We start from the raw sequence: 46,553 nt of genomic DNA, 5'->3' as shown, positions 1-46,553 counted from the left end.
CGCCTCCACTGTCGCGGTCACAGACCGGCCCTCACCAGCTCTCCCCAGAGGACAACCCAGAGACAGCCCCGGACTTCTTCAGGGGCAAGTAGCTAGCCGTTGATGTCCAGGGCCGTCCCGTAGAGCCGTTCCACGCGCAGGCGGATCACGATCCGCCGCTCGGCGACCTGCTGCCGGAGGAAGGCGTCCTCGTCCTCCGGTTTCGCGGCCGGCGGGATCATCGCCAGCAGTTCCCGCCCGACCGCGTCACCGGGCACCTTCGTGATCTCGGAGACCTCGGCCGTGCCCTCGGCGACGGCGAACGACCACACGTCCCCGCCCTGCACGTGCAGCGCCGCTCGCGGATCGCGCCGCAGGTGCTTCGCCTTCACGCGGTCGGCGGTCGTGGACAGCCGCACGATGCGGGATTCGGGTTCCCAGGTGTAGAGCATGGTGGTCAGGTGAGGGTGCCCGCTCTGTTTGACCGTGGCGAGGGTGCCGAACTGCTGCTTGGCCAGCAGGTCCGAGAGGGCTTCGCCGGACAGGGAGCGGGGCGCGGGTCCTTGGGTCATGCCGTGATCAACTGCCTGCGGCCAGGCCGGTATTCCGGCCTGGCCGCACGTGCCGGCGGGAGGGGCTTCAGCGCTCGTCGGGGCGGTACGGGCCGGGTACGAAGACCAGGGCGTCACCGACGGCCCGTTCGGCGGGTCCGCTGGGATGGTTGGCCAGTGTGCCCTCGATGGACATCGTCGTGGAACCGCCGCCGTCCAGGTTGACCGAGTCGGTCAGGCCCAGGGCGTGGGCGACGGCCGCCGTTTCGTCCATGGTGGTACCGACGCTGGTGGTCATGCGGCCGTCGATGGTCGCCAGCACGATCTCGCCTTCTCGGGTCGTACCGGCGATCGTGCGCGGGTTGCGCGCGAAGAAGCTGCCCGAGCCGGCCAACACCACGACACGGCCGTGCGCGGTGAGCCGATAGCGCCCGTTCACGCCGAACAGCCCCGGGTGGACGGGCAGTCGGCGGCCCTGCTCGTCGCTCAGCACGGAGTCGGTGCGCAGGCAGCCGCCGTCCGCGGTGTGCAGCAGGGCCGCCGCGTCGGCGCCCGTGGCCTGTACCGAGGTCTGACCGGAGGTCAGGTGCGTGCCTCGCGTCAGCTGCGTGCGTACGACGCAGCCGTGCCGGTCGAGGACCACCTCGACGCCCGCGCCGGCCGGCGTGGTCCCGGCGAACTCCGGTGTGAAGCGCACGACGTCGCCGGGAACGGTGCACCGGGTCGGGTCGGCCGGATCGGCGCAGGCCGCCGGGACGGCGGGCGGATGGTTCACGTACTTCAAGGGGAGCGTCGCCCCGGTTCGCCGGTTGTGCAGGCTGCCCGACCAGCTCAGCCAGCCCGTCAGGACGCGGTTGAGGTCGGCGTCCACGACGAGGTCGGCCTCCGTGCTGTCGCCGGTGGGCTCGCTGAGCAGCCGCCCGTCGTAGAGGCCGAGCCCCACCGGGTCGCCGGGGTACTCCGCGCTGCCGGTGAAGGTGAAGAAGGAGGCGTTGACGCCTGCCAGGGCCCCGGAGGAACGCACCAGTTCGGTCGTCTTCTCCGTGTGGGCCAGATCGGGGCCGTGCGTGGCCCGGAGGTGGCCGCGCGCCCTGCCCGGGTCGATCGTCAGGACGTCGACCACCCAGGGCCGCGTGGGGTGGTGTTGATCTGGTCGGCCGGGGCCGGCTCGGTCCCCCGGACGATACGGGTGAGGGTCACACCGTCGGCCGGCGTCTGTGTGGTGCGGGTCTCCGTCAGGCCGGGATCGCCGAGCGGGAGCGTCGCCTCGGCGGCGGTGGCGCGGCCGGCGGGCGGAGCGAGCAGCAGGAGGAGGAGGGCGGCCACCGTGAGGGCCGCCGCGCGAGTCGGTCCGGGTCTGTACGAGGTGAATGCCATGCACGCGAGCGTGCTCGTCGCGTCGGACGATTACCCGTGCGGCGGTTGATCCGCCGGCCCCGGTTCGGTTAACTGCGGGTGCCGACGGCCGAGTTGACCGCAGCGCGCCGGAGCCGGACCGCTGCCGTGTCCTTGAGACCGCGGGCGTCGAAGCAGAACGGAAGGGGTCCTGCCGGTCCTCATGGCCCGGCAGAACCCCCTGTCCTGTCCCTCCGTCACATCGCCGCTAGTTGCGGCGTCCCGCGTGATCGTGGGCGACGGAGCTCCGGTCCCCGCCGGGGGCAGGTACGGAACCGTGGACTCCGGTGCCCGCCCCGGCCGTCGTGGCCTCGGCGCGGTCGCCGTGCCCCGGCCACCAGGCCGCGTGGCCGATCAGTGCGGTGAGGCTCGGGGTGAAGAACATCGCCATCACGAAGGCGGCGACGGCGATGCCGAAGGACACCGCGAAACCCATCTCCGAGAGGAGCGAGTTGCCCGCCAGCATCATCGTGGCGAAGGTCGCCGCCAGGATGAAGCCGGCCGCGGCGACGGTAGGACCGGCATGCCGCAGCGCCATCCCGGCCGCCTCGCGCGGCTCGCGACCCTCGCGGGCCTCCTCGCGGAGCCGGGCGATCATGAGGATGTTGTAGTCGGTGCCGATGGCGACCACGAACAGGTACATGATCACCGGGAGCATGAACATCAGACCCGAGTGTCCCTGCCCCTTCTGGAAGATCCACACGGTGGCACCCAGGGTGGCGCCGAAACCGAGACCCACCGAGGCCATCAGATACCAGGGCGCGACCACACTGCGCAGCAGCAGGCCCAGGATGACCATGATGAGGATGGCGGCCACCGGGAAGACCGTCTTGTAGTCGTGGTTCACCGCGGTGTTGATGTCCTTGTAGATCGAGGACATGCCGCCGACGACCGCCGTGGTGCCGTCAGGGGCGTTGGTGTGGGCGACGTCGCGCACCTCGCCCACGGTGTCGATCGCCTTGTCCGTCGACGCCTCGTACTTGAGCGTGACGGTGAAGTCGGCGGTGGTGCCGTCCTTGTTCAGCTGGGTCATCCGGGCGCTGTCGACCCCGTCCACGGCCCCGAGCTTCTGCGCGTACGCGTCGAAGCCGGCCTTGTCCAGCGGCTTGCCGTCGGCGCTGGACAGGTAGACGTCGGTGGGTGCCGCGGCGCCCGCCGAGTACGCCTTCTGCATCTGGTCCTGTACGACCATGGACTCCTTGGTCTTGGGCATGGAGCCCGCGGCCAGGTCGAACGTGGCATGGAAGCTGAGGATGCCGAGCGACAGCGCGGCCAGGATGATGCCGGACACCACTGCGGTCAGCGCCGGGCGGCGCTGCACTCCGCGGCCGAGCGCCGCGAACCGGGCGTTCTCCGGCTCCGTCTTCCAGGACTTGGAGGGCCAGAAGACCTTCGGTCCGATGAGCGAGACCACGGCGGGGATCAGGGTCAGACCCGCGACGAGGGTCGCGCCGACCGCGATGGCGAGTGCCGGGCCCATCTGCTTGAGGAAGCCGAGGGTGGACAGCACCAGCGCGAGGAAGGCGATGATGACGGCCCCGGCCGCCGAGGCGATGGCCTCACCGACCCTGTCGACCGCGTTGATCATGGCCTGCTTGGGTTCGTCACCGGCGCGCAGGCGTTCGCGGTAGCGGAACATCAGGAACAGGAAGTAGTCCGTACCCACACCGAAGAGCACGACGATCAGGATCGACGAGATCGAGCTGTTCGCCTGGAGGTCGAAGAGCTTGGTGGCGTAGGAGATCAGGCCGTTGGCGACGGCCGACACCAGGCCGATCAGCACCAGGGGAAGTACGGCCAGGATCGGTGCCCGGAAGATGATCAGCAAGGTGACCAGGATGATCGCGAAGGTGCCGAAGCCGATCAGCGCCTGTCCGCGCTTGGACGAGTCCTGCTGGTCGAGGGCCTGGGCGGCGGAACCGCCGAGCTTGACGTCGAGGTGCGTGCCCTTGGCCAGTTGCTTGATGTCGTCACGCAACACCTTGGCCGCGTCGGCCTGTTTGGGCTGACCGGCGTTCTTGCTGTCCATCTGGACCAGGGTCAGGTCATACCTGCCGTCCTTGGACGGCGGGCCGGGGACGACCTTCTGCACCTGGTCGATGTGCTTCTTGCCCAGTTCGGTGGTGATCCGGGCGACGTCCTGCTTGTCGGCGGCGGTCAGCTTGCCGCCGTCCGTGCGCTGGTACAGCGCGATCGCGGACGGAGTGAAGGCGCTGGGGAACGCCTTCTGCTGGAGGTCCGCTGCTTTGATCGATTCGTAACTCTTGGGTAGGAAGCTGCTCTCGTCGCTGTTCGAGGGCAGACTCGGAGCGGTGGCGACAATCGCCACCGCGGCGATCAGCCATGCCACGATCGTCCACACGGGATGTCGGACGACTGTGGTGCCAATACGTCGGAACATGCGGAAGGTCCTCCTGGACAGGAAGATCACCGCAGCCTGGGGGAGCGGTCCCTGGCATCGGCGACCCCGAACGGCACGCATCTAACGGGCCGGTCATATGGTTGTCTTGGGGATCACATGGTAGTGACCGAGTACGAAAATCCTCTCATCGTGCGTTCTCGTCTCAAGTGATGCTCAAGCGCCCAGGGGACATGGGAGCGCAAAAGGGGCACGGAGGAGCGAGGACGGGCCGCTCAGCCAAGAACGAACGGGAGTTCGGCGACGATGTCGCCCAGTACGGCCTTCTCCGCGTCCGTCGGCGTACGGCGCCCGGTACCGATCAGCAGCGCGTCCTTGTCGGAGAGCGCGGCGGGGAATGCCGTACCGGCGATCTTCTCCAGCGAGGCGCGCGCCGCCGCGAGGGCCTCGGCGGGCGGTTCGGCGGCCGCCGGCAGATGCGCGATCAGGTCGAGGTGGTGCAGGGTCCACTCGACCACGTACGCCGACAGGTAGTCGCCGACTGTCAGCACCTCGTCGCGGGTGCCGACACGGACGGCCGGATCGGCGAGTTCCGCGGCGCGGCCCGCCGCCGAACCGACGTCGTCCAAGTGGAACTTCAGCCACCGAGCCTCGCCGTAGGCGGCGGCCAGCCGAGGGATCAGCGCATCGAGCGGATCCTCGCCGGTCGGAGGCTCGACGAGCTTCCAGTAGGTCACCGCGTCCACAGTCGGTTCGGTGTCGGCGGGCGTGACCAGGGTGATCAGGACGTCCTGCGCGTCGATGACCAGGTGGCACACCAGGTCCCGTACCAGCCAGCCGGAGCAGCCGGACGGACGGACGAAGTCCTCGTCCGGGAGTTCCGCGACCGCCGTGCGCAATGCCGTCCAAGAGCGTGAGAAGAGATCCACTGGCCGCACGCTAGTGCGAGACCGGCGCGGCCAACAACCGAATTCCGGCGGGTCCTGTCGGACTCCGCCGTGTGGCTCATCGCCCGGACGGCGAAAGCCGGTAGGAGCCGGCGAGGTCGCGCACCTCCACCGAGAGGAACACCCGCTCCTCGCCGTCGTCGTTCACCCGCAGATGCTTGGCGAGCAGGGCCAGAACACTCTCGGACAGCCGCGCCTTGAGCGCTTCGGGGCGGCCGGGCATGAGGCCGACCTCCACGTGCACGAAGACGGTCGCACCGCCCGGTTGTTCGCCGGCATACATCTCCGCCGGGCGAAGCACCGTCTTGCACACGCCCGTCGTCCTGGACTCCTCGACCACCAGCGGATGCAGCTCCCGCACAAAGGCACGGGCGTCGAACGCCCCGGCCGGCCGGGAGGAGTAGTCGACGGTGAGATACGGCATGGCGGGCCTTTCACGCGTTCCCGTAGTTTCAATAGGCAACTATTTTCCCCCACGCCACCACCGGGGTTCACCTCGCCCCCCACACCCAAGGTGCGGCGAGCCCAACCCCCTTTCCTCATGGCTTACTTCACTACTTGACGCAATTGGTCTGGACCTCTAGTTTCACGGCTCAGCCAGTCATCGTGCGCCGCCCGATGCCCACCCCCCACCGAAAGGGCCACCCTGTTCATGGCCAGGTCCCTCCCGGCTGCCGTCTTCGCAGCAGCACTGGGCCTCTCCGCATGCCTGCTCAGCGCCTCGCCCGCCGCGGCCGCCACGGGTGCCATCACCGGCCTCGCCGGCAAGTGCCTCGACGTCGCCGGGGCCAACTCGGCCGACGGAACGCCCGTCCAGCTCTACGACTGCAACGGCACCGGCGCCCAGCAGTGGACCGTCGGCAGCGACGGCACGATCCGCGCCCTCGGCAAGTGCCTGGACGTCACGGGCGATTCGACCGCCGACGGTGCCAAGGTCCAGCTGTGGACCTGTACCGGCGGCCCGAACCAGTCGTGGACGGTCACCTCCACCCACGACATCGTCAACCCGCAGGCGAACAAGTGCCTCGACGTCACCGACGACAACTCCGCCAACGGCACCCGGATCCAGATCTGGACCTGCGGCGGCGGAGCCAACCAGAAGTGGAACGCGCCCGCGACCCAGGCATCCGACCAGTGCTGGGCGACCCACTACGGCCCCCAGCCGCCCGGAGCCCTGACGGCCAGCGGCGAGCTCTTCGACAACAACGCCGACACCGCGGCGACCTCGCTCAGCCGCCGGCCCCAACTGCCCTTCGGCACACGGGTACAGGTCACCAACACCGCCAACGGCAGGTCGCTGGTGGTCCGCGTCAACGACCGCGGCACGTTCGCCTCGACTCCCCAGGAACCCAAGTGCCTTGACCTGACCGACGGCGCCTTCGGCCGGCTCGGCGGGAGCCTCGATCCCGACGCCGGCCACATCGTCGTCACGGAGACCGTCCTCGACTGATCTCCGGGCGACCACCGCGCCGGCCGGCGGCACGGCACCGCCCGCCGACACCGGCACCCACCCCATCCTCCCGACCAGGACAGGAGTAGCTGTCGATGCCCATCCATCTCGCCGAACTTCCTTGCGGCCGCTTGAGACGCCTCGGACGCCTCCTGGCCGGCGGCATCGTCGCCGCCCTCCTCGCCGCGCTGTTCACCGCCGCGCCCGCCCAGGCCGCGGACGGCCGGATCACCGGGCTGGCCGGCAAGTGCGTCGACGTGGCAGGAGCCGGCAGCGCCAACGGCACCGCCGTACAGCTCTACGACTGCAACGGAACCAACGCCCAGATCTGGTCGAACCCGGGTGACGGAACCCTGCGGGCGCTCGGCAAGTGCCTGGACGTCGTCGACCGCGGCACCGCGGACGGCGCGGCCGTCCAGCTGTGGGACTGCTCCGGCGGCGCCAACCAGCAGTGGGTGGTCACCTCGGCCCACGACATCGTCAATCCGGCCGCCAACAAGTGTCTCGACGTGCGGGACAACAACAGCACCAACGGCACGCGGCTGCAGATCTGGACCTGTTCGGGTGGCGCGAACCAGAAGTGGAACGCTCCGGCCGGCGGCGGCAGCGGCACCCCGTCCGGATTCGTCGTCTCCGAAGCCCAGTTCAACCAGATGTTCCCGAACCGGAACGGCTTCTACACCTACAGCGGCCTCGTCCAGGCCCTGAGCGCCTACCCCGGCTTCGCCGACACCGGCAGCGACACGGTCAAGAGGCAGGAAGCCGCCGCCTTCCTCGCCAACGTCAGCCACGAGACCGGCGGCCTGGTGTACATCGTCGAGCAGAACACCGCCAACTACCCCACCTACTGCGACTGGAGCCGGCCCTACGGCTGCCCGGCCGGACAGGCGGCCTACTACGGGCGCGGCCCCCTCCAGCTGTCCTGGAACTTCAACTACAAGGCCGCCGGCGACGCATTGGGCATCGACCTCCTGAACAACCCCTGGCAGGTGGAGAACAATGCCGCCGTCGCCTGGAAGACCGGCCTGTGGTACTGGAACACCCAGTCCGGACCCGGCACGACGACCCCGCACAACGCCATGGTCGACAGCGCCGGATTCGGCCAGACCATCCGCTCCATCAACGGCTCCCTTGAATGCGACGGCAAGAACCCGGCCCAGGTACAGAGCCGCGTCGACGCCTACCGGCGCTTCACCCAGATCCTCGGCGTCTCACCGGGCAGCGACCTGTACTGCTGATCGGGTCTCCCCGCCTTCGGGCATGTCGCCTCATGCCGAGAGCGTCTGGAGGGGCAGTTCGATGACGGCGTAGGCGAGAGGTGCGCAGACCACGGCGGCGCCCAGCGTCAAGGCGCGCTCCCTGTGTGTACGGGCCATGAGCGGCGGGATGAGAACGAAGAGCACGAGGCATGCCCATGCCTGCGTGGCGTAGTGGAGGGTCCAGGCATATGCCAGGCCCTCCATGCCGAAGAGACCGGCGAACGCGGCCAGGCCGGTGACGCGGCGACGCGCGTCCCGGCCGCGCCGCCACCAGTGACCGGCGACGCCGAACAGCGGTCCCGCCACACAGGCCATACCGAGCCACACCAGCGGGAAGAACAGGTCCCCCGCGCCGTCGCGGCCGAACTGGGCGTAGCCGTAGTACCCGACGACCAGGCCGGCCTCCGCACCGAGGCCGCCGATCGCGGACCGGGACAGGGGACCCTGCCGGGACAACAGCGCTCCGGCGGCGAAGGCGACGGCGGACCACACGGCTCCGGAGTTGGCGATCTGCTGCCAGGCTCCGGGAAGCCACCCCTGGGCCAGGTTGGTGAGCGCACCGAGCAGCACGCCGGCGCCCGACGCCAACGCCGTGGGGCCGCCCCACGCGCGCAGTCGCCTCTTCAGGCCGACCTGACCGCGAGGAGTAGTGGTCGTCATCGTCGCCCTCACAGTCGCAGCCCGCTCTCCTACGGCATGCACTATACACACTATGTATACACGGTATGCATACCTGGACTCAGCGGGCCGCGTCCATGCGCTGGGTGCCGATCACCGACAGCAGCCGCAGCGCCTCCTCGGACGGCGTGCCGGGGACGGCGGTGTAGATCACCACCTGCTGGTCGCGGTCGGAGAGTTCGAGGGCGTCGCAGTTGACGGTGACCGGCCCCACGAGCGGATGCCGGAACGTCTTGCGCAGTGTGGGTTCCACGTCCACGTCGTGGGAGTCCCACAGACGGGCGAACTCCGCGCTGCCGGAACGGAGTTCGTGGATCAGCGCGGTCACCTCCGGGTCGTCGGGGTAGCGGGCGGCGGCCGTGCGCAGCCGGCGCGCCGCGTGGCGGGCGAACGCCTCGGCGTCGGACACCCCGTACAACCGCCGTCCCTCGGAGCGCGGCCCGAGGAAGGCGCGGCGCGCGAGGTTGCGGTCGCGGCGCGACAGTGCCGAGAAGTCCTCCATCAAGGCGGCGGCCAGCTCGTTCCAGGCGAGCACCTCCAGCGTGGCCGACGTGACGAAGGCGGCCGACCGCGGGAGCCGGTGCACCAGGTCGAGGATGCTCTGCCGCACCTCGCGCGAGGGTCCGGGCGCGGGGCCGGGCGGGGCGCCGGCCAGGAGATGGAGGTGCTCACGCTCGGCGTCCGACAGCCGCAGGGCACGGGCCAGCCCGGCCAGCACTTCCCGTGACGGACGCGGGCCGCGGGCCTGTTCGAGGCGGGTGTAGTACTCGGTCGAGATGTACGCCAGGTGCGCGACCTCCTCGCGGCGCAGCCCGGGTGTGCGGCGGCGCGGCCCGGCGGGCAGGCCCACGTCGGCAGGGCTGATCCGCTCGCGCCTGCCGCGCAGGAAGCCCGCCAGTTCTGCTCTGTCCACGCCTCCAAGTGTGCGCGTGCGCCGCACCGGCGATCCAGGTACCGCCGGTGCCTGGATGGGCCCCGCTCGCGGACGCAGGCTCGATGCCATGGACCACACACAGACCACCGCAATCCCCACTCCGACCGCACCGGGCCTGCTGGCAGGCAAGGTCGCCTTCATCACCGGCGCGGGACGCGGGATCGGCGCCGCCGCGGCGCGGCTCTTCGCGCGGGAAGGCGCCCGGGTGCTGCTCGCGGCGCGCACGGAAGCGCAGCTGAAGGCGGTGACGGAGGAAGTACGGGCCACGGGCGGCAGCGCGGACTACGTCGTCTGCGATCTGGCCGACACGGTGAGCGTACGCGCCGCCGTGGACCGCGCCGTCGACCTGTACGGCCGCCTCGACATCGCCTTCAACAACGGTGCGACGATCCAGCCGCCCGGCCCCATGGACCGGCTCCCGGAGGCCGAGTTCGACCATGTGTACACGGTGAACCTCAAGGGTGTCTGGCTGGCCATGGTCGCCGAGGTCGCCGCCATCCGGGCCACCGCGGGCGCGGGCGCCATCGTGAACAACTCGTCCATCGGCAGCCTGCGGGGCAATCCCGAACTGCCGGCGTACGGTGCGATGAAGCGGGCGGTGAACAGCCTGACGGAGTCGGCGGCCGTGACCTACGGCCCCGAAGGCATCCGCGTCAACGCGATCGCGCCCGGCAACACCCTGACGGAGATGATCCGGGCCTGGGAGGCGCGGTCGCCCGGTCTTCAGGACCGGCTCACGGCACTCACCCCGCTGCGCCGCGCTGCCGACCCGGACGAGATCGCCGAGGCCGCCGCCTGGCTCCTGAGCGACCGCGCCTCCTTCGTGACCGGCGCGGTGCTCAAGGTCGACGGCGGCGCACGGGCCTGACCTCCGATCGCCGCCGCTCGGTCAGCCGAGGCCGAGGACGCTCATGGTGCGCTCGGCCATGCGCTGCTCACCGAGCGCGTTGGGGTGGACCGGGACGATGTTCTGCCCGAAGAGCAGCGGCTCGATCCACCGGGTGCCGACGGCCTGGCACGCGTCGTGCCCCTCGGACACCTTGGAGAAGTCCACGTAGGTGGCCCCGGTCTCCTCGGCGGCGCGCTGGACGACGGCGTTGAGATGGGCCTGGAGGGCGTGCAGATACGGCACGTCGCCGGAGGCGACCGGCAGTCTGGCGAAACAGGACGGGTCGGCCTCGGCCGGCGTGATCCACGGGTAACCGAGCACCGCCACGCGGGCGTCGGGCGCCTTGGCCCGCACAGCGCGCAGCGCGTTCTTCAGCGCGGGGTAGGTGTGGGCGTCGATCGCGTCGTCGAAGGAGCTGCCGTACGTGTCCTTGCACGGGCTGCCCCTGCCTCCGCTGAGGATGCCCGCGGTGCCGCAGGCGATCATGGCGTTGATGAAGGTGCCGTTGTCGTTGCCGCCGATCGTCAGCGTCACCAGGTCGGTGTCGGCGGTGACCGCGTCCGCCTGAGGGGCGACCCCGGGGTACTGGGACGCGGTGAAGTCCTTGGTCTGGGCCGCGCCACAGGTGACGTCCGTGAGCCGGGCCCCGGTGCGGGCGGCGACGGCATGGGGGTAGTTGGCCGTGGAGCGCAGGCACAGGAGGTTGGTGGGGTCGACGGGCAGGACGCCCGAGCCGGCGCTGTAACTGTCGCCGAGGGCGGCGTAGTTCAGGGGTGTCGTGGCCTGGGCGGGTACGGCGGTGAGGCCGAGGGCCAGCGCACCGGCGACTGCGGAGGTCGCGGCGATGGCACGGCGCAGGGCAGGCATGGGCATGGGCAGGCACTCCCTCTTCTCGGGGTGGGGTCACGAAGCAGGCGGGCATGGCGATGCCCGCGCGTGTGCTGGTGCGCGAGAATGCGGCGGCTCGGAGCAGGGGGAGGTACGGGCGGTACATGCCGGTTCGCGGGTGTTACCGCCGGGTACTACCGCTAGGTAATGTGCGGTCGCCGAGGCGACGAGTCAATGTTGCCGACCGAAATTTTTGAAACGCTCACACAGTCGGCGCCCACCCGCCCGTGTCCAGGTCTTACGGAGTCATGACGCGGCAGCCGCGTCACCCGGTCGCGCCGCCGTCCGCGGCTAGCGTGGCCGTATGCGTGTACTGGTCACCGGCGGTGCCGGGTTCATCGGGTCCCATGTCGTCGAGGCGCTGCGGGCGAGCGGGCACGAGCCGCTCGTGTACGACGTCCGAGCCGTTCCGGGCGCCGACGTACGCGACCCCGGGGCGGTTGCCCGCGCCCTGTCCGGCGTCGACGCGGTCTGCCACCAGGCGGCCATGGTGGGCCTCGGCAACGGCGTCGCGGACGCGGCCGAGTACGTCTCCCGCAACGACCTGGGCACCGCCGTCCTGCTCGCCGCGATGGCCGATGCGGGCGTAGGGCGGCTGGTGCTGGCCGGGTCGATGGTGGTGTACGGAGAGGGCCGCTACGAGTGTCCCGCGCACGGCGTCGTACGCCCCGGTCCGCGGGCCACGGCCGACCTGGAGGCGGGCCGTTTCGAACCGCCCTGCCCGCGGTGCGGCGCATCGCTCGTCCCCGGCCTGGTCACCGAGGACGCCCCGCCCGACCCGCGCAACGTCTACGCCGCGACCAAGCTCGCCCAGGAGCACCTGTCGGCCGCCTGGGCCCGCGCCACGGGCGGCACCGCGATCTCGTTGCGCTACCACAATGTGTACGGCCCCCGGATGCCCCGCGACACGCCGTACGCCGGCGTCGCCTCCTTCTTCCGCTCGGCCCTCGAACACGGCGATGCTCCGCGCGTGTTCGAGGACGGCCGGCAACGGCGGGACTTCGTCCACGTACGGGACGTGGCCGCGGCCAACGTCGTCGCGCTGGAGGCGGGGCCGCGCCCCGGAATCCTCACGGCGTACAACACCGGCAGCGGCGAGCCGCACACCGTCGGCGACCTGGCCCGTGCCCTGTCCGCCGCGCACGGCGGCCCCGACCCGGTCGTCACCGGCGAGTACCGCCTGGGCGACGTCCGCCACATCACCGCGGACTCCTCCCGACTGCGCGCGGAACTCGGCTGGAAGCCGGAGGTGGGCTTCGCGGAAGGAATGCAGGAGTTCACGCGAACGCACTGAGCGTGTCCACACCTGCGGGAGGGCGCCGCCCTCGATCATGGCGTTGCTTCGCACGGAATTCGCTTGAACCAGTCGAAAGGACAGCCATGTCGCGACGGACCCCGAGGCCGACCCGCGCCCAGGTCGCAGCGCTGCTCACCGCATCGATGCTGGGCGTGGGCCTCCTCGCCCCATCGGCCTTCGCAGACACGCCGCCGCCCGGCCAGAAGGTCGACAGCGGCACCGTCATCGCCAGGGTCTGCGAGCACGCGAACGAGGACCCCGAGGACGGCCCGGGCCTGTCCTGCGAGAAGGACATCACACCGTTCCTCTCGCGTCTCATCGGCCCCGGGAGCGGGCTCACCTGCCGGAGTCAGTCCCCGAGCGCGATCGACTGCCGCCGGGAATAGTGGCCCTTCACACCTCCGCCGTCGGCAGGGTCACCTCGAAACGGCAGCCGCCCGGGATGTTGTGGACGGTCGCCCGGCCCTGATGGGCCTCGACGATGCCCCGTACGATCGCCAGCCCCAGCCCCGCCCCGGCGGGCGGGGTCCGGGCATCGCTGCCCCGCCACCCGGTGTCGAAGACGCGCGGCAGATCCTCCTCGGGGATGCCGCCGCAGCCGTCCGTGACGGACAGCACCACGCCCTCGTCGGTGCGCTCGGCGGCGATCGCGACGGTGCCGTCGGGCGGGGTCCGGCGGATGGCGTTGACCAGGAGGTTGCCGAGCACGCGCGTCATCTCCTTGCCGTCCACCTCCACCGGTACGGGCTCGACACGGTCACCCACCAGCCGCACCCCGTGTTCCCGGGCGAGCGGGTCGGCGCCCGCCACCGCGTCGCCGACCAGGTCGTACAGGGAGATCCGGGAGGGGCTCAGCGGGAGGGTGCCCGCGTGGATGCGGGAGAGCTCGAAGAGGTCGCCGACCATGTCGTTGAGCCGTTCGACCTCGGTGCGGATCTGCTTGAGGTAGCGGCCGGGGTCGGCGGCCACGCCGTCCTCCAGCGCCTCCGACATGGCGCGCAGTCCGGCCAGCGGGGTGCGCAGGTCGTGCGAGATCCAGGCGACCAGCTCGCGCCGGGACGTCTCCAACGCCCGCTCCCGCTCCCGGGATTCGGCGAGCCGCGCGCTGGTGGCGGCCAGCTCCCGGCTGAGGGCGTCCAGTTCGGCGGTGGCGGGGCCGTGCGGAGCGGCGAAGGCGCCCGCGTCGCCGAAGGAGCGGGCGGCGTCGGTGAGTTCGCGGCTGCGGGCCGCGACCCAGCGGCCCAGCAGCAGCGCGGTGGCCAGGGAGACCACGGCCGCCATCGCGACGACGGTGGTGACCACGCTCAGGTCGTGCGAGGACAGGAACATCGCCCAGGCGACGGCTAGCGTGCCGGCGAGCATGGCGACGACACCGACCGCGGCGACCACGGCGATGGAAGCGGTGAGCGAGCGACGCCGGACCAGGCGCAGCACGCCCGCTCCCGCGGCCCCCGCGGCGGCGGCGCCCGCGAAGGCGTAGAGGGCGATGAGGAGCGTGGCGCTCATGGCCGCAGCACCGCCTCGCCGGACTCGCAGCCGGACTCGCGGCCGGGCTCGAAGCGGTAGCCCACGCCCCACACGGTCTGGATCAGGCGGGGCCGGGCCGGGTCGTCCTCGACCTTGCCGCGCAGCCGGCGCACATGGACGGTCACCGTCGAGAGGTCACCGAAGTCCCAGCCCCAGACCTCGCGCATCAGGTCCTCGCGGCTGTAGGCGCGGCCCGGGTGCCGCAGGAAGAAGGCGAGCAGGTCGAACTCGCGGAGGGTGAGGGCGAGTTCGCCGCCGTTCTTGGTGGCCCTGCGGGCGTCGGGGTCGACGGAGAGCCCGGCCGCGGCCAGCCGGTGCCCGGTGGCGGCGGGGCGGCTGCGGCGCAGCACCGACTCCACGCGCAGGACGAGTTCGCGGGGGCTGAAGGGCTTGGTGACGTAGTCGTCGGCGCCCACCTCCAGGCCCAGGATGCGGTCGTCCTCGTCACCGCGGGCGGTGAGCATGATGACCGGCACCGGGCCGCGGTCCCGCATCCGCCGGCATACCTCCAGGCCGTCCATGCCGGGCAGCATCAGGTCGAGCACGACCAGGTCGGGCCGGTGTGCGAAGGCACGGGTCAGAGCGGTCGGGCCGTCGTCGGCGCGGTCGACCACATAGCCGGCGCGGTGCAGATATCCGGTGACGACCTCGGCGACGGTCGGATCGTCGTCCACGACCAGGATCCGGGCCGCCTCGCCTGCGGCTTCGGTCTCGTGGGGCTCGTACGGCGGTTGCATGCCTCCAGCGTCGCACCCCGGGCCCCGCCGTCGCCGGGCCGTGGGCCGGGCGTCCGCGTTTCGTAAGGACCGAGAGTCCGATTTGCCCGATTGGCGTTCGTAGGGTGAAACCGTGACGACCACTTCAGCGGACGTCGACGTGGTGCTGCCCTGTCTGGACGAGGCCGAGGCCCTGCCCTGGGTGCTCGGCCGGATCCCGGCCGGCTGGCGCGCCCTCGTCGTCGACAACGGTTCCACCGACGGCTCCCCCGACATCGCCCGCGCGCTCGGCGCGACGGTGGTGCACGAGCCGCGGCGCGGCTTCGGCGCCGCCTGCCACGCCGGACTGACCGCGGCCACGAGTGACATCGTGTGCTTCTGCGACTGCGACGCCTCCCTCGATCCCGCGCTGCTCGTGCCCTTCGTGCGGGAGATCCGGGCCGGCGCGGCCGACCTGGTGCTCGGCCGGCGGCGCCCCGAGGGCCGGGGTGCCTGGCCCGCGCACGCCCGCGCGGGCAATCTCGCGCTGGCCCGGATGCTGCGCCGCCGTACCGGGCTGCGCCTGCACGACCTGGGCCCGTTGCGCGCCGCCCGGCGTGAGCCGCTGCTCGCGCTCGGCCTCACCGACCGGCGCAGCGGCTATCCGCTGCAGATGGTCGTCCGCGCGGCCGACGCCGGCTGGCGCATCGCCGAGCACGACGTGCCCTACCGGCCGCGCACCGGTGCCTCCAAGGTGACGGGCACCTGGCGCGGCACCTGGCAGGCGGTACGGGACATGAGCCGCGTGCTGGCCGAGCCCCCGGCCGACAGGGAGCTCGTACGGTGACCACGCTGCTCGTCATCGCCAAGGAACCGCTGCCGGGGCAGGTCAAGACCCGGCTCACCCCGCCGTTCACCCCGCAGCAGGCGGCCCGCCTCGCGGAGGCGGCGCTCGCGGACACCCTGCACGCCGTGGCGGCGACCCCCGCGACCCGCCGGGTCCTCGTCCTCGACGGGGCGCCGGGACCGTGGCTGCCGGCCGGCTTCGAGGTGCTGCCGCAGTGCGCGGGCGGGCTGGACGAGCGGCTGGCGGACGCCTTCGCGCACTGCTCGGGACCGGCCCTGCTCATCGGCATGGACACGCCGCAGGTGACGCCGGAGCTGCTCACCGTGGACTTCGCGGACTGCGACGCCGTCCTCGGCCCGGCCGAGGACGGCGGTTTCTGGGCCCTGGGCCTGGCCGAGCCCGACCCCGCGCTGCTGCGGGGGGTACCCATGTCGACGCCCGAGACCGGTGCCGTACAGCGGGAGCGCCTGCTGGCCGCCGGGCTGCGGGTGCGCGAACTGCCCCGGCTGCGGGACGTCGACACCGCCGCCGACGCCCACGCGGTCGCCGCGCTGGCCCCGCACGGCCGGTTCGCGGCACGGCTGGCCCGCTGTACGCCGGTCACCCCGCGATGAGGGGCAGCCTGGTCGCCTGGGCGGCCGCCGACCCCTACGCGGCCGCCCTGCGCACCGGCCGCGGCCCGCTGTTCCTGCGCCGCACCGACGGCTGGCTGCTGCCGCTGGAGGTGGAGCGCTGGTGCGCCCGCGCGGACGCCGTGGACCGGGCGGTGCTGGACCGCTGCGAGGGCGCCGTCCTGGACGTCGGCTGCGGTCCCGGCCGGCTGGTGGCGGAGCTCGCCGCCCGGGGTCGTACCGTGCTCGGCATCGACGTCAGCGAGGCCGCCGTCGCCCATACGATCGGGCTCGGCGGGCAGGCGCTGCGGCGCTCGGTCTTCGAGCCGTTGCCCGGCGAGGGCCGCTGGGACACCGTGCTGCTCATGGACGGCAACATCGGCATCGGCGGGGAACCGTCCGCCCTGCTGGAACGGGTGGCGGCGCTGCTGCGCCCGGGCGGTCTGCTGATCGCCGAGACCGTGCCGGGACACGTCGACGAACGCGCCCGGGTCCAGGTCGTCGACACGATCGGCGCCGCCCGGGCCACCGGTGCCCCCTTCCCCTGGGCGCGGCTCGGCACCCCGGCCCTGCTGCGGTACGCGCGCGGGGCCGGGTGGCGGTCCGTCGCTCAGTGGTCGGCGGACGGCCGGTGCTTCGCCGCCCTGCGCACCCGGCCCACGCGCCACGCCAGCAGCAGCGCCGAGCCGCCGAAGAGTACGGCGGTGATCAGCAGCCAGCGGGTGAGGAAGCCGTCCGGGGAGAGTCCGGTGGCCGACCGGTAACGCCCGGCCGTCATGCCGCTGATCAGCGGGAACCAGACGAGCAGAAGCAGCCCGGACAGCGTCGCCGGGACGCGCACGTACAGCGTCCGGCCGCGCTGTCCGGCCGCCCCCAGACCGCCTACGGCGGCCCGGTCCGCCAGCGTGTACAGCGGCAGCAGGACGAGATCGTGCAGCAGGGCGGCACCCACGATCCACAGTGCCACCCCGAACCAGTCACCGGCGAGCAGCCGGATGCCGGCGTACGCGGCGAGCGCGAACGAGCAGGCGAGCAGCAGCAGTTGGAAAGGGCTGCCGAGGGGCACGCGGCGCGGCATCACAGGTCTCCGAAGGTCAGTCGGGCCACCCACTTGGTGTTGAGCACACCGGGTGCCGCGGGCACGATGATCCGCGCCGGGTGGCCGTGGTCGGGGGACAGTTCCTCGCCGTTGACGTACAGGGCGAGCAGGGAGCGCCCGTCGGCCACCTGGTTGGCGCGCAGGGCCGCGCGGCGGAAGGCCCCGTGTCGTTGCAGGGACTCCACGAGCACGTCCGGCGGATCACCGTCGTACCCGACGAGCGCCGCGAGGTCGCGCAGCCGCACCCCGCGCCACCACTGGTCGGCGGTCGACCAGCCCTCCACGCAGGCGATGGGCAACGACGCGCTGTGCAGCGGCAGTCGCAGGAGCTGGGCGCGGCTGAGCCGGACGGTTCCGGTGCGGCCGGTGACGACGAGCCGCCAGGCGTCCTCGTGGGTGTCGGCCGGGGTGATGCCGGCGTAGGCGGCGGTCTTGTTGATCTGGAAGCCGTTCGGGCCGCCGCCGGGATCGGCCGTGCCGTGCGGCGCGAGCAGGGCCGTGCGGCGGAAGGGGCCGCCGAGACTCTGCCCGACCGTGGTCAGGAACAGCAGCAGGGAACCGCCGCCGACCAGCCCCAGCGCGCCGCGCCGGGAGACGGTGGGCGCGGCGGGGCGAGGGGAGACCAGGTCGCTCTGCTCGTGCCGGCGCCGCCGTACGGCCCGTAGCGCCTGCGGCATCTTCAGCACGGCGTGGGCGACGAAGGCGGCGAAGAACACCCACGCCCCGTAGAAGTGCAGTGGGTAGAAGGAGCCGGGGAAGACATAGTCCAGCTGGACGTTGAGCACTCCGGTGATGAACTCGAAGAGTCCTCCCCCGACCAGCAGCAACAGCGAGATCCGCTCCAGCGCGTGGGCGAGGGAGCGGGCGGGCGGCAGGGTGAACAGCCGCGGCACCACCGACCACAGCTTGGCCAGCAGGACGGGGATCAGGGTGATGCCGAGGGTCACATGGAGGCCCTGGGTGAACCGGTACAGCCACACCGGATCCGTGGGCCAGGCGAAGAGGTAGAAGCCCAGGACGCCCTTGTCCGGTGTCTGGTCGTTGACCCGGGCCAGGCCCGGGTTGTAAGCGGCGTACGACACCAGGCCGGTGACGAACAGCACGGTGATGCCGACGAGCAGGACGAGGCCGAGCACCGAGGTGAGCCAGGGGCCGCGCAGCGGGCTGCGCCAGAAGCCTGGGGAAGTGGGAAGCCGGGGATGGTCGCGCATGTCCCGACCGTAGGCCGGGAGACCCCCGGAAACGGGTCCGCGACCGGTGACGAAACGCTGACGTCCGGCCCGTACGGCGGCCGGTCGCCGCTCCCCCGGCCTAGCGTTCCGGTGTGACCCGATCTCTCCGCCGCGACCTGTACGCCGCCGGTGCCGCCGCCCTGCTCGTGACGGCGGCCGTCGTCGTCGGCCGGCACATCCAGGACACCCGCCACACCCTGTTCGTGCACTGGCCGCCGCTGTTCGCGGACTGGAACCCGCACCTCGGCCCCGGCACCCCGGCGGCCCTGGCGGTGGCGGCGGCCACCGTGGCGTACGGCCCCTCCGTGGCGGCCCGACTGCCCTGGCGGGCGCTGCTCGCGGCGGCCTGGGCGAGCGCTGTCGCCTGGATCCTGTCCCTCGCCCTGATCGACGGCTGGCACCAGGGCATCGCGGTGCGGCTCACCACCCGCAACGAGTACCTCAGCGTCATCGACCGGTTCCACGACATCCCGGCCACCCTGCGCGACTTCACCCACCACATCGTCAGCGGCACCCCCGACCCCTGGCCCGCCCACATCGCCGGCCATCCACCGGCCGCCACGCTCACCTTCGTCCTGCTGGACCGGATCGGGCTGCGGGGCGGTGGCTGGGCCGGGATGTGGTGCGTCACCGTGGGGGCGACGGGATGTGTGGCCGTGCTGATCGCGCTCCGGGCCCTGGCCGACGAGACCCTCGCGCGCCGGGCCGCGCCCTTTCTGGTGCTGGCCCCGGCGGCGGTGTGGCAGGGCACCTCCGCCGACGCCTACTTCGCGGCCGTCGCCGCCTGGTCCGTGGCGCTGCTCGCCCTGGCCCTGACGCGCCGGTCCCACGGCTGCGCGGCGGCCTCGGGCCTCCTCTTCGGCCTGACCTGCTACCTCTCCTACGGCCTCACGCTGTTCGCGCTGATCGGCGCGGCGGTCGTGGTACTGGCCCGCCCCGCACTCCGCGAACGCCCCGCCCTCCTCCTCTCCCTGCTCGCCGGACTGGCCGTGTTCCCGGTGGTGTTCACCCTCGCGGGCTTCGACTGGTGGCACGCCTACCACCTCCTCGTCACGCGCTACTACCAAGGCATCGGCGGCACCCGCCCCTACGGCTACTGGGTCTGGGCCAACCTCGCCTGCACCGCCGTCATCACCGGCCCGGCCACGGCGGCGGGCCTGCGGCGGACGACCACGGCACTGCTCCCCACGCCCGGGCGCGCACGCCCCGCCGACACACGGCCGGCGCTCCTCGTCACCGCCGCGCTGCTCGCCCTGCTGGTCGCCGACCTGTCCGGCATGAGCAAGGCGGAGACCGAACGCATCTGGCTGCCCTTCGCCCTCTGGCTCCTCCCGGCCTGCGCCCTCCTCCCCCGCCCCCGCGCCTGGCTCACCGCCCAGGCGGCACTGGCCCTGCTCCTCAACCACCTGCTGCTGACGGGCTGGTGAGCGGGCGCACGCGCGTGACCGTCGTGCGGTCCGGGCGTTGCCCTGGGCGTGGGACGGGGCCGGTGTGGCCGAAATCGCGTACTGGTGCGGGGCGTACCGCTGCCCTTTCGCTGGACGGACACGGCAGGAAGGGACAGGGATGGACTTCGGGATCGTCGATCGGCGCGGGTTTCTGGGGACGGCGGCGGCAGGGCTGGTGACCGCCGCCGTTTCCTCGCGTGCCGTGGCGGCAGAGGGGGCTCCGCCGGACCGGCCCGGTGCGCGGGCCGCAGGCAGCGAGCGGTACCTCACCTACACCCGGACGACCGGCGGTTCGGTCACCGGCCGGCCCGGCGGCGCGCTGATCGCCGAGGTGCAGGGGGTGCTGTGGCGGGTGCCCCGGGAGGGGGGAACGGCCGTACAGGTGACGGGCTGGGAGCTGGAGGCGACGCGCCCGGCGCTATCCCCGGACGGGGAGACGCTGGCCGTGTGCGCCTATCGCGGGGGTGGCTTCCACCTGTGGACGCTGCGGCCGGACGGCGGCGAGCTGCGGCAGTTGACGGACGGGCCCTGGGACGACCGCGGGGTCGCGTGGTCGCCGGACGGCACCCGACTGGCCTTCTCCTCCGAGCGCGGGGGCGACGCCACGGCCGGTGGCTCGTACGGGCTGTGGGTGCTGGACCTGGCCGACGGCCGGCTCCGGCAGCTCACCGGCGGGGCGTTCGAGGACTTCGATCCGGCCTGGTCGGCGGACGGGCGGTCGCTGGTGTGCGTGCGCGCCGCCCACGCGCCGGGCGGCGGCAACGACGGCGGCCTGTCGCTGGTCCGGGTGCCGGTCGCGGGAGGCGAGGCCGAGGTGCTGCGCACGGTGACCGCGGGCCGCCTGCTGTGCCCGTCGGTCTCGCCCTCGGGGCGGTTGGCGTATGTGCATCTGACCGGTGCGGGCACCCCCGGCTCGCCGGCCGCCGCGGCGCGGCTGATGGTCGACGGCGAGCTCCTGACGGCGGACGAGGATCTGGCGGCGGCTCCGCCGTGCTGGCTGGGCGAGGACGAGTTGCTGTACGTCGGCGACGGCCTGATCCGCGTCCGCTCCCTCGGCGGATCCTCCGTGCGGGAGGTGCCCTTCACCGCGCGGATGCCGGTGCCCGGTCCGTCCGGGCCGCGTCACCGGCGCCCGCTCGCGCCGCGGTCGCCGGCCCCGGTGCGCGGTCTGCACCGGCCGGCCCTGTCCCCCGACGGTCGCAGCGTGGCCTTCGTGGCGCTGAACGCCCTGTGGCTGATGCCGGTCGGGGGCCCTGCGCGCAAGCTGCTCCAGGCGGCCGACGTCCACTTGCTGCAGATGCCGGCGTGGGCGCCGGACGGGCGCAGCCTGCTGTACTGCACGGATCAGGACGGGCTGGTGGCCGTACGCCGTCACCACCTGGACAGCGGCGCCGACGAGCCGTTGACCGCAGGCGGCCGCCTGTACCCCGCGCTGTCGCCGGACGGCTCCCGCCTGGCCTGCCAGGACGTGACCGGGAACCTGCTGCTGCGCACCCTGGCCACGGGCGAGGAGCAGCAGCTGGCCCGGCCGCTGGCCACCGACGGGCCGCCCGGGGCACCCACCTGGTCGCCCGACGGACGGTACGTGGCCTTCTGCGACCGCAACCGGCTCAACCAGCGTTTCCGCGAGGGATACAACCTCATCCGCGTCATCGACACCCGCACCGGGAGCGAACGCCGTCACCTGCCCGCCGAGCACCAGTCGCTGTCCGACCGGGTCGCCTCCGGGCCCGTGTGGTCCCCCGACGGCCGCTGGATGGCGCTGGTGGCCGAGTCGGCGCTGTGGCTGCTGCCGGTGGCGGCCGACGGCACGCCGGCCGGTCCCGCCCGCCGGCTCACCGACGAACCGGCCGACCACCCCAGCTGGTCCGCGGACTCCGGCACGCTCCTGTACCTCTCCGACGGCCGGCTGCGCCGCCTCTTCGTCACCGGCTCACGCGCTCACACGCTCCCGCACGGCCTGTCCACCGGGCGCGGTGCGGTCAACTCCCCGGAGCCGCTGCGCATTCACGCCGGGCAGTTGTGGGACGCCACCGGCGCGCCGCCACGGCACGACGTCGACATCCTCGTCACCGGCGAGCGGATCACCGCCGTCGAGCCGCACCGTGCCCGTCGCCCCGGACACCGCACCCTCGATGCCTCCGACCGGACCGTCGTCCCCGGTCTCTTCGACAGCCACACCCACCCGTATCCGGCCACCTACGGCGCCCGGCAGAGCCTCACCACGCTGGCGTACGGCATCACGACCACGTTCTGCCTCGGCAGTCCGCTGTACGAGGCGGTCCGGCTGCGTGAGGCGGCCGGGTCCGGGGATCTGCTCGGGCCGCGGCAGCTGGCCTGCGCCGAACTGATCGACGGGGCGCGCACCGCGTACGCCATGGGCCGCGCCCACCGCACCCGGGACGGCGTCCGGCGCACGCTCCGGCGCGCCGGCGCCCTGGACGTCGACTTCGTGAAGACCTACGTGCGTGCTCCGGGCGAGGTCATGACCGAGGCGGCCGAGGCCGCGCATGCGCTGGGCGTGCCCAGCGGCAGCCATCTGTGTTCGCCCGGACGGTCGGCGGGCCAGGACCTGACCACCCATCTGCAGGCCACCCAGCGCCTGGAGTTCGGGCATGCCACCACCCCGCGGGGCCGTATCGGCGAGGATCTGGTGCAGCAGTACGCCGACGGCTCCTTCGCCCTGATCATCACGCCGTTCAGCGCGCAGATCCTGCTCGCTGAGGATCCCCGGCTGGCCGACGATCCGCGCGTGACGCGCCTCATGCCGCCCTGGGACGTCGCGGCCGTCCGTGCGAACGCCCAGAAGACGCCCACGGACGAGCAACGGCAGGCCCTGGCCGCCGAGATGGCCGACTACCGGCAGCTCGCGACACAGGGCGCCCGCATCTCCCTGGGCACCGACGCGCCCCTGGTCCCGGTCGGTCTCTCCCTGCATCTGGGCCTGCGGGCCCTGCACGCGCACGGTTTCACGCCCGCCGAGGCCCTGCACAGCGCGACCGCGGAGCCGGCCCGGCTGTTCGGCCTCGACGCCGACCTCGGTACGGTCGAGGAGGGCAAGATCGCCGACCTGACGATCGTCGCCGGCGACCCGTTCGCCGACTTCGACACGCTCGTCGACATCCCGGTCGTGGTACGCGAGGGAGTCCCCCGCACCCAGGGCGACCTGACGTCCGCTCACCGTCGCGACCCATCCGCCGTCCACGAACCTCCCCGGGACATGACGTGGCTCGAGGTGGCCGGTCACCTCCGGCAGGGCTCGTGCTGCCACCTCGGCACGGACGCCGGGTAGGACGGCGTCACTCGGCCCCGGCGTCCTCGTCGTCGTCGGCGGCGCGGCTGGCGAGTCGATCGTAGCGCTGTCGGGCGGCCTGGGGGCTGCCGAGGCCGAGACCGAAGGCGACGTCGGGCCAGGTCATGCCCCGGCCCCGGGCCATCCGGAGGAGCGAGGCCTCCAGTTCGTCCAGCTCCGCCCGCACCAGCGGTACGAGGCTCAGCGCGGCCGTGATGTCGGCCTGGTCCACCTCCGGTTCGCCGTCCTCGGGCAGCGCGGCCCCGCTGAGCAGGAACGTCACCAGCCGTACGGCCTCGTGCGGGGCGAGGACCGACGGATGGGTCTGGCGCCGCCGTTGCTCGTCCGTCGCGGCATGCCGCTCCGCGATGCGCAGCAGCGAGGCGTACACCCGGTGCGCTCGCGCCTGCTCCGGCTGTGGAGGTGTGAAGGGATCGGTGTGGTCAGCGGTCGATGACATGGGCCGAGTATCGGATCACGCATGACATGGCGTCAACTGAATATTGTGAACAGCTTGTTTGCAGCGAGCGGCTCACGGCGGAGGCCGACGGTCAGGAGAGCGGCGCGGTGATCTCCCGCTTGAGGATCTTGCCGCTCGGGCCCATCGGCAGTGCGTCCGTCAGCCAGAGCCGGCGCGGGTACTTGTAGGCGGCGACCCGGTCCCGGACGAACTGCTGTAGCTCCTCGGTGTCCACCTGGGCTCCCGGACGCAGGACCACCGCGGCTGCCACCTCCTCGCCCAGCCGCTCGTCGGGCACCCCGAGGACCGCGGCGAGGGCGACGGCGGGATGCTCGTGCAGCACCTCCTCGATCTCGCGCGGGTAGACGTTGTAGCCGCCGCGGATGATCAGGTCCTTCTTGCGGTCGACGATGTACAGATAGCCGTCCTCGTCCTGGCGGGCGAGATCGCCGGTGCGCAGCCAGCCGTCGGGAATGGTGGCGGCCGTCTCCTCGGGGCGGTGCCAGTACTCCTTCATCAGGTTGGGCCCGCGCACGGCCAGTTCACCGACCTCCCCCGGTACGACGTCCCGGCCGGCGTCGTCGAGCAGCCGGACCTCGACGTCGCGGATGGGGGTGCCGATGGATCCGGGCTTGCGCGGGCGGTCGGGGTGGTTGAAGGTGACGACCGGGCTGGTCTCGGACATGCCGAAGCCTTCCAGCACCATGCAGCCGAAGCGCCGCTCGAACCCGTGCAGGATCTCCACCGGCAGGGAGGCGCCGCCGGAGACGCACATGCGCAGGGTGGAGACGTCGGCCGCGGCGGCGCCCGGGTGCAGGAGCAGCGCCGCGTACATGGTGGGGACGCCCTCGAACACGGTCGCCCGGTCGCGGGCGATGGCGTCGATCACCGTCTGCGGCTCGAAGCGGGGGACGAGGGTGAGGGACGCCCCGCTGTGGACGGCGACGTTCATGGTGCAGGTCTGCCCGAAGATGTGGAACAGCGGCAGGCAGCCGACGATCACGTCGTCGGAGGTCAGCCGCTGGACCTCGGTGACGTTGACCTCGGTGTTGTGGCGGAGCCCGGCGTGGGTGAGCGCGGCGCCCTTGGGGCGTCCTGTGGTGCCCGAGGTGTAGAGCAGCACGGCGATGTCGTCCCCGGCGGCGGCCGTCACCTCGTACTCCGGCTCCAGACGGGCCAGTTCGGCGGCGAACGCGGCCGGCTCGACCGCCAGGTGCCGTACCCCGGCGGCGGCCGCGCCCGCGGCACCCTCGCCGGGCGCCTGGTGCCACTCGAAGAGCAGTACGGCGCCGGAGTCCCGCAGGTGGTATTCGGTCTCGCGCTCCTTCAGCAGCGGGTTCATCGGCACCACGATGCCGCCGGCGCGCAGGACGGCGTAGTACAGGACGACGAACTCGGGCACGTTCGGGAGCATCAGCGCGACCCGGTCGCCGGTGCGCAGGCCCTCGGTGCGCAGCAGGGCGGCGGCCTGGGCGCTCAGCCGGTCCAGCTCGGCGTAGGTGGTGGTCGCGGTCCCGAGCCGCAGCGCCGGGCGCTCCGGCAGCTTCCGCGCCGTCTCCACCAGGAATTCCGCCAGATTGGCCATGATGCCTCCTCGCACGCATGCTCCGCCGCGCTCACGGGTCCCGCCGCGGGCGCTCCCGGCATGGTCGCCTGGACGATCACGGGCGTCCATGGTGACGCCCACAGTTCGCCCGTGCCGGAGTTGTTCCCGGGAACAAACAATGGGCCGTACGCTGCGGGTATGGGTCTGTCGAATGTGGGTGCCGCGTTGCGTACGCGCCTTCCGGAGCTGGGCGAGCGGATGACCGAGCGCATCCGGTCCGAGGTCGAGTCGTACGCGGACGACTCGCTCATCCCCTTCGCGTCGCTCAAGGAGTCCTGCGAGGACAACGCCGATCTGCTCCTCGGGCGCTTCGCCTACGGCGCCGAACCCGACGTCGGAGCCGCTCAGCAGACGGGACGGCTGCGTGCCGAGCAGGGCGTGCCGCTCGCCGACACGCTGCACGCCTACCGGGTCGGTTTCGAGCTGCTGTGGTCGGAGATGGTCGAGGAGGCGCACCGGCACCCGGAGGTGACGGACGCCGAGCTGGTGGCCGGTTCCTCGGAGATCTGGGCCCTGTTCGGCCGGTACGCGGAGGCCGTGGCGGCCGCCTACCGCGAGGCCAGCGCGGAGCTGGCGCTGCAGCGCGAGGCCCGCCGCTCGGCCCTGGCCGAGGCACTGTTCACGGGCGCGCTCGCGGACCGGACGACGCCGTGGGAGGCGGCCCGGCAGCTCGGGCTGCCCGAGCGCGGGCCGTACGCGGTCGTGGCCGCGTCGGTGCCGGATCCCGGCCAGGAGCCGCTGCCCGGCATCGAGGCGGCGCTGCGCCGGTCCGGGGTGCCCTCGGTGTGGCGGCTGCTGCCCGACCAGCAGATCGGGCTGGTCTCGCTGGGACACCGGGATGCGGAGTCGGTGAGCCTGCGGGTGCTGCGCCGTCGGCGCGCCCGGGTCGGCGTCAGCCCCCGGTTCGACTCACTCCGGGAGACCCCGCAGGCGCTGCGTTTCGCCCGGCTGGCCCTGGCCGGGCTGCCCGGCGAGGGGCCGGGGGTCACCCGCTTCGACGACAGCCCGCTGGCGATGCTGGTCGCGGCGGCGCCGGCGGAGGCGAGCCGGCTGGTCGAGGTCGCCCTGGGCCCGCTCCTGCCGCTGCCGGAGGCTGAGCGGGCGCGGCTGCTGCAGACCCTCGCGCACTGGTTCGCCTCGGGTGGTGTGGCCGCCGGGACCGCGGAACGGCTCTTCGTCCACCCCAACACCGTGCGCTACCGGCTGCGCCGCATCGAGGAACTGACGGGGCGTTCCCTGACCGATCCGATCGCCCTCGCCGACCTGGGCGCCGCGCTGTACGCCCTGCGCCTGCTGCCGTCCTGAGGGTGCTCGCGGGGGCTGCCGCACACGCTTCCTCGCCCGTCACCCGCCCGTCGCCGGAAGCCGATACACCGAGACATGGGAGGACGACTCGGCGGTGAATGCGCCGCCCTCCCAGTCCGCGTGTCTGGACTCCAGCTCGAATCCGGCCAGTTGGGCCATGAGGTCCAGTTCGGACGGCCAGATGTAGCGGTGCGGGCTGCGGAACAGCTGGGCCTGTTCGGTCCCGTCGAAGTGGAAGTGGTGCGATACGACACGCTGGTCGAGGATGTCGTAGGTGTCCAGCCCGATGTAGCCGGCGTCGGTGCGCCACACGGTGGCCGCCTTGCCCGGGGGAAGCGTGCGCAGCTCGGGCACCCACAGCTCGATCACGAACCGGCCGCCGGGCGTGAGGTGGCGGGCGGCGTTGCGGAAGCACTCGACCTGCTCGGCCTGCGTGAGCAGATTGGAGATCGTGTTGTAGACGAGGTACACGAGGCTGTACGTCCCCGGGGCGAGCGTCGTCGCCATGTCGCCGATGACCACGGGGATCGTGGCCTCGTCGGCCTTGGTCCGCAGTTGCTCCACCATCGGCACGGACAAGTCGATGCCGGCGACGGGAACTCCTCGCTCGGCCAGCGGAACGGCGACCCTGCCGGTCCCGATCGCGAACTCCAGCGCCGCGCCGCCGTCCGCCAGCCCGGCGAGCCGTTCCACGGTCGGCGACAGCACCTCGGGCGCGAACATGCCGGTACCGGGCGTGTCGTAACTCTGGGCGACGGCGGTGCCCCAGATGCTCTGCTGCTGCATTGCATCAACGCTGGCCGTCGGCACCCGAGTTGTCCAGCGAATATCCGCCGCTCTACCGCTCACCGCCACTCGCCAACATCCCCAGTATCTCAGCGAGTTGACTGCGCGCCCGCTGATCCGTGATGAGCCCGTCCTCGCCGAGCGCGTCGCGTCCCACCGGAATCCTCGCGCAGGCCGGCTCCACGATCTTCGCGCCCGTGTATCCGAGTACCGTCCGCAGCGTGGCCTCGGCGCCCTGGCCGCGCCCGGGGGCGGCCGCGTTGACCCACGCCGTCGGCTTGTCGCAGATCTCCGTGCCGCCGACCGTCCAGTCCAGCAGGTTCTTGAACGAGCCCGGCAGCGTGCCCGCGTACTCCGGGGTGCAGATCAGGATCCCGTCGGCACGGTCCAGGGCCGCCCGGAGCCCGGCGACCGGGGCCGGCAGCCGGTCGGTGTCGTCGTCGGGGTTGAAATGCGGAAGCCGGGCCAGGTCCTCGTACATGACCGTGGCCACGCCCACGGAGGGCGCCACGGCTTGCGCGGTGCGGAGCACGGCCTCGTTGGTGGAGCCCTTCCGCAGACTTCCGGAAAGCAACAGGATCACCGCGGGCGACGTCATCCGCTCAACCTACCTCGGACGTACGGCAGTCAACGGCGCCGCGGCTAATTTTGAACGCGTTCAAAATGGCGGCTACGCTGTGCACACCGAACCGAGGGGGCTCGATGAAGGTAGTTCTGCCCGGGGGAACCGGACAGGTCGGGACGATTCTCGATCGTGCGCTGACGGCAGCGGGTCACGAGGTCACCGTGGTGACCCGGCGTCCGGTGCGCGAGCGGCAGGTCGGCTGGGACGGGACCACGCTCGGCCGCTGGGCCGAGGTGGTCGACGGCAGCGATGTCGTGATCAACCTGGCCGGACGCAGCGTCTCCTGCCGCTACACCGCCGAGAACCTGCGGGACATGATGGATTCCCGGGTGGACTCGGCACGGGTGGTCGGCGAGGCGATCGCCGCCGCCGCGCGCCCACCGCGGGTGTGGCTGCAGATGAGCACGGCGACGATCTACGCCCATCGCTTCGACACGGCGAACGACGAGGCCACGGGGGTGATCGGCGGCTCGGAGACCGGGGTCCCGGACTATTGGGCGTTCAGCGTCGACATCGCGCAGAACTGGGAACGCGCCCAGGCCGAGGCACCGACGCCGGCGACGCGGAAGGTGGCGCTGCGCTCGGCGATGGTGATGAGCCCGGACCGCGGCGGGGTCTTCGACGTCCTGCTGTGGCTGACCAGGCTGGGACTGGGCGGGCCGGTGGCCGGTGGGGCGCAGTACGTCTCCTGGATCCACGACGTGGACTTCGTACGCGCGGTGGAGTTCCTGGTCGAGCGGGAGGACATCGCCGGGCCGGTGAACCTCGCCGCCCCCGGCCCGCTCCCCCAGCGGGACTTCATGCGGGCGCTGCGCGGGGCCTGGGGCGTCCCCGTGGGGCTGCCGGCGACGCGGTGGATGGCGGAGCTGGGGGCGTTCGCACTGCGCACGGACACGGAGTTGCTGCTCAAGAGCCGCCGGGTGGTCCCGGGCCGGCTGCTGGGGGCGGGGTTCGACTTCGCGTATCCCGAGTGGCAGCAGGCCGCCGTGGACCTCGCACGGCGGGCCAGGGCACTTACTTGAACTTACAAGTAACCGGGGTATCGTGCGCGCATTGATTCAAGTTTGAATCAGGAAGCAGCGCGAACTTCTCGGGAGGACAGCATGCGCGTAGCGATCACCGGGTCCACCGGACTCATCGGCTCCGCCCTCACCCGCTCGCTCCTCGCGGACGGCCACCAGGTCGTCCGCCTGGTCCGTGACCGGTCCGCCGGCGCCCCTCGGGACGGCAGCGTGTCCGCCCACTGGAATCCCGTCGCGGGGCAGGTCGAGCCCGGTGCGCTGGACGGGGTCGACGGTGTCGTGCACCTGGCCGGCGCGGGAGTCGGCGACAAGCGGTGGACCGCCGCTTACAAGCGGGAGATCCGCGACAGCCGAGTCAGCGGCACGGACACGATCGCGCGCGCCTGCGCCGCTTCCGCGAACCCGCCGCGCGTCCTGGTGTCCGCGTCCGCGACCGGCTACTACGGCGACACCGGCGAACGGACCGTCGACGAGGACGAGTCGGCGGGGGACGACTTCCTGGCCTCCGTCTGCGTCGACTGGGAGGCCGCCGCCGGTCCGGCGCGGGAGGCCGGCATCCGTGTGGTGCACCCCCGCACCGGCCTGGTCGTCTCCGCCAAGGGCGGCGCCTTCGGGCGGCTCTTCCCGCTGTTCCGCTTCGGCCTCGGCGGCCGGCTCGGCTCCGGCGACCAGTACTGGCCGTTCATCTCGTTGACGGACCACGTCGCGGCGCTCCGCTTCGCCCTCACCACCGAGGAACTCTCGGGACCCGTCAACTTCACGGCCCCCGAGCCGCCCACCAACCGGGAGGTCACCCGGGCCATGAGCCGCGCCCTGCACCGTCCGGCGCTCGCCAGTGTCCCCGCCTTCGTCCTGCGCGTGGCGCTCGGCGAGTTCGCGGCGAGTATCACGTGCGGCGCACGGGTCGTACCGGCCGCCCTGGACAAGGCGGGTTTCACCTTCGCCCACCCGACGATCGGCGGAGCGCTCGACTCGGTGCTACGACCGGCCGGTTGAGGAGCGGCCCGGCGGGACCTGCTGCCGTACGCCGCGCCGATTGCCGCCTCCGTGCCGGGTGCGGGAACATCCTGCGCGCGGGACCATGGTCGTCCGGGCGCCGCTGCCAGGGCGCTGCGGAGGCCGGGTGACCAGGAGGGTGTCGTGTGCCGACTGTTCGGGCTGATCAGCTCCCCGCTCCGCACGCATGCCACGTTCTGGCTGCTGGACGCCCCGGACAGTCTCAGCGCCCAGAGTCACCGTGAACCCGACGGCACCGGGCTCGGGTTCTTCGACGCGGACGGCACGCCCGAGGTGCACAAGGCACCGATCGCCGCCTATGAGGACCGCTTGTTCGCCCAGGAGGCCCGGGAGGTCGAGTCGGCCACCTTCCTCGCGCACATCCGGTACGCCTCGACCGGAGGGCTGGACGTGCGCAACACGCACCCGTTCGAGCAGCAGGGGCGGCTGTTCGCGCACAACGGTGTGATCGAGGGGCTGGACAGGCTCGACCGCCACTTGGGCGAGGACCGCTCACTGGTGCACGGCGACACCGACTCGGAGCGCTTCTTCGCCCTGGTCACGCGGGAGACGGCGGCGCACGGCGGGGACCCGTCCGCCGGGCTCGTGTCCGCGGCACGCTGGGTCGCCGGGAACCTGCCCCTGTACGCCCTCAACATCGTCCTCGTCACCGCCCGGGAACTGTGGGCCCTGCGCTATCCCGCCACCCATGAGCTCTACGTCCTGCGGCGCCCGGCAGGGGGGTACCGCGGCTCGCGGCATCTGGACCACAGCGGCCGGTACGGTCACCTCCGGGTGCGCTCGGCGCATCTGGGCGACGTTCCGTCCGCCGTCGTGGCCAGTGAGCCCATGGACGAGAGCCCGCACTGGCGGCTCATGGAGCCCGGCGAACTGCTCCACGTCGGCCCCGACCTACTGGTGTCCTCCCGCATCGTCCTGCCCGATCCCCCGGCCCACCCGCTCACCCTGGCCGACCTGCGGCCCGAGGCGGCCGCCTCCCAGCGGCCCGCGTAGACCGGCGCGCGGCTCCTTCCCGCCAGACATCGTCCAGCACGCAACGGGCTGCCATGCGCGGTCCCTTCCCCCGGGGTGGACGACAGCGGCGTGACCTGCCTCACGCACTCGAAACTTGCGCAACCCGTAAACTTTCCGTCGTGGAGACTACCGAAGTGACGGGTTGGGAGACCGCCGTGCTCGAGGGAGGGCCGGCGGACGGGCTGCGGATGAAGGTCTCCGACCGGCCGCGCGTGATTCAGGTGACGTACCCCTGCCAGGTCGAGGCCGCACAGCCCGGCGGCGTACGCGCGGAGGCGGTGTATCTGTACCGACGCGATTACACCATCACCAGCGAGCCCCTGCGGTACGGCTTCGACATCGCCAGCCCCTGACCGTCGCGGCAGGGGCTGTTCCGCCGTCCCGCCCCCGAGCGCGGGGGCGGTGGACAGGCGCACGGCGCCGTCGTTCTTCCAGTCCGTCGCCCTGCGTGCCGCTGGTCGCCCCCGGTCAGGCGTCGGAGTCGGGCTTTCCGCGCGCCGCCGCGTATGCCTGGGCCGGGGTCATGGAGACGCCGTTGAGGCTGACCGTCTTGTAGGGGCTCACCTTGGCGCAGGTCTTGGCCTGGTCGGCGGTGGAGGCATGAGCGCCTCCGACGGCGGTCTTGGCGTCGGCCGGCGCGGGCGAGGAGCTGCCGCCCGGATAGCCGGTGCCGCTGGGCCAGTCGCTGCCGATCACCAGGGTCAGGCCGGTGCCGGTGCCCTGCTTCAGGTGTGCCGAGGACAGCCCGAGCGCCTTGGCGACCGTCTGCGCCTCGCCCTTCTGGCCGCTGCCATAGGTGAGGGTGGTGGTCGCGGCGAGGCTCGGCGCGTTGGCCGTGGTCGTGGCGGAACTGAAGCCCTGGTCGGTCAGCGCGGACGCGATGTCCGAAGCACGGCCGGTGACCGCGGTGCCGTTCTCGACGGTGACGGCGATCTGCGACGCGGGTACGGCCGGGGTGGTGGCCTGCGCCGTCGCCGAGGCCGCCGCGGCCTTCTTGCCGGAGCCGGTGGTCAGCGCCTGGTCGTTGGAGATGGTGGAGAACAGGGTCTTGGCCCCCGGGCCCACCACGACCCGGTCCTTGTTGTTCGGGTCGGGGGCCGTCTGCATCGTGGTGAAGGTCATCCGCTTGGTCGGCACCTTGTTCACGTCCGCCGCGAGCGAGATCAGCTTCTTCACCGTGCCGAGGCCGTCGTCCACGGTCAGCGCCTTGGTGGCGGCGTCGGCCAGGCCGTAGACCGCCGTGGGGTCGGTGAGCGTGCCCGCACTCTTGAACTTGCGGATCATCGAGCTGAGGAAGATGTGCTGCGAGATCGTGCGGCCGAGGTCGCTGCCGTCGCCGAAGCCGTGCCGGGAGCGTACGAACTCCAGCGCCGCGTCCCCCTTGAGGGTGTGCTGGCCCTTGGACAGCTTCAGGTGCGAGTAGGTGTCGTACACATCGTCACTGACACAGACGGAGACACCGCCGATCGCGTCGGACATCTTCACGACGCCGGAGAAGTCGAGCTTGACGAAGTGGTCGATCGGGATGCCGGTGAGCTGGTGCACCGTGGCCACCTGGCAGGCGGGGCCGTACTGCAGCGCGCTGTTGATCTGGCCGTAGTAGCCGGACGTGGACTGGCCCGACTCACTGTCCTTGCAGGCCGGGACCCGGGTCATGGTGTCGCGGGGGATGCTCATCACCGTCGCGTTGGAGCGGTCCGCGGCTATGTGCACGACCATCTGCACGTCCGCGTTGCTGCCGGTCTGCACCCCGGTCTTGGAGCAGCCGCCGCCGAGCCGGCAGTCGGCCTGGCTGGTACGCCCGTCCGAGCCCATGACCAGGATGTTGATCGGGGTACGGCCGAAGGCGTCGGCCTTCTCGGTGCCGCCCTTGCCGTCGAGCGCGACGCTGTGGATGTTGCCGTTCAGGTGCTGGTAGAACCACCAGCCCGCGCCGGCCGTGACCACGATGAGGACCGACAGGCCTATCCCGATGCCCTTCAGGATCCGTCGGCCACGGCCTGCCTGGCGCGCCCGGCGTCCCCGCTTGCCGCCGCGCGAGCGGGAAGCCGCGCGACCCGCGGCCCGGCCGCCCGACGGACGCACCCCGTCCGGCTCGGCCGCTCGCTGTCCGGGCACCCGCGCGCTACGGCTGCGCGTGGCCTGGCCGCCGGGCCCGTCCCACGGGTCGCTCATCTCCCACTCCCATGAACGGTCGGGTGCTCCGCCTTGCTTGCGTAGTTGCGCAATCTAACAAATCTGTGGCCCGAACAGCACAGACACACACATGATTCACAGGTGAGGCATCTCATGGAACGGCCGTGCGAATCTGGGTCGGTACGGGAGGCGGAGTCTACGCGGCTTACATAAGAGCGACATATAGATGGTCGGAACATTGTTGGGGCCGGAACGAGCGGCAGCGCGGCGCTGTTCAGCCGCCGATCCGCCGCAGGCCATGGGCAGGCGCGGACGCGTGCTGTGACCGGGCGGTCAGCTGGCCCACCATGACCCGGACCAGGGTCACGACGTCGGGGTCGTCGATGTAGTACACCTGGCGCCGGCCCTCGCGGCGGGAGCGGACGAGGCCGGCCAGCTTCAGTTTCGCCAGATGCTGGCTGACCGCGGGGAGCGCTCCGCCCACCCGGTCGGCGAGATGCGTGACATCACTCTCCCCTTGGGAGAGGGCCCACATCAGGTGCAGCCGGGCGGAGGAGGCGAGCAGACCGAACGCCGCGGCGGCTTCCGCGAGCACCTCGGCGGGCGGGTCCTCGAAGCCAGCGGCGCTCTCCGTCACAGCCCTCTCCCGTCCCCGCCCTCGTCACAGCCGACGCACATGCGCCCACCCAGTGTAGGTGTCCGGTTCCGGCGGTTCGGTGCCTCCAGGACGTTCCGGGACCGGTGGACTCACTCCTCGTAGAAGTTGTTGACCACGACCTCCGGTTCGTCGTCGTCGAACGCCTCGTTGAGCAGCGCGCCACCGATGAGACCGGCCGCACCGGCGCCGATGAGCGCGCCCGTACCGAAGCGCCGGCCGCCGCCCTGCTGCTGGTGGTGGTCGTGGTCTCCGTACGGCTGGCCGTACCCCTGCTGGGGGTAACCCTGCTGCGGATAGCCCTGCGGGACGGGCTGCGGATAGCCCTGCTGGGGCGGGGTGTAGAACGGCGGCGCCGTGGTCTGGATGCGCTGCGCGCAGGCGCCACAGGTCTGGACGGGCCGGGGCACGCCCCACTGCGGGGACCAGGTCACGGTCGTTGCGCCCGGGCCGTGGTTGGGGTCGAAGAAGCAGGTCATGGTGGAACTCCCGGTGAGTGGTGGGGATGTGGTGAATGCCGGGGCCGGCGGGTCGGCGACCGGTGGCATCGCCGGGACGGCGACCGGTGGCTTCGGCGGGACGGGCGGAACGTGCGTACCGGCACTGGTCTGCGGTGCGTTGGCCGGGGGTGGAGCCGGGCTCGGTGTCCGGCTCGGGGCGGTGTCCTTCAGCACGGCCACGCCGTAGTCGGTGGCGATGCCGGCGAGCCCCGAGGCGTAACCCTGGCCGACTGCGCGGAACTTCCACTCCGCGCCGTGCCGGTACAGCTCGCCGAAGACCAGCGCGGTCTCGGCCGACAGGCCGCCGGCCGCGAGGTCGTAACGGGCCAGTTCGGTGCCGTTGTCCTGGTCGAGGACGCGGATGTGGGCCCGGTGCACCCGGCCGAAGGTCTGGCCACGGCCGGCGCCGTCGTAGAGGGACACCGGGAAGACGATCTTCTCCACCCGGTCCGGGACCCTGGTCAGGTCGACCTGGATCCGCTGCTCGTCGCCGTCGACCGGACTGCCGCCGCCGGAGTGGCGGACCGAACCGTCGGGGCTGCTCGGGTTGTTGAAGAAGACGAAGTGCTCGTCGGACAGCACCCTGCCCGACGGGTCGCACAGCAGCGCGCTGGCATCCAGCTCATACCCCGTGTCGGCCTGCCAGCCCAGCCCGACCGTCACGGCAGTCAGACCGGGGGCCTGCTTGCTCAGCGACACATTGCCGCCCTTGGTCAGGGACACATTCATCCACGTCCTCCGCAGCCGCTCGCACTTACCGCGTCCATCTTGATCAACGCTCCTAGGCCCCTCTTGGTTCCCCAATTGCGCAATGTCTTAATCATGTAGCAGAACCTCGACGGGTCGTCCCCAGCGGCCAACACCCCTTGTCCGGCCGCCTCGACCGCCCTCTAGGCTTGCGCAAACAAGCAAACCGACTGGAGGACAAACACCGTGGGCATCATCGGCTGGATCATCCTCGGCCTCTTCGCCGGGGGCATCGCCAAGATACTGCTGCCCGGCCGTGACCCGGGCGGCCTGATCGGCACCACCCTCATCGGCGTCGCGGGCGCCTTCGTCGGCGGCTGGCTCTCCGCCCACTTCCTCCACCGGTCGGTGGAGAAGCACTTCTTCGACCTCTACACCTGGGGCGCGGCGATCGGCGGCTCCCTGGTGCTGCTCATCGGCTACCGCATCCTCTTCGGCAACTCCCGCGACTGAGGAGTTGAGGCGGGGGCTCGGCAGCGGGGAGACAGCGGGTGAGACACGGGGGCTCGGGCCGCTGCACGGGGCCCGGGCGCCGGTGACCGCGGGCTGGGTGCGGGAGCACCTGGCGCCCGCCTCACACACACCACCGTGATGACCCCTCGCGCTTGTGCCGGCGAAGGACGCCGTCACCCGCAGGCGCGAGGGCCGGTCGTTCGTACTGGCCGATCGCGCGACTTGCCGAGCAGCGTCTCCATCCCCGCCCCGCCATCGGGTACGACGGCGGGGCCACGCGGCAGTCGCGGTGCCGGCCGACGCCACGCCGTACGGCTACGCCCTGCCGGGCGGCCTGCGTGACCGGATCGTGGTGTCCACGGCGATGCCCGGCTGCTTCGCGTACCGGGAGCCAACCCGTTCCCGCGGCCGGTGCGCTGCACTGCGGCGCTCGTCTTCCGTGGCACGCCAGCGCTGGGACTCAGCGCGCTGGCCGCGCCCGGACCGCTCCCCCGGCGTGTCGCCGCGCTCCTGGCTCCGGCGCCGAGCCTGCGCGCCTAGCCGTCCGTCGTCCCGTTACGGTCATGCCCCGACTGTGGACCGCACCACGCGAAACCCGACGTCGTCGATGCGGAACGTCGGATGGCTGCGGCGCCGTACCGATGCGCGGCAACTCCAGTGCGGGTCGGACCAGCCGCCACCGCGCAGCACCCGGTAGGTGCCGTAGACCTCGGCGTCGTAGACGTCCCAGCACCAGTCCCACGCGTTGCCCAGCATGTCGTACAGGCCCCACGCGTTGGGCGTCTTACCGCCGACGGGGTGGATCCGTTCGTCCGAGTTCTCCGCGTACCAGGCGATCTCGTCGAGCGGGCCGTAGCGGGGGCCGGTGGTGCCGGCGCGGCAGGCGTGCTCCCACTCCGCCTCGGTCGGCAGCCGGTAGCCGTCGGCGGAAGCGTCCCACTCGACCGACTCGGCGTCGTCCCGGAGGCGGTACGCGGGTGTCAATCCCGCTTGCGTGGACAAGGAGTTGCAGAACCGCACCGCGTCCCACCACGACACGCCCTCCACGGGCAGCCGGTCCCCCTGTGCCGCGCTCGGCCGCAGCCCCGTGACCTCCGCATACCCTTCCTGAGTGACCGGGAACGCCGACATCACGAACGGCGCGACATCAACCGGCCACGAACGCTCCGTCCGCCGATCGGCCAACACCACCCGCCCCGCCGGAACGGCAACCATCTCACTGACCAGGCCCTTACCCACGAGTGCACCCTACTGGCAGGCGATGTCTGTGAGTTGACCATGTCGGCCAGTGCGGCGTTGTCCCGCGGGTCCGCTCCCATCAGTTCCCATCAGTACGAACGCGTCCACCTGCCCGGTCGCGACGAGGAGTCCCCCGTGGCAGGTACCGGATGCGGTGGACGGTTTCCGGGGCGGAGGTGCGGCAGGCCTGTCCGTGGACCAGTCGAGGGCGGGAAGGGTCTGTCGCACGTGCCCGGCGAGGCGGTTGCGTTGAAGGAGCACCGCACCGCCCTTCCCAGGCTCCCGCCCCCGGCGTCGCCCACCAACAGCGGTCCAGGGGCTCGCCGTTCCGTCGATCCCGTCGACGATCCAGCGGCGGCGGGCGCCGTGACGGGTGCCGGACTCCTCCTCGCCGAGGAACGCGTCGGCGGGATACTGTCGGCGGATCTGGGCCCGGAGGGTCTCTTCGATCTCCCGGTCGGCTTCCGTGACCGGACTGCCATCGCTCTTGGTGTGCACCGTCAGGGTGTTCCTCGCGAAGTGCCGTCGGCCGATGGCCGCCGACAGGTCGGCCAGGTGATGGGCCAGAGCCAGGGGAGCCGGGTGGGGATGTAGAGCGCCTCCAGCGGCAGATACTCCCCCGTGCATCCAGTGGTCGTACCTCCCCGGGAAGTCCGAGCCGCTGCCGCTCTGCTCGCCCTCGAAGAACCGGCCGTAGCGGCGCACCAGCGACAGGAACCTCTCGGGATCGTCCTCGGGCGGCTGCAGCAGGTCACGGAACCAATACCGGGTGATGACACCGAAGTTGCCGCCTCCGCCGCCGGTGTGTGCCCACCACAGGTCGTGCAGATCGGAGTCGGTGGAGTCCTTGTGTGCGGTCGTAACGGCTGCGCGGTTGCCGTCGCGTACGGTGACGACCTCCACGGCGTACAAGTGGTCGACGGTCAGTCCGTGTAGCCGGGACAGCAGGCCGAAACCGCCGGCGGAGACGTGGCCGCCGGCTCCTACGGAGTAGCAGGAACCGCCGGGGAGCGCGCGGCCGTAGCGGCGGTAGAGCTGGGTGGCGAGGTGCCAGTTGCTCCGCCGGTGCGGACGGCGATCCGCCGGGGCGGGGTGTCGGTACCGGGATGGCGGGCCAGCCAGGCGTTCACGGCGGCCACCACGTCGTCGGTGCTGGTGGCGACCGCGCCGGGGGTCGGCAAGTTACCGAGACGCCGACTAACCGGGTGCTCCGCCGTTCGGGTGGGGCAGGCGGGTGTGCGGAGGGTGTGTCCGAGCGGGGGCGGGCGCCGGAGCACGCCGTCGGCCGCGGGGTGTCCCACCACACCGCCGGCGCCGTCGCTCCACCGGGTCGGCCGCGGGTCCCCCGCCATTCCCCGCGGGGAATTGTCGCGTCGCGGCCGGGACCGGAGCATCGGGGGCATGGACATCGGCGTACTCCTTCCGACCGGCACCGCGCAGTGGGGTCCCGGCGACGATCCGCGTGAGCTGGTCGCCTTCGGCCGGCAGGCCGAGCGCTCGGGCTTCTCCTCCCTCTTCGTCAACGACTCCCTGATCAGCCCGCGCATCGAGGCACTGACCATGCTGGCCGCGCTCGCCCCGGCGACCGAGACCGTGACCCTGGGTACGGCGGCGCTGCTGCCGTTCCTGCGCCGACCGGTGCAGACCGCGCAGACCCTGGCCTCCCTGGACCTGCTGTCCGGCGGGCGGCTCACCGTGACCGTCGGCGCTGGCTTCCCCGGCCGCTTCGGACGGCCCCTCTACGACCTGTCCGAGGTGCCGTGGGCCCGTCGCTTCGCCCGGCTGGACGAGACCGTCGCGCTGTGGCGGGCCGTGTGGAGCGGCGCGGAGTCCTTCCACGGGGAGATCCTCCGGTTCGACGGGCTCCCGCCGGCGACCCGGCCGTACCGCCCCGGCGGACCGCCCGTCTGGCTCGGCGGCGCGACCCCGGCGGCGCTGGACCGCACCGGCCGGCTGTACGACGGCTGGCTGCCGTACCCGCCCGACCCCGCCGACTACACCTCGGGCCTGCTGGCCATACGCGCGGCGGCGGTCGACGCCGGGCGCCGGGCTCAGGACGTCACCCCGGCACTGTTCGTCTCCGTCCGGGTCGACGAGGACGTCGAGAGCGGCCGGCGTGAGCTGGACGCGTACGCGCGGGCTGTCTACGGCATGCCGCTGGCGGACCTGGAGCGGATCCAGGCGGTGGTCACCGGCTCCGCCGAGCAGGTGCGGGAACGGCTCACCCGGTACGCCGCGGCCGGTGCCCGGCACGTCGTCGTCCGCCTCGGCGCGCTGGACCTGGCCGCCCAGCGCGACCAGCTCGCACGAGTCGCCGACCTGATCCCGGCGCTCAGGGCGTCCGCGTCGGCCGTTCCGCTCGCCCAGGAGGCCGCACCCCTTCCGACGGCTCGTGGGACGGCCACGCCACTTTTTCATCCCAACGGGTGAATCGACGGATGGTTGTCCGGACTCCTCCCGCTCTGTGCGGTGTGCTGAGCCACGCGGCCCTGAGGCCGTCACAGGGCCCGGCCGTATCAGGACAGGGGGAGCGGGACGTATGGGGTGATCGTGGCCGCGTTCGGCTTCATGATGCTGCTGCGCTGGATGCCCAGTTCCGGACGCCACTCGTGCTGCACAAGGTGTGAGCACAAGGCGTGAGCGGGCGCGCACAGGGGGATGGCGTCGTTCCGGGAAGCAGTGACCCGGCCGGTAACCCGACCGCGCAGGGCTCTGGGCCTGGTGGGGTGACGGTTTCCGTGGTGTGCTGGTAGTGGCGGGAAGGACCGAGAACAGACGCGGGGAAGCGGCTCTCAGGCCGTGCACCGCGCAATCCGGATCCGCGAGAAGTGGATGGCCCTTCCCGCCCTGTAGTCCCCCCTCGCGTAGTCCCCCCTCGCGTCGCGCCCTTTTGGCGAGGCCCCTGACCGCGTGAACTGCCCCGGACCGCGTGAACTCCCCAGACCGCATGAACTCTCCCGCCGCTGACCGCCGAGGCGGCGTCGGCGGCGGTGCGGCCCGGTATCAGGCGCTCAGCCTCGTCCGCCGCTGAGGTTTCCCCACCGGGGACCGATCTGCTTCCACTCCTCGTCCCACTCGGCCATGCGCCGCTTGATCAGCCGGTTGCGGACCACCCATCCCGCGCCCCAGACCGCCGCGCCGGCCGACGGGGCGACGAGGGCGCCGGTGAGGGCCGCTTGCAGATCCGCGGCCGCACCGGTGACGGGCGCGGAGACCACGTGTCCCGCGCGGTTGGTCCACACGGTCACCTGGGATCCGACGGGTGCGCCGGGGACGACCTTCGCCCGGTCGGTGTGGACGGTGCCGTGGGTGTCCGTCCAGCGCACGGTGGCCCACACCCGCCCGTCGTCGTAGCCGCTCCCCGAGGCCGGGGTCCTGGCCGCGCTGTCGGTGAGCACGGCGGACACGGCGTGCACCTGGGCCTCCCGGGCGGAGAACGCCGCGCCGGCGGTCTGTGCCGCCACGAGACCGGCGACGACCCCACCGAGGACGGCGAGCATCCAGGTCACGAGGACGATCCAAGCCTCGACGACATCGCTGTGCCGTCTGAGCGGATTGCGTCGCCAGCGCCACAGCCGTACCGGGGTGACCGTCGTGGGAGGTGTCCGGTTCATCGTCACCGCCTCCTCTCGCGCACCGGCGGCTTCGCCGCGCCCACTCCACGTACCCCTCGCCGGGCAGGATCGCGACCGGCAGGCGGCGAGCGGGCTCGGGGCGGTCTCCCGGACCCGGCCGTCGAGTGTCACCACACCATCGTGCACCTCAAATCCGGATGTCGGAGGGGTGAGTGCGGCAGACACTCATGACGACCTTGTGCATGACCTTGCGCACGGCCTTGTGCCACCCCTGCCGACCAGCGGATCTCCTCGACTGCTCCGGCCCCGGCGTGTGCATCGGACCGCCCCGTGTCCGGGTCACGCACCCGCGAAGAAGCCGGCCCTGATCCCGGCGTCGGCCACTCGCCCCCTGGGCGCCGACGGCTAGGACGGCGTGAGCGGCAGGTCGTCGGTGTAGGCGTTCACCGGCTGGGCGATGGGGTGGGTGTCCCTGACGTCGAGGGCCGCCTGTGCGGTCCTGGTGCCGAGGACGCCCCCGGGGTGCCAGGTGCCGGTCACCGCGAGCCAGGTGTTCGCGGGCGGGGCCTCGGTGCCGTACACGTGGACCTTGACGGTCTGTGAGTCCGCCGCGCAGCACGTGAAGATGATGCGGGTCAGGTACCAGCCGTCGTCGCCCTCGGCCGGGGTGACGAAGCCCGTGAGCTGGACGATCCGGTTCTTGACGGCCCGGCTGCGGTCCTGTTGGACGCGTTTGGTGAAGTCGGTGAGGGTCAGGGGCAGCGGTGAGGTGGCGGGCAGCGGGGCGAATTCTTGCTTCTGCACCGCCACCGGCTTGGCGTTCGAGCGTGCCGCGGTGTACGCGCCCAGGGCGGGCGGCGCGTAGCAGAGCAGGCTGATCGCCGGGAGGAACAGCAGCCAGGCGATGCGCGGGGCGCCGGAGTGGTCGTGACCGTGCTCGTGGTCGTGGTTGTCGTCGTCGTGTGCGGTGTGCGGCAGTCCGCCCCGGACGGCCGCCGCGGCCAGGCCGAGCAGCAGGAGGACGACACCGGAGGCGATCAGTGGCGGTCGCAGGCCGGGCTTGACGTAGCGCAGATAGGTGTCGGTGAACAGGGCCGTGTGCAGCAGGCCGATGCCGGTCAGGGTCAGGAGGAGGGTCTGGACGGGGCGTTTCACAGCAGGGCGCCTCCGATCAGGACGCTCGCGGCGACGGCCACGACGGTGGTGGCCGTGGAGAACCGCCAGGCGAAGGCGCGCCCGAAGGTGCCGGCCTGAAGGGCGATCAGCTTCAAGTCGACCATCGGGCCGACCACCATGAACGCGAGCCGCGCGATCGGGGAGAACCCGGCGAGCGAGGCGGCGACGAACGCGTCGGCCTCCGAGCAGACCGCGAGCAGCACGGCGAGCCCGGCCAGGAAGAGCACCGAGAGCCAGGGCGAGCCGGAGAAGGTGTCGAGGACGGAGCGCGGCACCGCGACGTTGAAGGTGGCGGCGGCCATGGCGCCCAGTACGAGAAAACCGCCGGCGTGCAGGAAGTCGTGCTGGAACCCGAGCCGGAACTCGTTCCAGCGGCCGCGGCCGTGCTGGTGGCCGGAGTGCCGGTGGCGCAGGACCGGCCGCAGCCACTTCTCCTTGCCCAGCCAGAGCCACAGCCAGCCCATCACGGCCGCCGTGGCGAGCGAGGCGAGCAGCCGGGCGGCGACCATCGCGGGGTTGCCCGGGAAGGCGACGGCGGTGGCGGTCAGCACGACGGGGTTGATGGCCGGCGCGGAGAGCAGGAAGGCGAAGGCTGCGGCCGGGGTGACGCCGCGCCGGATCAGGCTGTTGGCGACGGGTACGGAGGCGCACTCGCACCCCGGCAGCACCGCGCCGGCGGCGCCGGCGACCGGCACGGCGAGGGCGGGCCGCTTCGGCAGGACCCTGGTGAACAGGTCCGCCGGCACGAAGGCGTTGATGGCGCCGGACAGGGCGGTGCCGAGGAGGAGGAAGGGGAGTGCCTGGACGGTGATGGCGAGGCACACGGTGCGCCAGGCCTGGACCGCCGGCTGGTTCAGCCACTGGGTGCCGAGGAGGAGCACGGCCGCGGTGCCGGCCGCGATCGCGAGGGCGGCGCCGAGCGGCCAGGGCCGGATGCGGCGCAGGGACGGTGCACCGACGGGTACGACCGCCACGCCCTCAGCCACATCAACCAATTCATCCGATTTTTTCATTATCGCTCCGGATGTCGGTGTCTGGCCGACGATAGGCGAGACCCGCGGTCCGGCCGTGCGTACACGCCGCCGCACGGCCGACCCATGCATCGCGATGCGCCCCATTGGTGGCGTCGGTGGCCCTTCTCACAAATAACCCCGAACAGGTGCGAAGGTGACGGCTGTCACTTCGCTTGCCGCACGTTTTCTCTACGTTCGAGGCCATGTCATCCCATCCCTCCCCCACCACCGCACGCATGCGCACCGGCGTCCTGCTGGCCTCCGCCGCGGCTCTCCTCTCCGCGGCCGTACTGCATCCGGCACCGGCCGCGGCGGCCTCCGCTCCGGCCGCGTCCCCGCACGTCACGGCCGCCGTGCTGGACCTGGACGGCACCGGCCGCACCCCCGTGGTGCACGGGGAGGACAGCGCGTACGACACCGCCAGCATCGTCAAGGTCGACATCCTCGCGGCGCTGCTGCTCCAGGCGCAGGACGCGGGACGGCAGCTCACCGCCGGGGAGCGGGGGCACGCCGAGCCGATGATCGAACGCAGCGACAACACCGCGGCCGACGCCCTCTGGCGGCAGATCGGCCAGGCCTCCGGGCTGGCGGCGGCCAACAAGCGACTCGGACTGACCTCGACGACGGGCGGGCCCGGCGTCAAGTGGGGGCTGACCCGGACGACGGCGAGCGACCAGATACGCCTGCTCAGGGCCGTGTTCGACGGCGACACGACGGCGAAGTCCGGCTCTCCCGCCCTGACCGCGCAGTCCCGGGCCTACATCCGCTCCCTCATGGGCCAGGTCATCCCCGAGCAGACCTGGGGCGTCTCGGCGGCAGCCGGCTCGGGCGCCGGCGCCGCGCCGGCGCTGAAGAACGGCTGGCTGCAGCGCAACACCTCCGGCCTCTGGGACGTCAACAGCGTCGGCCAGGTCACCGTGAAGGGACACCGGTACCTCGTCGCGGTCCTGTCGAACGGCAGCGCCTCGATGAGCGAGGGTGTCTCCCTGGTGGAGCGGACGGCACGCGGGGCCGTCGCCTAGCGCCTCAGCGGTCCCCCGGGCGCCGGGGCCGGACGACGGCGGCGGCCGTGAGCAGGGCGAGCGCGATCAGGCAGAGCCAGGCGAAGGTGTCCCCGATGCGGCCGTAGAGCGTCGTGCCGCCGCGGACGGGGACGTACGCCACCATGGTCTGCCGGTCGGTCGTGAAGTAGTCCGAGGTGGCGAGGACATGCCCCTCGGCGTCGTAGGCGGCCGAGACCCCTCCGGCGTCCTGGCGGATCAGGGCGTAGCCGTTCTCGACGGCGCGCAGGCCCGCCTTGTCGGTGTGCGCGGCGCCGTACTGCTTCCAGTCGTGCGAGGGGACGAGCATGATGTCGGCCCGGGTGCGCATCAGGGCCGGGAAATCGCCGTCGTAACAGATGACGTTGGCGAGGCGGCCGTACGGGGTGCGGACGACGGGGACATGGCCGTCGCCGGGCGTGAAGCGCTCGGAACCCGGGATGGGATGGGCCTTCTGGTAGGTCCAGAGCACCTTGCCGCGGGGGTCGATGAGCAGTGCCTCGTCCCGCCCGTAGGCGGGTGGGGTGGTGCTGTAGACGCGGACTCCGATCTCCAGGTAGACGCCCGAGCCGCGCGCCTGCCGCTGCGCGGCGGCGATGGCTGCGGCCTCGTCCGGCTCCCGGGTCCGGACGGCGTCCTCGGGCCAGATCACGATCTTCGCGCCGGCAGCGGCCTCGCGGCGGGTGGCCGCGAGCAGGTCGTCCTCGACCGCGGTCATCGCGGGCCGCACCGCGGCGGCGGGGGCGGCGGCGACGCCCGGCCCGTTGGCGAACCGGGCGAGCGTGGCCGTGAGCGTGTCGGTGGTGCTGCGAGCGGGGGTGACTCCGGCGATCCGTACGGTCGTGCCCTGCGGCGGGAAGAAGGCCAGCCGGGCGCCGCCGGCGAGCAGCACACCGAGCAGGACGGCCGTGCAGACGAGGCCGCTGCGCCAGGAAGCGCGCTCCCAGAGGCGGTTGACGGTGCTCGCGGCGTAGGCGATCAGGAAGCCGATCCCCCACGGGCCGGTCACCGAGACGACCTGGAGGAGCGGGAGGTCTCCGTGCTGGGTGACGGCGAGGGAGCCGTACGCCGTGCCGAACGGGGACACCAGGGTGATCAGGAACTCAACGGCGGCGACACCGGCCGGGAAGACGAGGGAACCGGCCGCCGGGCGCAGTCGGGCCGTCAGCAGCCGGTCGGCGACGAACGGCAGTGACTGCAGGGCGGCCAGCGCAAGGGCTCCGGCGAGCACCACGGGGTTGAAGCCGATCGCCGACTCCTGGATCCAGAAGACGGCCGCAGCCAGGTGCGCCGCCCCCATCCACAGCGCTCCTGACCAGGCACGGCTCAGGCGGGTGAAGCGCAGCAGCAGGACGGGGAAGATCCAGGCGGCGGCCGCGATGTCCCACCGGCCGCCGACCGCGAAGAGCATCGCGGCGGTGCCGAGCGGCAGCAGGGGCCAGGTATGCGTGCGCGATGGTGTGCGCCGGCGGGGCTCGTCCGTCGTCGGCTGGGGCGGGGGCTGTACGGCTGTGACGGCTGTGTTCGACATGTCAGGGACGCTAGGGCGGCCCGGCCCGGCGGCGCCTCGGGCCCGATGCCGATCCTGGGGAGCGCCGACGCATCTTTCGATGCGCGCCCCGCGGAGGATCCGTCGCGCTCGCGGGTCGTCTAGCCTGACGGACCGAGATGATCGTCCCGATGAAAAGCCTGACCCGAGCCGTACAACGCCGGCTCGCCGACCGACCGCGGCTGACCGACGCCGTGTGGGTGGGCGGCCTCACGCTGCTCGACATGGCCACGGTGCCGGCCCGGACGCCCGCGCCGCCCGCCTGGGGCGTGGCGCTGTGGGGCGCGCAGACCGTGCCGCTGCTGTGGCGGCGGACGGCGCCGCGTGCCGTGCTCGTCGTGATGACCGCGCTGTACGTCCTGTTCCAGGCGCTCGGCCCGATCCCGTCGAAGGTGCCCGGACCGTTCCTGCTGATGCTCGGCGTCTACGCCGTGGCCCGGTACACACCCGCCGCGGCGAGTGTGCCGCTCACCCTGCTCGGCCTCGCCTCGGCCGCCGTGACGGACGCGCTGACCGGGCACTGGGAGCCACCACGGCTCGGCTCGCTGGAACCCATCAGCCTCACGACGTTCGGGTTCTTCTTCGCCCTGGCCTGGCTGCTGGGGTACGGACGGCGCCGGATCGACGCCGACGCGGCCCGGCTGCGCGAGCTGAACCGGCGGCTCGCGGCCGAGCGGGAACTCAACGCGCGCCAGGCCGTGCTCACCGAGCGCGCCCGTATCGCCCGCGACCTGCACGATGTCGTCGCCCACCACGTCAGCGCCATCGCCCTGCAGGCACGGGCAGCCGAAGACGTGCTCACCTCCGGTCCGCTCCAGCCGGAGGAGGCCGCGCACGGGGTCGGGGTCATCGCTCGGACCGCCGACACGGCGCTGGCCGAGATGCGGCGGCTGCTCGGGCTGCTCTCCTTCGGCGAACGGGATCTCGTCCCCGAGCCGTCCCTCGCCCGTCTCGACCAGCTCGTGCGTGTCGCGACCTCCGCGGGGTGCCGGGTCACGTGTGCCGTCGAGGTGGACGGGCGGACGGCGCCCGCCGGGATGCAGGTCTCGGCCTACCGGATCGTCCAGGAAGCGCTGACGAACGTGGTCAAGCACGCCGGTGCCGTCGATGTACGGATCGCCGTGCGGGGTGACGACGCGCGGCTCACAGTCGAGGTCGCGAACGACCCGCCCGCCCCGGGCCACCGGCCGGTGCCCGGCAGCGGGCGGGGGCTCGTCGGGATGCGGGAGCGCGTGGCGGCCTTCGCCGGCGAGCTGGA

The 46,553-nt window shown here is 72.3% G+C and carries 44 protein-coding genes and 2 pseudogenes; 20 read left to right on the top strand and 26 right to left on the bottom strand.

Annotated elements, in window-relative coordinates:
• Positions 1-92: 92 nt before the first annotated feature.
• The 6 genes from ACWC0C_RS43390 to ACWC0C_RS43365 all read right to left on the bottom strand — a co-directional run bounded on the left by ACWC0C_RS43390 (position 93) and on the right by ACWC0C_RS43365 (position 5,655).
• The gene (locus ACWC0C_RS43390; RefSeq protein ID WP_450870308.1) at positions 93-551 is read right to left on the bottom strand and encodes a PPOX class F420-dependent oxidoreductase; all 459 of its coding nucleotides are present in this window, start codon (positions 549-551) and stop codon (positions 93-95) included.
• Positions 552-618: 67 nt separating this feature from the next.
• Positions 619-1,653, bottom strand: a complete 1,035-nt coding sequence (locus tag ACWC0C_RS43385; protein WP_450870306.1) for a phosphodiester glycosidase family protein — start codon at positions 1,651-1,653, stop codon at positions 619-621.
• Positions 1,638-1,907, bottom strand: coding sequence for a hypothetical protein (locus tag ACWC0C_RS43380; protein WP_450870304.1), 270 nt, complete (start codon positions 1,905-1,907; stop codon positions 1,638-1,640). Before ACWC0C_RS43380 ends, ACWC0C_RS43385 begins: the two co-directional genes overlap by 16 nt.
• A gap of 226 nt (positions 1,908-2,133) precedes the next feature.
• Positions 2,134-4,326, bottom strand: coding sequence for an MMPL family transporter (locus ACWC0C_RS43375; RefSeq protein ID WP_450870303.1), 2,193 nt, complete (start codon positions 4,324-4,326; stop codon positions 2,134-2,136).
• A 233-nt stretch (positions 4,327-4,559) separates the two neighbouring features.
• Positions 4,560-5,213 (bottom strand): maleylpyruvate isomerase N-terminal domain-containing protein, encoded by a 654-nt coding sequence (locus ACWC0C_RS43370; RefSeq protein ID WP_450870301.1) that lies wholly within the window; start codon positions 5,211-5,213, stop codon positions 4,560-4,562.
• Between the two features lie 76 nt (positions 5,214-5,289).
• Positions 5,290-5,655: a 5-carboxymethyl-2-hydroxymuconate Delta-isomerase gene (locus tag ACWC0C_RS43365; protein WP_450870299.1), complete on the bottom strand. Its 366-nt coding sequence runs from the start codon at positions 5,653-5,655 to the stop codon at positions 5,290-5,292.
• Between the two features lie 228 nt (positions 5,656-5,883).
• Here ACWC0C_RS43365 and ACWC0C_RS43360 point away from each other — a divergent pair, with 228 nt between their 5' ends.
• Both ACWC0C_RS43360 and ACWC0C_RS43355 read left to right on the top strand, forming a co-directional pair.
• Positions 5,884-6,681, top strand: coding sequence for a lectin (locus ACWC0C_RS43360; protein WP_450870297.1), 798 nt, complete (start codon positions 5,884-5,886; stop codon positions 6,679-6,681).
• Positions 6,682-6,776: 95 nt separating this feature from the next.
• Positions 6,777-7,919 (top strand): glycoside hydrolase family 19 protein, encoded by a 1,143-nt coding sequence (locus ACWC0C_RS43355; RefSeq protein ID WP_450870295.1) that lies wholly within the window; start codon positions 6,777-6,779, stop codon positions 7,917-7,919.
• Positions 7,920-7,949: 30 nt separating this feature from the next.
• Here the strand turns inward: ACWC0C_RS43355 and ACWC0C_RS43350 are convergent, their stop codons facing one another.
• Together ACWC0C_RS43350 and ACWC0C_RS43345 are read right to left on the bottom strand one after the other, a co-directional pair.
• A complete protein-coding gene (locus ACWC0C_RS43350; protein ID WP_450870293.1) occupies positions 7,950-8,600 on the bottom strand; it encodes a DUF6518 family protein in 651 nt (216 codons plus the stop codon).
• Positions 8,601-8,679: 79 nt separating this feature from the next.
• On the bottom strand, positions 8,680-9,531 hold the full coding sequence (locus ACWC0C_RS43345) for a helix-turn-helix transcriptional regulator (protein WP_449194522.1): 852 nt from the start codon (positions 9,529-9,531) through the stop codon (positions 8,680-8,682).
• Positions 9,532-9,619: 88 nt separating this feature from the next.
• Here ACWC0C_RS43345 and ACWC0C_RS43340 point away from each other — a divergent pair, with 88 nt between their 5' ends.
• Positions 9,620-10,420: an SDR family NAD(P)-dependent oxidoreductase gene (locus ACWC0C_RS43340; RefSeq protein ID WP_450870291.1), complete on the top strand. Its 801-nt coding sequence runs from the start codon at positions 9,620-9,622 to the stop codon at positions 10,418-10,420.
• A 21-nt stretch (positions 10,421-10,441) separates the two neighbouring features.
• On the opposite strand, the gene ACWC0C_RS43335 is transcribed toward ACWC0C_RS43340, so the two are convergent.
• Complete coding sequence (locus ACWC0C_RS43335) at positions 10,442-11,314, bottom strand: SGNH/GDSL hydrolase family protein (RefSeq protein ID WP_450870290.1); 873 nt, start codon at positions 11,312-11,314, stop codon at positions 10,442-10,444.
• Positions 11,315-11,633: 319 nt separating this feature from the next.
• On the opposite strand from ACWC0C_RS43335, the gene ACWC0C_RS43330 reads away from it, so the two are divergent.
• Positions 11,634-12,623, top strand: coding sequence for an NAD-dependent epimerase/dehydratase family protein (locus ACWC0C_RS43330; protein ID WP_450870288.1), 990 nt, complete (start codon positions 11,634-11,636; stop codon positions 12,621-12,623).
• Between the two features lie 86 nt (positions 12,624-12,709).
• The gene (locus tag ACWC0C_RS43325) at positions 12,710-13,012 is read left to right on the top strand and encodes a hypothetical protein (RefSeq protein ID WP_449194526.1); all 303 of its coding nucleotides are present in this window, start codon (positions 12,710-12,712) and stop codon (positions 13,010-13,012) included.
• Positions 13,013-13,019: 7 nt separating this feature from the next.
• Here ACWC0C_RS43325 and ACWC0C_RS43320 read toward each other — a convergent pair whose 3' ends face one another.
• Both ACWC0C_RS43320 and ACWC0C_RS43315 read right to left on the bottom strand, forming a co-directional pair.
• Positions 13,020-14,132: a sensor histidine kinase gene (locus ACWC0C_RS43320; RefSeq protein WP_449194527.1), complete on the bottom strand. Its 1,113-nt coding sequence runs from the start codon at positions 14,130-14,132 to the stop codon at positions 13,020-13,022.
• Entirely contained in the window at positions 14,129-14,890 is a 762-nt protein-coding gene (locus ACWC0C_RS43315; RefSeq protein ID WP_450870286.1) for a response regulator transcription factor, read from the bottom strand. The genes ACWC0C_RS43320 and ACWC0C_RS43315 overlap by 4 nt, the downstream gene beginning before the upstream one ends.
• A gap of 112 nt (positions 14,891-15,002) precedes the next feature.
• Between ACWC0C_RS43315 and ACWC0C_RS43310 the strand changes: the two genes are divergently transcribed.
• The 3 genes from ACWC0C_RS43310 to ACWC0C_RS43300 are packed head-to-tail and all read left to right on the top strand — an operon-like array spanning position 15,003 to position 17,070.
• Positions 15,003-15,695 (top strand): glycosyltransferase family 2 protein, encoded by a 693-nt coding sequence (locus ACWC0C_RS43310; RefSeq protein ID WP_449194529.1) that lies wholly within the window; start codon positions 15,003-15,005, stop codon positions 15,693-15,695.
• A complete protein-coding gene (locus ACWC0C_RS43305; RefSeq protein ID WP_450870284.1) occupies positions 15,692-16,309 on the top strand; it encodes a TIGR04282 family arsenosugar biosynthesis glycosyltransferase in 618 nt (205 codons plus the stop codon). Before ACWC0C_RS43310 ends, ACWC0C_RS43305 begins: the two co-directional genes overlap by 4 nt.
• Positions 16,306-17,070 carry a methyltransferase domain-containing protein gene (locus ACWC0C_RS43300; protein WP_449194531.1) on the top strand — a complete coding sequence of 255 codons (765 nt, stop codon included), beginning with the start codon at positions 16,306-16,308 and terminating at the stop codon, positions 17,068-17,070. The genes ACWC0C_RS43305 and ACWC0C_RS43300 overlap by 4 nt, the downstream gene beginning before the upstream one ends.
• Before the next feature lie 313 nt (positions 17,071-17,383).
• On the opposite strand, the gene ACWC0C_RS43295 is transcribed toward ACWC0C_RS43300, so the two are convergent.
• The gene (locus tag ACWC0C_RS43295; protein WP_450870282.1) at positions 17,384-18,616 is read right to left on the bottom strand and encodes a molybdopterin-dependent oxidoreductase; all 1,233 of its coding nucleotides are present in this window, start codon (positions 18,614-18,616) and stop codon (positions 17,384-17,386) included.
• 113 nt (positions 18,617-18,729) lie between these two features.
• Between ACWC0C_RS43295 and ACWC0C_RS43290 the strand changes: the two genes are divergently transcribed.
• Positions 18,730-20,064, top strand: a complete 1,335-nt coding sequence (locus tag ACWC0C_RS43290; protein WP_450870281.1) for a hypothetical protein — start codon at positions 18,730-18,732, stop codon at positions 20,062-20,064.
• Positions 20,065-20,203: 139 nt separating this feature from the next.
• Positions 20,204-23,377 carry an amidohydrolase family protein gene (locus tag ACWC0C_RS43285; protein ID WP_450870279.1) on the top strand — a complete coding sequence of 1,058 codons (3,174 nt, stop codon included), beginning with the start codon at positions 20,204-20,206 and terminating at the stop codon, positions 23,375-23,377.
• Between the two features lie 7 nt (positions 23,378-23,384).
• Here ACWC0C_RS43285 and ACWC0C_RS43280 read toward each other — a convergent pair whose 3' ends face one another.
• Entirely contained in the window at positions 23,385-23,837 is a 453-nt protein-coding gene (locus ACWC0C_RS43280; RefSeq protein ID WP_450870278.1) for a DNA-binding protein, read from the bottom strand.
• A 91-nt stretch (positions 23,838-23,928) separates the two neighbouring features.
• Positions 23,929-25,422, bottom strand: a complete 1,494-nt coding sequence (locus tag ACWC0C_RS43275; RefSeq protein ID WP_450870276.1) for a long-chain-fatty-acid--CoA ligase — start codon at positions 25,420-25,422, stop codon at positions 23,929-23,931.
• Between the two features lie 159 nt (positions 25,423-25,581).
• On the opposite strand from ACWC0C_RS43275, the gene ACWC0C_RS43270 reads away from it, so the two are divergent.
• Positions 25,582-26,748 carry a PucR family transcriptional regulator gene (locus tag ACWC0C_RS43270; RefSeq protein ID WP_449194537.1) on the top strand — a complete coding sequence of 389 codons (1,167 nt, stop codon included), beginning with the start codon at positions 25,582-25,584 and terminating at the stop codon, positions 26,746-26,748.
• 39 nt (positions 26,749-26,787) lie between these two features.
• Here ACWC0C_RS43270 and ACWC0C_RS43265 read toward each other — a convergent pair whose 3' ends face one another.
• Complete coding sequence (locus ACWC0C_RS43265; protein WP_450870275.1) at positions 26,788-27,534, bottom strand: class I SAM-dependent methyltransferase; 747 nt, start codon at positions 27,532-27,534, stop codon at positions 26,788-26,790.
• A 52-nt stretch (positions 27,535-27,586) separates the two neighbouring features.
• Entirely contained in the window at positions 27,587-28,132 is a 546-nt protein-coding gene (locus tag ACWC0C_RS43260; protein ID WP_450870273.1) for an NADPH-dependent FMN reductase, read from the bottom strand.
• A 104-nt stretch (positions 28,133-28,236) separates the two neighbouring features.
• On the opposite strand from ACWC0C_RS43260, the gene ACWC0C_RS43255 reads away from it, so the two are divergent.
• The 4 genes from ACWC0C_RS43255 (at position 28,237) to ACWC0C_RS43240 (ending at position 31,565) form a co-directional block, all read left to right on the top strand.
• Positions 28,237-29,181 (top strand): TIGR01777 family oxidoreductase, encoded by a 945-nt coding sequence (locus ACWC0C_RS43255; RefSeq protein WP_450870272.1) that lies wholly within the window; start codon positions 28,237-28,239, stop codon positions 29,179-29,181.
• 81 nt (positions 29,182-29,262) lie between these two features.
• Complete coding sequence (locus ACWC0C_RS43250; RefSeq protein ID WP_450870271.1) at positions 29,263-30,177, top strand: TIGR01777 family oxidoreductase; 915 nt, start codon at positions 29,263-29,265, stop codon at positions 30,175-30,177.
• Between the two features lie 144 nt (positions 30,178-30,321).
• Positions 30,322-31,191, top strand: a complete 870-nt coding sequence (locus tag ACWC0C_RS43245) for a class II glutamine amidotransferase (protein WP_450870269.1) — start codon at positions 30,322-30,324, stop codon at positions 31,189-31,191.
• A gap of 140 nt (positions 31,192-31,331) precedes the next feature.
• Positions 31,332-31,565 (top strand): hypothetical protein, encoded by a 234-nt coding sequence (locus ACWC0C_RS43240; protein WP_449194543.1) that lies wholly within the window; start codon positions 31,332-31,334, stop codon positions 31,563-31,565.
• A 115-nt stretch (positions 31,566-31,680) separates the two neighbouring features.
• Here ACWC0C_RS43240 and ACWC0C_RS43235 read toward each other — a convergent pair whose 3' ends face one another.
• The 3 genes from ACWC0C_RS43235 to ACWC0C_RS43225 form a co-directional block, all read right to left on the bottom strand.
• Positions 31,681-33,387 (bottom strand): LCP family protein, encoded by a 1,707-nt coding sequence (locus ACWC0C_RS43235; protein ID WP_450870268.1) that lies wholly within the window; start codon positions 33,385-33,387, stop codon positions 31,681-31,683.
• A gap of 235 nt (positions 33,388-33,622) precedes the next feature.
• Positions 33,623-33,985 carry an ArsR/SmtB family transcription factor gene (locus tag ACWC0C_RS43230; protein WP_449194545.1) on the bottom strand — a complete coding sequence of 121 codons (363 nt, stop codon included), beginning with the start codon at positions 33,983-33,985 and terminating at the stop codon, positions 33,623-33,625.
• A gap of 110 nt (positions 33,986-34,095) precedes the next feature.
• On the bottom strand, positions 34,096-35,232 hold the full coding sequence (locus tag ACWC0C_RS43225) for a TerD family protein (protein ID WP_450870266.1): 1,137 nt from the start codon (positions 35,230-35,232) through the stop codon (positions 34,096-34,098).
• 204 nt (positions 35,233-35,436) lie between these two features.
• On the opposite strand from ACWC0C_RS43225, the gene ACWC0C_RS43220 reads away from it, so the two are divergent.
• Together ACWC0C_RS43220 and ACWC0C_RS43215 are read left to right on the top strand one after the other, a co-directional pair.
• Positions 35,437-35,703 carry a GlsB/YeaQ/YmgE family stress response membrane protein gene (locus ACWC0C_RS43220; protein WP_449194547.1) on the top strand — a complete coding sequence of 89 codons (267 nt, stop codon included), beginning with the start codon at positions 35,437-35,439 and terminating at the stop codon, positions 35,701-35,703.
• A gap of 253 nt (positions 35,704-35,956) precedes the next feature.
• Positions 35,957-36,237: pseudogene (locus ACWC0C_RS43215) on the top strand (M56 family peptidase); the annotation flags it as partial.
• Between the two features lie 27 nt (positions 36,238-36,264).
• Here the strand turns inward: ACWC0C_RS43215 and ACWC0C_RS43210 are convergent.
• From ACWC0C_RS43210 to ACWC0C_RS43200, 3 genes and pseudogenes are all read right to left on the bottom strand, one after another.
• Positions 36,265-36,918: a formylglycine-generating enzyme family protein gene (locus tag ACWC0C_RS43210; RefSeq protein ID WP_450870313.1), complete on the bottom strand. Its 654-nt coding sequence runs from the start codon at positions 36,916-36,918 to the stop codon at positions 36,265-36,267.
• 33 nt (positions 36,919-36,951) lie between these two features.
• The gene (locus tag ACWC0C_RS43205) at positions 36,952-37,845 is read right to left on the bottom strand and encodes an inositol monophosphatase family protein (protein ID WP_450870311.1); all 894 of its coding nucleotides are present in this window, start codon (positions 37,843-37,845) and stop codon (positions 36,952-36,954) included.
• 30 nt (positions 37,846-37,875) lie between these two features.
• A pseudogene (locus tag ACWC0C_RS43200) lies at positions 37,876-38,064 on the bottom strand (hypothetical protein); the annotation flags it as partial.
• Positions 38,065-38,343: 279 nt separating this feature from the next.
• Here ACWC0C_RS43200 and ACWC0C_RS43195 point away from each other — a divergent pair.
• A complete protein-coding gene (locus tag ACWC0C_RS43195) occupies positions 38,344-39,372 on the top strand; it encodes an LLM class flavin-dependent oxidoreductase (protein WP_450870264.1) in 1,029 nt (342 codons plus the stop codon).
• A gap of 581 nt (positions 39,373-39,953) precedes the next feature.
• Here the strand turns inward: ACWC0C_RS43195 and ACWC0C_RS43190 are convergent.
• The 3 genes from ACWC0C_RS43190 to ACWC0C_RS43180 all read right to left on the bottom strand — a co-directional run bounded on the left by ACWC0C_RS43190 (position 39,954) and on the right by ACWC0C_RS43180 (position 42,679).
• On the bottom strand, positions 39,954-40,556 hold the full coding sequence (locus ACWC0C_RS43190) for an Rv1733c family protein (protein WP_450870262.1): 603 nt from the start codon (positions 40,554-40,556) through the stop codon (positions 39,954-39,956).
• Between the two features lie 366 nt (positions 40,557-40,922).
• Positions 40,923-41,672, bottom strand: a complete 750-nt coding sequence (locus ACWC0C_RS43185; RefSeq protein ID WP_450870261.1) for a TIGR03943 family putative permease subunit — start codon at positions 41,670-41,672, stop codon at positions 40,923-40,925.
• Positions 41,669-42,679, bottom strand: coding sequence for a permease (locus tag ACWC0C_RS43180; RefSeq protein ID WP_450870310.1), 1,011 nt, complete (start codon positions 42,677-42,679; stop codon positions 41,669-41,671). Before ACWC0C_RS43180 ends, ACWC0C_RS43185 begins: the two co-directional genes overlap by 4 nt.
• Positions 42,680-42,909: 230 nt before the next feature.
• Here ACWC0C_RS43180 and ACWC0C_RS43175 point away from each other — a divergent pair, with 230 nt between their 5' ends.
• Positions 42,910-43,728 carry a serine hydrolase gene (locus tag ACWC0C_RS43175; RefSeq protein WP_450870259.1) on the top strand — a complete coding sequence of 273 codons (819 nt, stop codon included), beginning with the start codon at positions 42,910-42,912 and terminating at the stop codon, positions 43,726-43,728.
• Positions 43,729-43,732: 4 nt separating this feature from the next.
• Here ACWC0C_RS43175 and ACWC0C_RS43170 read toward each other — a convergent pair whose 3' ends face one another.
• Positions 43,733-45,277: a nitrilase-related carbon-nitrogen hydrolase gene (locus ACWC0C_RS43170; RefSeq protein WP_450870257.1), complete on the bottom strand. Its 1,545-nt coding sequence runs from the start codon at positions 45,275-45,277 to the stop codon at positions 43,733-43,735.
• A 149-nt stretch (positions 45,278-45,426) separates the two neighbouring features.
• Between ACWC0C_RS43170 and ACWC0C_RS43165 the strand changes: the two genes are divergently transcribed.
• On the top strand, positions 45,427-46,553 hold a 1,127-nt coding region (locus tag ACWC0C_RS43165), incomplete at its 3' end, for a sensor histidine kinase (RefSeq protein WP_450870256.1).

The sequence above is a fragment of the Streptomyces sp. NPDC001709 genome, assembly GCF_053596375.1.
Note: the sequence above shows the minus strand (reverse complement) of the source record. Positions and strands in the feature narration are given on the sequence as shown.

Bases quoted from the DNA above. Each gene is read 5' to 3' on its own strand.
- ACWC0C_RS43390 (WP_450870308.1), bottom strand. From the start codon at position 551: ATGACCCAAGGACCCGCGCCCCGCTCCCTGTCCGGCGAAGCCCTCTCG.
- ACWC0C_RS43380 (WP_450870304.1), bottom strand. From the start codon at position 1,907: ATGGCATTCACCTCGTACAGACCCGGACCGACTCGCGCGGCGGCCCTC.
- ACWC0C_RS43375 (WP_450870303.1), bottom strand. From the start codon at position 4,326: ATGTTCCGACGTATTGGCACCACAGTCGTCCGACATCCCGTGTGGACG.
- ACWC0C_RS43365 (WP_450870299.1), bottom strand. From the start codon at position 5,655: ATGCCGTATCTCACCGTCGACTACTCCTCCCGGCCGGCCGGGGCGTTC.
- ACWC0C_RS43360 (WP_450870297.1), top strand. From the start codon at position 5,884: ATGGCCAGGTCCCTCCCGGCTGCCGTCTTCGCAGCAGCACTGGGCCTC.
- ACWC0C_RS43355 (WP_450870295.1), top strand. From the start codon at position 6,777: ATGCCCATCCATCTCGCCGAACTTCCTTGCGGCCGCTTGAGACGCCTC.
- ACWC0C_RS43350 (WP_450870293.1), bottom strand. From the start codon at position 8,600: ATGACGACCACTACTCCTCGCGGTCAGGTCGGCCTGAAGAGGCGACTG.
- ACWC0C_RS43340 (WP_450870291.1), top strand. From the start codon at position 9,620: ATGGACCACACACAGACCACCGCAATCCCCACTCCGACCGCACCGGGC.
- ACWC0C_RS43335 (WP_450870290.1), bottom strand. From the start codon at position 11,314: ATGCCCATGCCTGCCCTGCGCCGTGCCATCGCCGCGACCTCCGCAGTC.
- ACWC0C_RS43330 (WP_450870288.1), top strand. From the start codon at position 11,634: ATGCGTGTACTGGTCACCGGCGGTGCCGGGTTCATCGGGTCCCATGTC.
- ACWC0C_RS43325 (WP_449194526.1), top strand. From the start codon at position 12,710: ATGTCGCGACGGACCCCGAGGCCGACCCGCGCCCAGGTCGCAGCGCTG.
- ACWC0C_RS43320 (WP_449194527.1), bottom strand. From the start codon at position 14,132: ATGAGCGCCACGCTCCTCATCGCCCTCTACGCCTTCGCGGGCGCCGCC.
- ACWC0C_RS43315 (WP_450870286.1), bottom strand. From the start codon at position 14,890: ATGCAACCGCCGTACGAGCCCCACGAGACCGAAGCCGCAGGCGAGGCG.
- ACWC0C_RS43300 (WP_449194531.1), top strand. From the start codon at position 16,306: ATGAGGGGCAGCCTGGTCGCCTGGGCGGCCGCCGACCCCTACGCGGCC.
- ACWC0C_RS43295 (WP_450870282.1), bottom strand. From the start codon at position 18,616: ATGCGCGACCATCCCCGGCTTCCCACTTCCCCAGGCTTCTGGCGCAGC.
- ACWC0C_RS43285 (WP_450870279.1), top strand. From the start codon at position 20,204: ATGGACTTCGGGATCGTCGATCGGCGCGGGTTTCTGGGGACGGCGGCG.
- ACWC0C_RS43280 (WP_450870278.1), bottom strand. From the start codon at position 23,837: ATGTCATCGACCGCTGACCACACCGATCCCTTCACACCTCCACAGCCG.
- ACWC0C_RS43275 (WP_450870276.1), bottom strand. From the start codon at position 25,422: ATGGCCAATCTGGCGGAATTCCTGGTGGAGACGGCGCGGAAGCTGCCG.
- ACWC0C_RS43270 (WP_449194537.1), top strand. From the start codon at position 25,582: ATGGGTCTGTCGAATGTGGGTGCCGCGTTGCGTACGCGCCTTCCGGAG.
- ACWC0C_RS43265 (WP_450870275.1), bottom strand. From the start codon at position 27,534: ATGCAGCAGCAGAGCATCTGGGGCACCGCCGTCGCCCAGAGTTACGAC.
- ACWC0C_RS43260 (WP_450870273.1), bottom strand. From the start codon at position 28,132: ATGACGTCGCCCGCGGTGATCCTGTTGCTTTCCGGAAGTCTGCGGAAG.
- ACWC0C_RS43255 (WP_450870272.1), top strand. From the start codon at position 28,237: ATGAAGGTAGTTCTGCCCGGGGGAACCGGACAGGTCGGGACGATTCTC.
- ACWC0C_RS43250 (WP_450870271.1), top strand. From the start codon at position 29,263: ATGCGCGTAGCGATCACCGGGTCCACCGGACTCATCGGCTCCGCCCTC.
- ACWC0C_RS43235 (WP_450870268.1), bottom strand. From the start codon at position 33,387: ATGAGCGACCCGTGGGACGGGCCCGGCGGCCAGGCCACGCGCAGCCGT.
- ACWC0C_RS43225 (WP_450870266.1), bottom strand. From the start codon at position 35,232: ATGAATGTGTCCCTGACCAAGGGCGGCAATGTGTCGCTGAGCAAGCAG.
- ACWC0C_RS43210 (WP_450870313.1), bottom strand. From the start codon at position 36,918: ATGGTTGCCGTTCCGGCGGGGCGGGTGGTGTTGGCCGATCGGCGGACG.
- ACWC0C_RS43195 (WP_450870264.1), top strand. From the start codon at position 38,344: ATGGACATCGGCGTACTCCTTCCGACCGGCACCGCGCAGTGGGGTCCC.
- ACWC0C_RS43190 (WP_450870262.1), bottom strand. From the start codon at position 40,556: ATGAACCGGACACCTCCCACGACGGTCACCCCGGTACGGCTGTGGCGC.
- ACWC0C_RS43175 (WP_450870259.1), top strand. From the start codon at position 42,910: ATGTCATCCCATCCCTCCCCCACCACCGCACGCATGCGCACCGGCGTC.
- ACWC0C_RS43170 (WP_450870257.1), bottom strand. From the start codon at position 45,277: ATGTCGAACACAGCCGTCACAGCCGTACAGCCCCCGCCCCAGCCGACG.